Origin of the sequence: Streptomyces sp. Isolate_45, assembly GCF_024721315.2 — a bacterium.
Classification (GTDB): Bacteria; Actinomycetota; Actinomycetes; order Streptomycetales; family Streptomycetaceae; genus Streptomyces.
Window position 1 is genome coordinate 1 of sequence record NZ_JANFAK020000004.1, and the last position, 57671, is coordinate 57671.

Here is a 57671-nt window from a genome sequence, read left to right on the forward strand (position 1 = left end):
CCCCCCCCCCCCCCCCCCCCCCCCCCCCCCCCCCCCCCCCCCCCCCCCCCCCCCCCCCCCCCCCCCCCCCCCGGCCGGTGCGCGTCGTCAGTCGATCCGAACGACCTGGAAGGCCTCGGCCATGCGCCCCGCGGGCAGCCCGGCCGAGCGCGCGTGGTCACCGAGCCAGCTCCGCAACAGCCCCGCCAGGTCGTCGAAGTGCGCGGTCTGCGAGGTGTGGATGCGCAGGGCCTCCACCTTGCGGTCGAAGACGGGAGTGACGTCGACGTAGCGGTTCGGCGTGGGACCCGTCATCAGCCACAGTTCCGGGACGATCCACGGTTCCAGCCCTTCCTCCTTGAGGAGGGACGGATGCGCGAACGGGTTCCGCGCCTCGGGGTAGATCGCCCGCAGGGCGGCGTCGCCCACCGCGCGGTGGTCGGGGTGCAGGTCGGCGATCCGCCCCCAGTTGATCTCGGGGCTCGGTATGACGGCGCGCTGCGGGCGGACCTGCCGGATCACCCGGCACAGGTCGCGGCGCAGCTCCAGGTTCGATTCGACGTAGCTGTCGGGATAGCCGAGGAAGCGGACGTCGTCGACGCCGCTGCGCTTGGCCGAGTGGACCTGCTCGGCGCGCCGGAGGTCGCCCATGGCCTGGCGCGGGAGCTGCTCGTCGTATCCGCCGGCGCCACCGTCGGTGACGATGCAGTACGTCACCCGGGTGGTGCCCTGCGCGATCCACCGCATGACCGTCCCGCTGACGCAGAACTCGATGTCGTCCGGGTGCGCGGCCACGACCAGCAGGGATTCCGGTGCGCTCAGGTCTGTGCGATCGGTCGCGAAGTGTTCCATGGGATCAGCGTGTTGGGCGCGGACCTGGGCCGCAAGGCGGGCCCTCTGGCGTACTCGCGACATGACATCTCTACGCCACCGCGCAGCCCGGAGGCCCCACCGGGCCGTCCGGGGGAGGGGTCGTGGCGGCCCGGGCCCTCCTGGCGTTTCCACGCATGGCGTGAACGCGCAAGCGTTAATCAGACCGCTTGGTTCGTTTCTCTGTCACGCTTTGTATGGGCACCCCGCTCTCCCCGGGCCCTCCCGCGGCGTGCGGGGCGGGCCTCCGCCCCTTCCGTTCCGAGCCTCGCTGCGTACTTCGCACCACAGCGTCAAGGAGGTCCCATGAGCACCCCCGTATGGATCACCGCGACCCCACCGGCCACCCACGGCGAACTTCACGTCGGCCATCTCGCAGGACCGTACGTCGCCGCGGATGTGCTGTCCCGGTACCTGCGGGCCGAGGGCGAGCCCGTCCTGTTCACCACCGGTACCGCCGACCACACCAGTTCCGTCCACGTCCGCGCGCTCCGCGCCGGCCGCAAGCCGGAGGAGGTCGCCGAGGGTTACCGCGAGGCGATCACGGCCGACTGGCTGCGCTCGGGCGTCGAGTTCGACCACATCGTGCGCCCCCGCCAGGACAAGGGCTACGGGCGCTGGTTGGCGAACCTGTTCCGGCGGCTCCACGCGGAGGGCGTCATCGCCGCCCGCACCCGCCTGACACCGTACTGCGAACCCTGCGGGCGCTGGCTCCACGGAGCGCACGTCACCGGCTCCTGCCCGCACTGCTCCGCCCCCAGCGACGGCGGCATGTGCCACGAGTGCGCCCGCCCCAACGACGGCGGCGACCTGCTGGATCCGCAGTGCGTCCAGTGCGGGTCCCCGGCCACGCCCCGGCGCTGCCGCCGCCTCTACATCCCCCTGGAACCGCACCGCGAGGCCCTCGCCGCCTACTGGGCCGCCACCGGCCTCCCACCGCGCCTGGCCGCCCTGTGCGAGTCCCTTGCCGAGGACGGCCTGCCCGACGTCGCAGTGTCCCACCCCGCCGGGTGGGGGCTGCCCGTACCGGTCGAGGGTTTCCCCGAGCACCGTATCGACGGCTGCTTCGAGGCAGCCGCGATGCACCTCTTCGGGCACGGCGACCGGCCGCTGCCCGAACGGGCCATTCACTTCTGCGGCTTCGGCCACGCCTTTTGTCACGCGGTCCTGCTGCCCGTCCTCCTGTTCGCCCAAGGGGTCGAGCTGCCGCAGCGGTTCTGCGTCAACGAGGCGTACGTCATCGACGACCAGGCACTGTCCTGGGGGGCCGGGGAGAAGGCCTGGGCGCTGGACCTGATCACCGAGTACGGTTCGGACACCCTGCGCCGGCACGTCCTCCAGGCGCGCCCCGTGGCCGCCCGCACCGCGTTCCACACCGACCGGCTGGCAGCCGCCCGCCGCGAACTGGACGAGAGCTGGAACAACTGGCTGTCGCGCCTGTTCGCCGCGGTGAGGGAGGAGTGCGCCGGCCTGGTTCCGCCCGCGCTGCCCGGCGGCGCCGGCTGGGACGTACTGGAACGGCGGCTGCTGCGCGGGGTGGAGGACCTGCGCGAGGCCTACTCACCCGAGGCGTTCGACCCCCGCAGGGCGATGGCCCTGCTCGACGAGATGGTCCGGTCGGCCTCCGACTTCGGCCACGTCAACGCGCACGAGGCCCACCGACCCACCGCGGGACGCCGACACCTGCCCGTCCTCGCGGCCCAACTGGCCGTGGCCCGCGCACTCGGCGCCTGGGCACGGCCGGTCATGCCCGAGGGCGCGGACCGACTGGCCGCCGCGCTCGGGGTCGAACCGGGCGGTCCGGTCTCCGCCGCCGTGCTCGCCCCGCCCGCACCGGGCACCAGGCTGGCACCGCCCTCGGGACCGGTGTTCGGCTTCTGACCGGGCCGCGGACCCCCACCCCGCGAACGGCAACATGGTACGACGACACCATCCCCCTCTTCGCCGCGTGAACCCGCGCCGGTCACACGGCGGTACGGGGCACACGAGGCCCCTGCCCGTAGGAGCTCCACGTGTCCCTGCGCGTCGCCATGCTCAGCGTCCACACCTCGCCGCTGCACCAGCCCGGCACCGGGGACGCGGGCGGCATGAACGTCTACATGGTCCAGCTCTCCCGCGCACTCGCCGAACTGGGCGTCGAAGTCGACCTGTTCACCCGCTGTCGGGGTGAGGCCAGGCCGCGGTGGGCCGACCTCGGCCCCGGCATACGGCTGCGCCACCTGGAGGCCGGTCCGCGCGCCCCCCTGCCCAAGGAGGACATGCCCGCCCTGGTGGTGCCGTTCTCGCTGGCGCTGCTCAAGGAGGAACGGCGCTACGACCTGGTCCACTCCCACTACTGGCTGTCCGGGCAGGCCGGCCGCATCGCGGCCGTCGGCTGGCGCGTGCCGCTGGTGCACACCGCCCACACCCTGGCCCGCGTGAAGAACGCCGCGCTCGCGGACGGCGACACCCCGGAGCCGCCCTCGCGGATCCGCGGCGAACACCAGGTGGTCGGCTCCGCCGACCGGCTGATCGCCAACAGCGGTGACGAGGCGAGGGCGTTGCGGGAACTGTACGGAGCGGACGCCGGCCGGACGGAGATCGTCCGGCCAGGCGTCGACCTGCGTACGTTCGTTCCCGGCCGCGGACGGGCCGCGGCGCGGGCCGCACTCGGGCTTCCGGTCGACGCGTTCGTACCCCTCTACGCCGGCCGCATCCAGCCCCTCAAAGGACCGGACGTGATGGTGCGGGCCGTCGCCGAACTGCTGAGGGAGGCTCCGGAACTGCGTCGGCGGACCATCGTCCCCGTCGTCGGCGGGAACTCGGGGGCCGGTCCGCGCGGCGACGCCTGGGAACTGGCAAGGGAGTTGGGGGTGTCGGACGTACTGCGCCACTTCCCGCCCGTGCCGCCGGCCGAGCTGGCCCGGTGGTACCGGGCGGCGGACGTCCTCATGGTCCCCTCGCGCAGCGAGTCCTTCGGACTGGTGGCCCTGGAGGCGCAGGCGTGCGGGACCCCCGTACTGGCCTCGGCCGTCGGTGGACTGCCGACCGCCGTGCGGGACGGCCTGACGGGCATGCTCGTCCACGGCAACGACCCGGTGGAGTACGCCCGGTGGTTGCGCTGGTTCGCGGAACACCCGCAGGCGGGCGCCGTCATGGGCAGAGCGGCGGTCGGACACGCCCGATCCATGAGTTGGCAGACCGCGGCCGCCCGGACCCTGGACGTCTACCGGGACGTACTGTGCGCGGAACGGTCGGGACCCGGAATGAATGAGGCAGGAGCGACGGCACGCTCCTGCCTCGCCGACGCCTCTCTCCTGGAGGGTCGAGAAGGTCGGAATTCCACCCTAGCAGCTCTTTTGAGCTGACCAAAGGTGCGCAACTGTAACGTCTCCGTAAACCCCTTGCGAAGTGCGCAGAATTGGCGCGGAGACGTCACTGACGCATGCCCTTGCGGGATTCTCCTGCAAGGACTCCAGTTCCACCTCAGGTGCGCTAAAGAAACCTGGTCCGACCGGGCCCGGCATACGACAATGGAGATGTCTTCGAAGGAATTCCGGCGGCACGGATCCGCGAGGACGGAATCGACCTTTCACATTCCTGGAGGAATCATGTCGGCAGCGCACACCACCGCACTCCGCGCGAACGCCCGCCACGCCGCCCCCGCCCATCGGGCCTGTACCGCCGCCGCCCGGCCGGCGGCCCGGTCGAACGGCAACGGCTGGGACTGAACCGCCCGGACGGGTCCCGCGACGAGCCCCGCAATCGCCCCCGGGCGGCCGCGGGGCTTTTCCTTCGGGCCGCCCGGAGTGTTGCGGCCGTATTTCGGGCGGGGCTCCCGGAAGGGGTGTCCGGGGTCGATGGGGGGTGAATCAATCAAGCCATCCGAGCCGCTGTGCCCGTACCCCGGCCTCGAAACGGCTCGACGCCCCCATTTCCTGCATCAACTCGGACAGCATGCGGCTCACCGTCCGCAGGGAAACCCCCAGGTTCCGGGCGACCTTCTCGTCCTTCATTCCCGAGGCGAGCATCTTGAGCGCGGCCCGCTGCTGCTCGGACAGCCCGTCGCCGCCGAGTTCCGGTGCGACGTCGTCCCCGTACGGTGTCGCCGCGTGCCAACAGTGCTCGTACAGCGCCAGGTAGGAGCGGACCAGGGCGGGGCCGCGGGCGAGGATCGCGCCGGCCGACCGGTCGTCGGGGTGTACGGGCAGTACGGCGAACTGCTGGTCCGCGATGATCATGTTCATCGGGGCGGCGGGGGACAGTCGGATCTCGACCCCGGCCTCGACCCGGCGGCGCAGCATCTCCACCGCCTCCGGCGAGGTGGTGATCCGCTGGTGGTAGATGGCGCGGATGCGCACCCCGTTGTCGATCTGCCTGCGGTCCCGGCTGAGCACCCGGTCGGCGACCTCCCGCACCAGGGCCGTCACGTGCATGGAGGTCAGGTCGTGGCGGATGACGTCCGTGATGTCCTCCAGCACCTGCTGGATCCGTCCGTAGTCGTCGATGATCTCGACCTCGACCTCGGAACCGCTCAGCGAACCGGGGCGCAGGAACTTCCCGACCAACGTCTCCAGGGCGCTGTACGTCCGGTCGGACTCGTCCAGGTGCTCGCGCAGCCGCTCGCGTTCGCGTTGCAGCATCCGCAACAGGGCGATCTCCGGGTCGACCACGGCCACCGCGTCCGGCCCGGGTTGCCAGGCCCCCGACTGGAGGTCGGCGCGGGTGGCGTGGGTGATGCCCGTCGGCACGATGAGGCCGAGGGTGATCAGCTCCGCGCGCCACCGTTCCCGCTCCTCGGGGGCCAGTCCGAGCTCCGCGAAGACGTCGTTGAGGTTGGACACCCCGCGCAGGCGCAGCTGCTGATAGAGGGCCAGCACCCTGTCGGCCGACTGGACGCCGTCCCTGCCATCGCCCGTTGCCATTGCGAAGCGACCCCCTCATCTTACGAATCGACAGTCACACTTTGGCACATGCCCGCGAGGGAGTCCCCGCCCCCGGGAAAAGGATGTGACCGGCGTCACACGTCCTGCCCGGGGTGCGCGGCCGCGCCGCGGACCTGCCGGGACGGGGTGGTGCCGGGGTGCCCGCCGGGACGATCGCGGGCCCAACTCCCCTGCTTACGGGGCGGGTCGGTTCGTCCTCGGCGTCGGTCGGTGTCAGTCCCGTGACGCGCTCAGGCAGTCGGGGCACAGCCCCTTGAAGATGACCTCCGCGTCGTCCATCCGCCACGACCGGAGTTCCCCGCCCGCCGGCTTCGGGACCTCCACCCGCACGTTCTCCACGCGACCGCACCGCAGGCAGAGCGCGTGCTGGTGGGGTGGGCCCGAGACCTCGAAGACGGCCGGCAGCCCCGGGCGGTCGAACTTCGTCGCCAGGCCGGTCTCCAGGAAGTGCCGCAGCATTTCGTAGACGGCCTGGCTGGTCAGGGTGCCCAGCCGCTCGCGGGCGGTGGCCGTGATGGACTCGACGTCCATGTGGCCGCCCGCCGCCAGCACCTGGAGCACTTCGAGGCGCGGGCCGGTGACGCGCAGACCCACGTCGCGAAGGCGCTGGATCACCGCCTCGCGGCCGGTCGACTCCTCCACGACAGCCATCGCTGCGCCCCATCCGTCATCTGGTCCGCTCAAACCTTTGGGGGCATCGTACCTCTTGCCCGGCCTTGTGGAGGGGGTGCGTGGCGGCCGTCAGGCGCGGGCCCGGCAGACGAGCAGGACGCTTTCGGTCCGCTCGTCGACGCGGTGGTGCCCGCGGTGGTCCACCCGGAGCCCCGCCGCGCGCAGCTCCGCTTCGAGACGCTCGGCGTCCACGATCCACTTCCGTGTCGTCCGGACCACGCGCTCGGTGCTCAGCTTGCCGGTGCGCACGCAGTGGTAGGAGACCCGTTCGCTCATGTCGTCCAGGTCGAAGACCTGGCGGGCCACGGCCCACTCCTCGATGCCGTCGAAGCGGGGGACCGGGAAGGCCCAGGTGCGCACCGGCTCCTCGGACAGCCCCTGCCGCCGGTGTGCCGTGAAGTCGAGGGCGAGCGCCCCGCCGGGTTCCAGGTGGGCGGCGATCTCCCGCAGCAGCCCGGGCCGGGCGGGCGGCGGTACCGCCGCGATCATCGTGCCGGCCAGCAGCGCCAGCCGGTACGTGCGCCGCAGCCGCAGCTCCGCCAGATCGGCCCGGGTCGTGACCAGGCGGCGCGCCACCTGGGGCCCGATCCGCCGGCCCCAGGCCCGCAACCGCTCCAGGCAGTCGGCGTCCCGGTCCACGGCCTCGACGGAGAAGCCCTGGCGGGCGAACGGGACCGCCAGCCGGCCGGAGCCGCAGCCCAGGTCCAGGACCGGGCCGCCGCAGCGCCGGGCGAGGCTCAGGTAGCGGACGATGTCCGCGCTGTGCGGGCCCAGCAGCGCGTCGTGCAACCAGACCGCGTCCTCGTCGGCGGGGGCGGTCGATTCCAGGCCGGGCAGGAAGTCCGCGGGCGCCGGCACGGCGCCTCCGGTCGGGTACGCGGCCGGCGGCGCCGCCAGGGGCGCCGCGTGTGTGGTGGGCGCGGTGGGCACGACCGGCATGACGGGCAGGAAGGTGCCGCTCGGTGTGTGCATCGCTCCTCCAGGGGCTCGCTCGGTCCTACCGTCCGGGCGGGGCTCCCGTGCCGTCGGGAACCTGTCGCCGCTGGTGAAATCCTGTCCTGCGGCGCGGGGGTTGGGCCAGAGCGGCGGGCTGCGTGAACACGCGATGGCGTGGATCTGCCACGCCCGCCGGGCCGCGGGGCGGGCGGTGCGTCGGGAGCGCGGAAGTCGACCGACCGGGCGCGCGGCAGCCTTCGGGTCGGGCCGGCCGGGCACGTCGCGGGAGCCCCGACCACACGCGGGAGCCCCGACCGCGTGGGAGCCGCAGGATCAGGCCAATCGTCAGAGCGTGCGGCCGAGCCGGAGCGGGGTCAGCGCGGTGAAGCCGTGGTGGGTGAAGAACGGCAGGGCCGGGGCCCGTTCGACGGGGAGGCCGATGCGCTGGGCCGTGGCCCCGTGTGCCCGCATCCGGTCGGTGGCGGCCGCCAGCAGGGCCGTGCCGACGCCCTCCCGGCGGCGGGCCGGAGTCGTGCACAGGGCGTAGACCTCGCCCTCCGAGGCGACGGGCACACCGCCCGAGACCGCTCCCACGACGGCGCCGTCCGGACCGGCCGCGACCAGCCAACCGAGCCAGCCGGGCGCCCCGCCCGGAATTCCAATTTCCGCTCTTATGCGGGGCAGCGAGCAATGGTCCGACACCAGGCGGCCGACACGGATTTCACCGAGGGCGCTGCCGTAGTCCTCGCGAATCGCGTCGGCGAGGAGCCGGGATATCGCCGTCGCGTCGCCGGGCGCTGCCGTCCGCACGTCAGCCAGCAGCATTTGTTCCGCCCCTCTCGCCGCACCGGTCCTGAGCCCGCACGCGCCCAGAATAGCGGGCAATTCGAGTGGTCGGGGGCAAGGTGAAATCTACGAATTGGCTTAGTAAATAGCCGGGTTGGGGGGAACGTAGGTGGAAGGGCCGGGCGCAGCCGCTATCAAGAGGTCCAACAACAGGCGACGACCGTGGGCACGATGACCGACATCGCGGCCGTCACCGCGAGCAGTCCGCGCAGGACCGCGTGACCCACCCGGTGCGGCGTCAGGATGCGGCGCATCCGCACCGCCGCCGACGGGCCGCCCGCCGCGAACGCCCGACGCGGCGCGTGCCCGGCCGCCAACGCGTACAGCGCCGTGGCCAGGGCGTCACGCGAACAGCCCCGCAACGCACGGTCGTCGGCGGCCATCTCCAGCAGCAGCGGTACCGCCTGGCCGCCGATCCGGGCGAGGGGGAGCCGGCGGAAGACGGTCGAATACGCCCCCGCGGCGGCGAGCAGCAGGTGGTGCCGGCCGGCGATGTGGGCCCGCTCGTGGGCGAGCGCGGCGGCCAGCTCCTGTTCCGTCAGGACGTCCGCCGCCCCCGAGGAGATCACGACCCGCCGCGAGCGCCCCGGCAGGCAGTACACCGCCGGGCGCGCGTCGTCCAGTACGGTCACCCCCAGCTCGGCGTCGTACCGGCCGACCAGCCGCAGCAGTTCGGCGTGCCGGCCGCGGGCCCGCCGGGCCCGCACGAGCTCCCGTACGAAGCCGGTGCCGGGCAGCGCCAGGACCGCGAGGGCCGTGGAGGCGGCGAGGAACTCGCGCGCCGTCCCGTCCGCCAGCCGCCGCGGGGAGGGCGGGCTCAGGGTCAGGACGGCGTCGATGAGCCGGTGACTGGTCTCCGCGGGCAGCAGGAGCTGGGCGGGCAGGATCGCGGTGGCGAGCGCGAAGACGGAACCGCACATGATCCACACGGCCAGTCCCAGCCGGGGCACCTGCTGGGCCCAGTGGGCCCGCAGCAGCATCCAGGGGATCACCAGGCCCGTGATCAGGGCGAGTCCGAGGGGCGGTAGGACGTGGTGGTTCACCGGGTGCCTCCGGTCGGGCCGGCGGGGCGGTCGGGATGGGCGGCGCGCAGGGCCTCGTCCAGGGCCGCCACGTCCTCGTGGGACATGCGTTCCACGAACCGGAGCAGGGCGGCCCTGCGGTCCTGGCTGTCGCCGAGGGCGTCCTGCATGAGGGCCGCCGTGTACTCCTCCCGGCTGCGGACGGCCTCGTACATCCAGGCCCGGCCGGACTTCTCGCGGCTCAACCAACCCTTGCGGTAAAGGATGTCGGCCACGGTCATGACCGTGGTGTAGGCGACCTTGCGGCCACGGTTTATGTCGTCGACGATCTCGCGGACGGAGGCGGGGCGTTCCCACTGCCACACCCGGTCCATGATCTCGGCCTCCAGCTCTCCCAGCCGGCGTACGCGCATCCCTCTCGGCCCTCCCGCTCGCGAGCGGCTCATGCTACGGCCCGCCCCGGCGACGGGTCCGTACCCGGCCGGGCGCACCGCCGGCACCGGGTCCCTCCGGGGCGGGGGAGGGGACCGGCGATCCACCACTCGTATCCCCGGCGCGCCCTGGAGAACGGCCACGGCCCGGGTGCTGCGCGCCAAGTGCCGAACAGCCCCCGATCCGGCCGCGATCGCGCCGGGCGACGGGTGACGCGACCCTGCTCCACGACGACGCGGACCCGGGTTTCCGACCGACCCGGGGAGCGGGCCGGGGCCGGGGCCGTCCGCGCGCACAGCGGAGCAGCCCGGTCGGCGGATGTCGCCGACCGGGCTGCTCGGTCGCGGGGGTGGAACGGGGGCGTCGGCCGTGGGCCGGACCTACGCGCGGACGAGACGGGCGACGGCCTCCGTGGCCTCGGCCACCTTGACCCGGGCGTCGTCCCCGCCCCGGGCGGCGGCCTCGACGACGCAGGTGCCGAGGTGATCGTCGAGGAGCGTCACGGCGCAGGCCCGGAGCGCCGCGTTGACCGCGGACACCTGGGTCAGCACGTCGACGCAGTAGGCGTCCTCGGTGACCATGCGCTGCACGCCGCGGATCTGTCCCTCGATCCGCCGCAGACGTCTGATGACGTCCTCCTTCTGTTCTCCGTAACCGGCCACGGGGGCTCCTCAGTTGGCGGCGGCCCGGAAGCCGCGCAGACGCAGGCTGTTGCCGACGACGAAGACCGAGGAGAAGGCCATGGCCGCTCCGGCGATCATCGGGTTGAGCAGTCCCGCCGCGGCGAGCGGCAGGGCGCCCACGTTGTAGGCGAACGCCCAGAACAGGTTCGAGCGGATGGTCCCGAGGGTCTTGCGGGCGAGCCGGATGGCGTCGGCCGCCGCCCGCAGGTCGCCCCGTACCAGGGTCAGGTCACCGGCCTCGATCGCGGCGTCGGTACCCGTGCCCATGGCCAGCCCCAGGTCGGCCTGGGCGAGCGCGGCCGCGTCGTTGACGCCGTCGCCCACCATGGCGACGCTGCGCCCCTCGGCCTGCAGCCGCTTGACGACGTCGACCTTGTCCTGCGGCATGACCTCGGCGATGACCTCGTCGATGCCGACCTCGGCCGCGACGGACTCCGCGACGGCCTTGTTGTCGCCGGTCAGCAGGATCGGGGTGAGCCCGAGGGCCCGCAGCCGGCGGATCGCCTCGGCACTGGTGTCCTTGACGGCGTCGGCGACCTCCAGCACGGCCCGCGCCTCGCCGTCCCAGGCCACGGCGATGGCGGTGCGCCCGGCGGCCTCCGCCTCGGCCTTGGCTCGCTCCAGGTGCGCGGGCAGCGCCATCGCCCACTCGGCGAGGAGCTTCTCGCGGCCCACGAGCACCGCGTGCCCGTCGACGACGCCCTGCACACCGAGTCCGGGGACGTTGGCGAAGTCCTCGGGGGTGGGCAGCGCACCGACCCGGGCGCTCGCCCCGGCCGCGACGGCCTGGGCGATCGGGTGCTCGGAGGCGTGCTCCAGCGCACCCGCCAGACGCAGTACGTCGTTCTCGGCGACGCCCTCGGCGGTGTGCACCTTGAGCAGGGTCATCCGTCCGGTGGTGACGGTGCCGGTCTTGTCCAGGACGATGGTGTCGACCTTGCGGGTGGTCTCCAGGACCTCGGGGCCCTTGATCAGGATGCCGAGCTGCGCACCGCGGCCGGTACCGACCATGAGGGCGGTCGGGGTGGCCAGGCCCAGGGCGCACGGGCAGGCGATGATCAGTACGGCGACGGCGGCGGTGAAGGCGGCCGCGAGGCCGGAGCCGGTGCCGAGCCAGAAGCCGAGGGTGGCGAGCGCGAGGCCGATGACGATCGGCACGAACACCGCGGAGATCTTGTCGGCGAGGCGCTGCGCGGCGGCCTTGCCGTTCTGCGCGTCCTCCACCAGCCGTGCCATCCGTGCCAGTTGGGTGTCGGCGCCGATCCGGGTGGCCTCGACGACCAGCCGGCCGCCGGCGTTGAGGGTGGCTCCGGTGACGGAGTCCCCCACGGACACCTCGACCGGCACGGACTCGCCGGTGAGCATGGAGGCGTCCACGGCGGAGGAACCCTCGACGACGGTGCCGTCGGTGGCGATCTTCTCGCCGGGCCGGACCAGGAAGCGGTCACCGACCTGCAGGTCGGAGGTGGGCACGGTGACCTCGCGGCCGCCGCGCAGCACGGTGACCTCCTTGGCGCCCAGTTCCAGCAGCGCCTTCAGGGCGGCGCCGGCCTTGCGCTTGGAGCGGGCCTCGAAGTAGCGGCCGGCCAGGATGAAGGCGGTGACCCCGGCCGCCGCCTCCAGGTAGATGTTCCCCGCGCCGTCGGTGCGGGCGATGGTGAACTCGAAGGCGTGGGTCATGCCGGGGGTGCCGGCCGTGCCGAAGAACAGGGCCCACAGCGACCAGAGGAACGCTGCCGTCGTACCCACGGAGATCAGCGTGTCCATGGTGGCCGCGCCGTGCTTGGCGTTGGTCCACGCGGCCCGGTGGAAGGGCCAGGCGGCGTACGTGACGACGGGCGCGGCCAGCGTCAGGGACAACCACTGCCAGTAGTCGATCTGGAGCGCCGGGACCATGGCCATGGCGATGACGGGCACGGAGAGGACGACGGAGGTGATCAGCCGCTGCCGCAGCGGGCGCAGCTCCTCGGCCCCGTCGTCCTCCTCGCCGCCTGAGCCGGAGCCGGTGCCGACGTCCGTGCGGGGAGGGGTCGGCTCCTGCGCGGTGTAGCCGGTGGCCTCGACGGTGGCGATCAGGTCCGCGACGGAGATGTCGGCGTCGAAGGTGACCTTGGCCTTCTCGGTGGAGTAGTTGACGGTCGCCTCGACGCCGTCCATGCGGTTGAGCTTCTTCTCGATGCGGGCCGCGCACGAGGCGCAGGTCATGCCGCCGATGGCGAGCTCGACCTGGGCGGCGCCGGAGGTGATGGTGGTCATGAGGGCTGCTCCTCGTTCGAGCGCGGGGTGGGGGCCGGGGCCCGGTGGACGGACCGGATCCCGGCGGCCGAGTGGTTCGGGGTGGGGCGGAGCCTCAGACGCGGCCGGTCAGCTCGTAGCCGGCGTCGTCGATCGCGGCGGCGACGGCGGTGTCGTCCGGGTCGCCCGCCGTCGTGACCGTGACCAGGCCTCCGTCGACGTCCACGTCCACGGAGAGGACCCCGTCGAGCGCGCCGACCGACTTCGTGATGGCGGTCCTGCAGTGTCCGCAGGTCATGCCGGACACGCGGTAGGCGGTGGTGGTGCGGTCGGCGAGGGCCGTGGCGGTGCTGGTCGCTCCGGCGTTCGTGCCGCAGCTGCCGTCGGTGGAGCAGCAGGAAGACATGGATTTCTCCTTGGTCGGTTCAGGTAGCGGCCGGATACCCGCTGGGGGTATCCGGACTGATCTCAGGTATACCCCCCGGTGGTATCGGTCCGCAAGGGATTCCATGGCTTGACTTGGTACCCCCCAGGGGTATGGTGAGGCCATGAAACCGCTGGACGCGGCACTACGTCGTACGGGAGAGCAGCCATGAACACCGGAGTGAAGACCGCCGCCTTTGCCGCCGCGCTCGCAGCGGCCTTCGGCGCCGCGTACGGAGTCGGCGCGGGCGTGGGCCCCGTGGGCTCACCCGTGGAGGTGGAGCACGCGAACCACGCGCAGGCCCCCGCGTCGAAGGGCGCGGACGCCGGCCACGGAGGTCACGCGGAGGCCGCGGCGCAGGCCCCGGCGGCGGGCGGCCTCCAGGTGTCGGAGGGCGGCTACGCGCTGAGCCTGGACACCCCGCGGATCGAGGGGGGCCGGGGCGAGCTCCGCTTCTCGGTGAAGGACGCCGAGGGCCGCAAGGTCACCTCGTACAAGACCGAGCACGGCAAGGAACTGCACTTCATCGTCGCCTCGCGCGACCTCACCGTGTACCGCCACCTCCACCCGGTACGGGCGGCTGACGGCACCTGGTCGACGCCGGTCGACCTCCCGGCGGCGGGCGGCTACAAGGCCTTCGCCGACTTCACCCCCGCCGGGGAGGGCGCGAAGGGAGTCACCCTCGGCGCCGACCTGGCGGTGCCCGGCGCGTACGCGCCGAACCCCCTGCCGGCGGAGGCGAGGACCGTCGACGTCGACGGCTACCAGGTCACGCTCGGCGGCACCCTCGACCCCGGCAAGGCGGGCGAGCTCAAGCTGACGGTCGCCAAGGACGGAAAGCCCGTCACGAACCTGGAGCCGTACCTCGGGGCCTACGGCCACCTCGTCGCCCTCCGCGACGGGGACCTCGCCTACCTCCACGTCCACCCCAACGAGGGCGGCCCCGGCCCCGACGTCTCCTTCACGGCGACGGCGCCGAGCGCGGGCGCCTACCGGCTCTTCCTGGACTTCCAGCACGAGGGCCGGGTCCGCACCGCCGCCTTCACGGTGAGCGCGGGCACCCGACCGGCCCCCGGTACGGACGCGAACGCCCCCGTGGCCCCCGCCGCCCCCGCCACCACGCCCGCTCCCGCCGCCGAACCGGGTGACGCGCACACCCACTGACCGGGCCGCCGCGCCCCACCGGAGGGCCGGCGCGGGCAAGGCCCACCGGGGCCGGCCGGGAGGGTCCGGGAGGTCCGGGAGGTCCGGGAGACGTCGACGGAGGGAAGGGATCGCCGTGCACGGTTACACCGCACACAAGGACGACGTCCTCAAGCGGCTGCGCCGCATCGAAGGCCAGGTGCGCGGCCTGCAGCGCATGGTCGAGGAGGACGCGTACTGCATCGACGTGCTCACCCAGGTCGGCGCCGCCACCAAGGCCCTCCAGGCCTTCGGCCTGACCATGCTGGAGGACCACCTCCACTCCTGCGTCGCCGCGGCCGTCGCGGAGGGCGGCGAAGAGGCGCGCGTCAAGGTGGAGGAAGCCTCCCGCGCCATCGCCCGCCTGGTCCGCTCCTGACCCCTCAACCCCGAGGTGCGCCGCCGCGGACCGCGGTGACCAGCCACGCGCTGCTGCGCAACCACACGGAGCCGCCGGCCTCGTGCCGGCGCAAGCGGTCCGTGAGCACCCCGCGGGCCTGCTCCCGCGCCTGCGGTCCGACCTGCCCGAGCATGTGACGGCCCGGCCCGGAGTCGAGCAGGAAGGCGGCGGCGTCCGCGGCGTCCCGCCCCCAGTTCCCCGCAACGTCCAGGCGTTCCGCGCGGACGTCCTCCCCGCCGGCCTCCGACAACAGGGCGCCCGCCAGGCCGGGTTCGGAGAGCGAGAACATGCCCTCGGAGCCGGGGGTGCCGAAGTCGCCGAGGGGGAGGACGCCGTCGAGCGAGGCCATCGCCTCGAACCACTCGTTGTCCCCGGGCCGGGCCGCGCACACGAACGCCAGCCTGCCGCCGGGGCGCAGCGCCCGGAGGACGTTCGCGAACGCGGCCACCGGGTCGCCGAAGAAGGTCATCCCGTACCGGCTGACGGCCGCGTCGAAGACCCCGTCCCCGAACGTGTGGACCTGGGCGTCGGCGACGACGAACGACGCGTTGCGAACCCCCTCGCGCTCCGCGTTCGCCCGGGCCCGGTCCACGGCGGGGGCCGACAGGTCGACCCCGACCGCCCGCCCTTCCGCGGCCCGACCGGCGGCCAGCAGGGTGGTGCGTCCGGGACCGCAGCCGACGTCCAGGACGTGGTCCGACCCGCTCACGGCGGCCGCGTCGAGCAGGGGCCCGTTGAAGCCGTCGTTTACGGCGTCCCAGCGCGCGTGGCTCCGCGCCCAGTGGGAGCCCTCGTACCCGTTCCAGGCCTCGGCCTGATCGGCGTTGCCGGTCCGAGTCATGCTGCACCTCCGTACCGGCCGGGCGGCGCGAGGCGCCCGACCCTTAGTATGGGCAAGTGCCCAAACAGTATGGGCATGTGCCCATACTCGCAACGGGCTTGGCCGAAAGGGGTGTTATGTCACCGCGTGGAGTGGCGATTCCGGACCTCAGGGAGCGACTGTTCGCAGCCGCCGAGCGGGTGGTCGCACGCGACGGGGCCGCCGGCCTGACCAGCCGCGCCGTCACCGCGGAGGCCGAATGCGGGAAGGGGGTCCTGCACGCCCACTTCGCCGGCCTGGACGAGTTCGTCGCCGAACTGGTCCTGGACCGCTTCGCCCGCGCCGCCCGCCACGCGGCCCTGCTGCCCTCGCGAGTGGGGCGGGGCGCCGTCGCGGACAACCTCCAGGACATCACCGTCGCCATGCTGGACTCCCTGCCCCCGGCGGTCGTCGGCATCGCCATGACCCGCCCCGCGGCATCGCTGCACACCCGTGAGGGCCTGGAGTCCGGAGCGCCGGCCTTCGGGGCGATCCAGGACTCGGTCACCGCCTACCTGGAGGCGGAGCGACACCTCGCCCGCGTCCCGCCCCACGCCGACCCGGCCACGATCGCCCTCGCCCTGGTCGGCACCGTCCACCACCTCCTGATGACCCGCACCCCCGACACCACCCCGACCCCTCCCGCCACCACGTCCCGGCTGATCAGCACCCTCCTGGGCTCCGGACCCGCCCCCACGGCCCCCGAGTCCCACTGACCGGCGCCGGACGGCCGGGTACGTCGTCGCGCGAACCGCGCCCGCCGCACGCAACGGGTACCCGGGCGCCCCGCGCCCCGGGGGGACCGCGGCGGGCCGGGGCACGGCCGTCGGCCAGGGCGTCCCATCGCCCCGCCCGGTCCCACGCGGCGGCGGTTCGGCCGTGGCCGCGTCGGACGGGGCCGATCGGTCGGCCGACGGCAGCAACTCCCGGGCGAAGGGCTGGTCGTGGGCCAAGTCACCGAGTCGGCGCCGGTCCGCCTCCGGTAGCCCGACCCGGTCACCGATGCCCGTCACCGACAGCTGCTCGCAGACGGGTTCGGGGAAGACCGCCTCGCCGGCGCGCGTTCGCCGGAGGGGGGCAGGCCCCGGCGCGTCCCCGGCCCTTGGCGCTCCCGCCACCGCCTGTCGGGCTCCAGCCGTACGGGAAGGGGTCGGCCTGCCCTCCGGCCGTCCGTGGACGGGGGGAGAGGGAGGCGGACGCCCTGCGGTCGTACGACGTGGTCGTGGCAACACCCGCGATGGCGGCCCCTTTCCGAGAGCCGGCCGCCATGCGTGCCCACATGATCGTTAAGACGCCCTCCACCGCTGAGCGCTCAGAGGGTTGCTTGACTCACGCCGGAACCACTCGATCGAATTGACTCACTCACCCCTGGTCCAGGCCAGGAAGCGGCTGAACAGGCCACCCTTGGGCTGCGGCGCGGCGCCGGCGTTCGTGCGCGACGGACCGGCGTTGGACGGCGCCGGGGCTGCCGTCTGCTGCTGGGGCAGCCGGCCCGCTTTCGATCCGGCCGTCTCGGTGGGTTGCGGAACACCCCTCGGCGTGAAGCGGATCGGGAGGGTGACCAGCGAGCGGCTCCACGGACTCGGTGCCCAGGTGAGCGACTTGAACGGAACGCGCAACTCGACGTCGTGCAGCTGGTTCAGCAGCGTCTCGACGGCGGTCACGGTCATCATGAAGGCCGGGTCCTTGGCGGGGCAGGCGTGCGGGCCCGCTCCGAACGCCAAGTGCGCCTTCGCGCTGAGCTGTTCCCGGTGCTGGGTCAGCTTCGGATCGGTGTTGGCCGCGGCGAACGAGATCAGGATGGGGTCGTTCGCCCGGACCAACCTGTCGCCGAGTTCGACGTCGTGAGTCGGGTAGTGCGCCGCGTAGTTGGAGATCGGCGCGTAGTTCCAGAGGGTCTGCGAGACCGCGTCCTCGACCGGGAGGCCCATCTGCCAGTCCTCCCCGAGGTACAGGGCGCTGCTGGTGCCGATGGCCGCGGCCAGCGGTGCGGTGCCACCCGAGAGCAGGGTGACCAGCTGGTGCAGCACCTCCTCGTCGCTGAGTTGGGCCGAGTGCTCCATCAGGCGCGTCGTCAGGTCCGCGGTCGGGCGCCGCCGCTTGAGGGCGATCAGCTCGGTGAGCGCCCCGCCGAGCACCTCGTCGGACCCGGGCGTCCCCTCGAAGAGGCCGCTGATGCCGGCGATCACGCGGTCGCCGATGTCGGGCGGGCAACCGAACAGCTCGCTGAAGACCAGCAGCGGCAGCGGCTGCGCGTACTCGGCCATCAACTCCGCCTGGCCGCGAATGTCCGTACTGAACTGACTGATCAGGTAGTTGGCGGACTGCTGCGTCTGCCGGATGAGCTGGTGCTCGTTGATCGTGGCGAGACTGTCGGTGACGGCCCGCCGCAGCCGCGCGTGTGACGCACCGTCACTCATGAGCGCGTTCGGACGGTACGCCATCATGGGGAGCGCCGGGCTGTCGGCCGGGACGCGCCCTTCGTTGAGGGCGTTCCAGCGGCGGGAGTCGCGCACGAAGGAAGCCGGGTTCTGCAGGACGTACAGAGCGGCGTCGTAGCTGGTGACGAGCTCGGCCTGGACGCCGGGGGCGATGTCCACCGGCGCGCTGGGACCGAAGTGTCGCAGCTGCGCGTAATGGCTGTCCGGGTCGGCTCCGAACGAGGGGCCGTAGATCTGGACGTTCCCGTGCGCGGGGCAGCCGGGGGGTATCTCCTGGGGCTCAATTGGCTGTTGCATTCCTGCGCTCCTAGCCGAGTTGGGACATGAGGTGGGTCACGAGGGTGATGAGGGCCTGCGCCGAGGAGTTCTCGTCCCGCACGTCGCACTCCACGACAGGGGTCTCGGCGGTGAGGTTCAGGGCTTCGCGCACCTCGTCGAGCGGGTAGTGGGTGGTGCCCTCGAAGTGGTTCACGGCGATGGCGTACGTCAGGCCGAAGCGCTCGACGAGGTCCAGGACGGGGAACGACTCGTGCAGCCGCTCCGGGTCGACCAGGACCAGCGCTCCCAGGGCGCCCCGGGAGAGCTCCTCCCACATCTCCTTGAAGCGCTCCTGGCCGGGCGTTCCGAAGAGGTAGAGCACCAGGGTGTCGCTGAGGGTCAGCCGGCCGAAGTCCATGGCGACGGTGGTGGTCGTCTTGTCCGGTGTGCCCGACAGGTCATCGAGGCCCACGCTGGCCTCGGTGATCTCCTCCTCGGTCCGCAGGGGTTCGATCTCGGAGAGACTGCCGATGCAGGTGGTCTTGCCGACCCCGAAGTGCCCCACTATGAGGATCTTCACCGCGTGGGAGACATCTGGATCCAGGTACACGGATTACGCTCCGAATCGATTCTTCAGGCCCTCTAGCACGGCGCTGACCAGTTCTCTGTCGACACGTTCGGCGCGCGGTATCGGTGTCCTCGCGAGGATGAGATCGTCCTCCTCCAACTGCGCCAGCAGGATCCGGACGACGCCCAGGGGCAGGTGGGTGTGGCCCGCCACCTCCGCCACGGACAGGAAGCCGTTCGCGACCAGGTCCATGACCTGCCCCGCTTCGGGCGACAGCGTGCGAGCCGTGGCCTGTCCGTTCTCGGCCGCCGACGCCGTCACGAGCGTCGTGTGCTCGTACTCGTGGTCCGGGGGGAGCGCCCGTCCGTTCGTGATCACGAAGAGGGGGACTAACGGAGACGTCAGTTCCAGCTCTTCGTCCTGCTCGGGCCCGTCAGACATGACCTGTCCCCTTCCCCGATGTCGCCGCCGCGGTCAGTCGGGGAACCACCTCGTGCAGGCGCGTGGTGAACTTCTCTATGTCGCAGTCGTGTTCGGCGGCAGCGGCCAGGAAGGCATCGGGCCCGGCAGCCATGAGGAAGATCCAGCCGTGCTGGAACTCGATGACCGTCTGACGCCATTCCGCGTCCTCGACGGCCCCCGTGAACTGGGAGGTCACCCGGCTGTAGGCGTGGATGCCCGTCATGGCCGCCGAGATGGTGTCCGCGAGGTCACGGCTCATGCCGTTGGTGGCCCCGCGGGGAAGCCCGTCCGATCCCAGCAGCACCGCGTGGCGGGCGCCCTCGACCTCGGACACCACCCGGTCGAGCTCGCCGAGGACGAATCCCGCGTCACCGGATCCCCGATGCCGGGAGGAGTCCCCTCGCGCACCACCGGCGTCCTCGACGCTCACCCTCGGCGGCGAGGTGAGGTTGTTTCCCAGTCGCGCCACGAGACGGTGCATGCGGAAGGAGATCTGCTGCATGTCCACATCGGGGGCGGCCGCGGCGGCGAGGTACGAGCCCTGCCCGGCCCCGATCAGGAAGCTCCAGCCGTGCGAGAACTCGATGATCGTCTGGTTCCACTGCCGGTCCACCTCCGGACCCGCGAAGTGGGCCGTCGCCCGGCTGAGCGACTGCATCCCGGCCATGGCGGCGGAGATGGTGCGCACGTCCTTCTCGGCCAGGCCCTCCGTCGCACCACGAGGGAGGCCGTCCGCGGACAGCAGGACGGCGTGCCGTGCATGGGGCACGTTGTGCACGATGTCCTCAAGCATCCACGACAGGTCTGCGGTCATGCGTCTTCGGGCCCTTCGAACGAGGTGGCGTCAAGGTTGCGGCCGGAGAGCGTGCCGCGCTGGAAGGCCCCCAGGCCGCGGCCGGAAGCGCGACCCGTCTCCTGCGGGGTCCGAGGCGCCGCGGGGGCGGTGTCGGGATCCGGGACACTCGCGATGGGCGCCTGACGTGAGCCGCGCTTGGGCAGACCGTGCATCGTGCGCGACGGCGCGCTCTGGGACCGGCTCTCGGTCCGGCTCTCGGGCGTGCGCCGGATGTTGCTGACCGGAGCCTCCTGGACGGGCGGTATCTCCTCCATGGTCCACAGCTCCTCGGGCAAGAGGACGACGGCCCTGACGCCGCCGTACCGGGAGACTCCGGTGACGTCCACCCTGAAACCGTGCTGACGCGCGATCAGGCCGATGACCGGGAAGCCGAACTTCGGCTGGGTCCCGAGTTGCGACAGGCGGGGGGCGACTTCCCCGGAGAGCAGCGCGGTCGCCCGCTGACGGTCTTCGTCGTTCATGCTGACACCGGCGTCGTCGATGACGATGCACAGGTTGTTCTGCACGCGCTGGAACGTGACCTCGATCGGCGCGTCGTGCTGCGAGAAGCTGGCCGCGTTGTCGAGCAGCTCCGCCACGGCGAGGGCGACGGGCGCGACCGCGGACGCCTTCAGGGCGAGACCGGTCTGCTGCATGATGGCGACCCGATTGAAGTTGCGGATCTGGCCCTGGGCGCTGCGCACCACGTCGTAGACGCTGGCGGGCCGGTTGCGACGGCCGAGCGGCGCACCGCACATGACGGCGATGCCCTGAGCCTTGCGCGCCATCTGGGCGTTGGCGTGGTTGACGTCCAACAGGTCGCTGAGGACGGCGTGTCCACCGTACTTGCGCTGGATGCCGTCCAGGAGCGTCGTCTGCTCGGCCGCGAGGCTCTGCAGGAGGCTGGCGGCACCCTTGAGGACGGCCTTGGTGTTCTCCTCCGCCGCCTCCTTGGCTTCGCGGAGCGTGGCGTCCTGCTCGTTCCGGAACCTCTGCAGCTCGCCGTACGACGCGTGCAGGTGGCTTTCCGCCGCCTGTAGTTGGTGTCTCAGTTCGGCCTCGTTCTGCTCCTTCTTCGCCCCCAGCGCTCTGTTGCGGGCGACGAGTGCCGCGACCGCGATGACGGCTATCGCCGCCACCGCAACCAAGCACCACACAAGTGCGTCTCGATTCATGGAAACCTTTCCCGGCGCATGGCATGCGGACGGCTGCAGATACACCTCGCGAGGCCCCGCAACACAGCTGATCGGCGCGGCTCACCCGCCGTGACGCGGAGAGCCTGCCGCCGATCGGAAATCAGCATCTGCGTTCAAAATGGATCAAGATCACAGATGCCGGGATGCTATCACCCGGGTCTTCGCCCCCTCGACGTCGGGCGGAGCGCCGCAGCCGCCTCAACCCGGGTGCCACAAAGGCCCGTTGACGTCGCGCTTCGACGCCACGCCCACCGTCGCCCACCTCTCCCGCCACCGATCCGTCAAACGCTTCTTCACGCGCTGGTCGACAATCCCTCACATCGATCCGAGGGACCGTCAGCCGCTCCGGACCGATTGTCGGTGGCCGCCGTGGCTCGTCCGCGGGGGGACGAATGCGGGATCGGGGCGAGACCGCCACCACGTCCGGAAACCCGCTACAACGGCGGCCACCTGGGCGGGGCGGCGTTCCGGCCCCGCAATCACTCCCGCCCCGTCCGAGGCGCTCCCGACCACGAGAAGTCTCCCGGCCGTACGCGCGGCCGGCCGGAATTCGCCGGGTGAGCCGTGCGCGCCCCGGAACCGGTCCTTCACAACCAAGCGGAAGATCGTCACGAGTTCCCGCATCCGGAACCACGGGGGAATGGCGCCCACATGGCGCCGGCGGCTCAGCGGCAGAGACCCACGATGATCTCGTCGAAGTCGGGGAACTCCCGGGTGGCACGCTCGATCACGACGGCGGCCGACGTACGCCGGTCCGACGCGAACCGTTCGGCGACGGCCGCCAGCGCCTGATGGGGGCGCGAGGCCCGCTCGGGCCCGTACGAGGTGGCGGCCTCCAAGGGGCCGAAGCCGTCGGCCAGCAGCCACAGGAAATCCCCCAGGTCGCGGGCTACGACACCCGCCTCCCCCTCGGACCCGAGGAAGACGACGGGCTGCTCACCCGCCGGCCGGTCCCGGCGGACCATCCAGAACGCCGCGTACCCGCCCGTACCGTCCTGCCCGAACACGCGGAAGTCCCCGCCGTCCACTTCGGTGTTGCCGGTCCACGCCTGGAACCAGTCGGTGGTGTCCGCGGCGGACAGGAAGGCGGGGAAGGGCTCGAAGTCGACCCCGTCACCGCCGTCGTAGTCGAACGGGCCGGCCATCGCGGCGGCGAGGGCGGCGGGGAACTGTCGATCATCGTTCATCGTCACGTGCACAGGCTAGGCACCGGCTCGGACACCGGCGACAGCCGGCCACCACCACGGGCCGCGCGCAGCCAACCTGAGGCCACACCCATGCCGGCTACAGCCAGTCGCGCTTCTTGAAGATGACGTACAGGCTGACGCAGACGACCGCCATCAGCAGGATCGCGAAGGGGTAGCCGCCCGCCCACTTCAACTCCGGCATGGTCTCGAAGTTCATGCCGTAGATGGTTCCCACCAACGTGGGTGCAAACAGGATGGCGGCCCAGGAGGAGATCTTATTGAAGTCCTCGCCCTCAGGCCAATGACCTGCAGAAATCGACTAGGGAGGTGTGCGGACCTGCGGCGATCCGTCTTTCCGGCCCTTTCGCGATACTGCCCGTTGATGCGGCCGATCCTCCCCGTCCGCTCCCCAACGGGTCTGCGTTCTCCCCAGATTCTCCCCAGCGGAGGCTTTGACGAGGAAGGATCGTCGCTGGCTGGCAACGTGATCCGGGTGTCATGGCAGGATCCTGCGCGATGCCGTGAATGGTCCAGGTCTGCTCTGTGAGGGCCACTTCTGTCTCCGCGGGGACATGGAACACGGGCCGAGTACGGCGTGCCGAGTCGATCTGCCGCGTGAGCACCGAGCACGACGGGGCATCACACCTTCGCCTGCCACGTCCACCATCACCGCCAAGGCCTCCGCCTGCCCGTCAGGTGATACGCCGAACTCAGGGCCGCAGAAGGCCCTCGAGGCCGACTACCGCGTCTGCGGAGAGGCCTCTCGTAGGAGCTGAACCGGGAAGGTGCTGGTGGGTTGTTCATCCGACCAAACGAGCTATCCACAGGGTGTGGCAGCGGTCGATGCGTGCTTAGGGCTATGAGACTCGTTGCCAGGGCAGTCGGGTCAAGGGGCCGTCGGTTGAATGCATCAGGTTGGTGAAGTGATCGACGAGATTGGCGACGGCGCGTGGGTCGCGGATGACAGCACCTACCTCCAAGTTGTCGCTGTATGCGTTGTCAGTGAGGTTGGCGCTGCCGAGTAGGGCGATGCTCCGGTCGGCGGCGATAATCTTGGCGTGCATGCTGCCGTATCGGCCGCCAGGCCCGTGCCGCTCGTCGTTCGCCCACTGCCACAGGCGTACGTCTGGGAGGAAGCGCAGTTCGTAGAATGCGGTACGCCCGTCGCAGTCTCCGTGCAGTCGGCCGCCGGAAGCGCGGGCGGTCTCCAGGACCAGATCCACCCTTACGCCTCGGTCTGCGGCTGCCCTGATCTCGCTGACGATCTGCTGGATGCCGAACGCGGCGTAGCTGGTGACCAGGAGCGTGGCGTTGGCGGCCCGGATTACCTGGATTGCGACGGATGCGGTGAGCCTGACCGACACTGCGTCGCTCACTGGTCCCGAGACGGCGATCTCGACGTGATGGGTAGCGAGATCCTGCTCGTATCGGTTGCGGGCGGCTTCGAGGGCCAGGGCCAGGGCACATCCCGGCAGTTGTGGATCGGTGGACCGCCATGCGGACAGCAGCAGGCCGGCGCGTGGCCCGAGACCTACGCCCGGGTGTGCTGCGACGAGGCGGGATTCCGTGCGCCCGTCAGGGCCGTGCACCGTTCGCAGGACGTTGATCCAGGCGGCGAGGTGCGTTGAGGGGAGAGTGGCGACGAGGCCGGAGAGTACTTCGGGCAGGCTGGGCGCAGCTTCGGAGGCGCTGTGGCCGTTCATGCCGTGAAGAACCCGCCCGGTCGGCCGCTGAACGTTTCTACGAGCAGTTCGCGATCGAGGAAGTGGTTGCCCCGTTCACAGGACGTTTCCGCCGCGAACAGACAGGCGTGACAGGCAGCACCGTGCAGGCGACCGTGGGCGACCGGGTCATGGTCGGCGCACAGTGGATCCGAGCCGCACAGCCGCGCAGCCTCGAGCGCTTGGTCGATCAAGGCACCAAGTCTGAGCTGTCCGCCGAGGTTGACCAGCCCGCCGAGGGTGCCCTCGCTGTCGGGGGCTGCGGTGTACAGCAAGATCCCGGCCATTGAATCTGAACCTGAGCGCGCGTAGATCCGCTCGCCGATTCCGGAGGCGCCGTACCCGCACTCAAGGGCGAACTCTCGAATCAGGACGTGGGAGAAGGTGTGCAGCAACACATAGCGGATGCCTGGCCACTCCGCGGCGGTGCGGCGCTGGGTGCACCACTTCTCGTGTGCCTTCCTCAGCGTTCTGGTTCGGCGGATGACGTTCGGGTCCTGTTCCCAGGCGCTGATCCGCTTCTCGTCGAAGCGGAGGAATATCCCCTCGCCGCGGGTTTCCGCGCAGGGCAGCCAAATCGGCGCCGAGCTGGAGAGGGGCGCACGGTTCTCCTCCAGGGCCTCGCCTCCGCTGGTTGCGGAGCCCCATTCCGGCGCATCGATCCGACTGAATCCGTATAGCGCGGACACTTCGCGCAAGCGCTTGACCAGACGCACCTGGCCGAGCCAGTCACGGTGTGCGGCTGGGACGGGCTCGTTGCTGACGCTGAAGTCAGGGTGGTTCTGCGGGCTGCCGATGAAGGCAAGCCACTCCGGTCCGGCGATGTCCAGTGCGTCGGTGTCTTCGGCGGCGCCGGCTTGGTTCTCTCCCTGGTGTCGCGAGATCGCGTCCAATACCTCGTCCGGGCCGAAGCGTTCGAGCTGTGGCCACATCACCTGGGTGGGCAGGACCAGGCGCGCGGTCTCGCGGGGGAGCTGTGCCACCACCCGGAGCCCGGCCCAGTGTTCGGCCACGGCGCTGTCCACCGGATCGTCGGCGTGCGGGATGGAGAACACCCGCAGCTGCATGGCGAACCAGCCGTTCGTCGCACCCAGTGCCATGGTCCGGGTCTGTTCGGTGCAGGTTTCGAAGGTTCCCAAGTGCGGGTGCCGGCCCCGACAGGCCGGGAGTACCTGCTCACTGCGGGTGCCGATCGCCTCGGCCATGGACCGGGCGTTCACCTCGCAGGAGCATTCGACGAAGATGTTCGCCGCCTCGCCGGTGGTACCGCGCTCGACGAGCTTCAGTGTGTGATCCGTGCCGTACGGTGCGCCCCGGTGGACGAAGTACATCCACGGGAAGTCGTCCACGTGTCCGGCTGGGCAGGCAGAGACGAACCTGGCCGGCACAGCGGTCGGCCGTTTGCGGCCGGTCTCGCGGCAGGAGTGGACGAAGCGGGTCTGGTCGGGTGCCACGCTGTTGGGCAGCAGGTGGAAGAGCCCGGAATCGGCCGGGGCGAGCCGGTTGCACCGGGTGTCGGTGCAGCGCAGCCAGCCAGGGAACACCGCGACCGGCACACCGATCCGGGACCAGGCGCCGGTGAAGTCGTTCGGGTCCTCCGGCGTGTACGGCGGCATCCGCAGATGCTGCACCTGGGCGCCGAGCTTGCTGCGCACCGCCGCAAGGAGCCGCTCCTCCGGCACGATCGCGGCCTTCTCCAGCTCCCACTCATCGAGTCCGAGGATCATCACCGAGAGGTTCGGGAGGTCCGCGACCGCGCCAACACCGTAGGTGTGCAGGAGTTGGCTGGGCCTCAGCTCTCCGACCCGCAGGTTGCTCGCTGAGCGTGCACCGTCTGCAGTGATGGTCATGAGTGGTCCCCTTCGTTTCCGGCGCCGTTGGCGTCCGGGTTCGGGCGCGGGAGGAACGGGTGCTGCTCGTGGTCGTCGGCGTTACCCGGAGCGGTCCGCAGCACCAGTCGGATACCCGGCTCGACTTCGCGCAGGGAGGTCGGACAGGTTGTGCGCTTCCAGGGGCCGGAATCCGGACTGTGGAGCAGGCCGACGATGTCGTCGGCCTTGCCCTTCGCGTCGAAGGCGAGTCGGGCAGCGGGGCGGCGCTGTTCGCGCGCCCACAGGTCCAGAATGCTGTCCAGCTCCTCGCGTACCCGCGTTGCGACGGCCCGGTCCGTGGCAACTTCGCCGGCGCGGCGTTCCAGGTACCGGACGATGTGGTCGGCCTTGCTGCTGTGCGTATCGAAGGTCTGCGCGCCGAGGTTGCCGTTGTCGCCGGCCTCCAGGTTGCGGGCCAGCGCCACGAGCACCCCGGTCAGGCCCCGGTCTATGGCGCGTTCCGCGAACGGGGTGACCGAGAGCGCTTCGACGTGCCGGTACACGGTGGCGTGGAAGTACTCGAAGGTCTCGTAGTGGGACAGGTCGCGTGGGCGGGCCCAGTTGAACACGGTGAAGACGAGGCCGGGTGCGGCGCGGCCGACGCGGCTGGTCGCCTGGATGTACTCGGCGGTGGATTTGGGCTGGTTGGCGACGACCATGACGCCGAGCCGGGAGACGTCGACTCCGACGGCGATCATGTTGGTGGCCAGGAGCACGTCGATCGGTGTCAGCTTGTTCGCCCGGGGGAAGGTGTACTCCAGCTGCTGGAGGATGTCGGGGATCTTCTCCGAGGTCAGGCGCGAGGTGAGCTCCTCAAGCCGCAGGTCGTAGCGCCTCGACAGGCCGCGTTCGTTGATCCGCTCCAGTCGGGTGGAGACATCGTCCTCGACCGACAGACGCATGCCGCCTAGATCGCGCAGGCTGTTGAAGTAGCCGACGAGGGTCATGTAGGGATCCGTCACCGGATTGTGCCCGTACTTCTTGTGCACGGTCTGCGCGGCGGCGAGCACCGCGACGTACACCCGGATCATCGTGGACTTCGTGCGCACGCCCTGCGCGCAGATCCCGATGTAGCGGCGACCGGGATGTGAGTCCGTGGGCCGCTGTCTGGCGAAAAAGCTGTCCCCGATTTCCAGTCCCTGTGGCGGGAAGACCTCGGTGCGCCGGTCGAAGAGGGCATGAATCTGCCGCTCGGCGCGCCGCACGGTGGCCGTCGAGGCGATCACCTTCGGCCGCGCCGTCCTGCCCGGTGCGTATTCCCACGTGGCAAGGCGGTCCACTGCGGCCTCGTACAAGCCGGTCAGCGAGCCGAGTGGACCGGAGATCAGGTGGAGTTCGTCCTGCACGATCAGGTCCGGGGGACGCACCGGCTTGGCCGCGGTGAGCGTCGCAGCAGGATGGCGTCCTTCCGCGAGGTGGCTGCTGGCTTCCCAGTCCTCCTCGGCGATCTGGGCGGTGACGTAGCCGTGTCGGGAGCAGTACCGGGAGGCACGTCCGAACAGGGCTTGGGTGCGCCCGTTCCAGGTGAGCTGTGCGAACTTGTCGACGGTCGCGATCACCAGGCTCGGCAGCAGTCGGTAGATCTCCTCGTCGACGACGACCACCGGCAGGCCCTCACGGTTCGGGTCGCCGCCGCCGAAGGGGCAGCCGAACAGCTCGGGACAGCGCAGGAAGGTCCGGCGAAGAGTCTTGTCGACCTCGATGTCCCGGCCCTTCTCGATCTTCGTTCCGCACCACGGGCAACTGGTGAGCTGGTAGGGGGTGCCGGAGTTCTGATGGGGCTTCCCGCTCGCCCGGCGGACGTCCTTGACCCAGTCGACGGCCTTGTCGGTCGTGTTCGGGGACACCTTCCCCCCGACCCACAGGCCGATCCGGAACGGTTCTGCACCCCACCGCGCCTCGTCGGCACGGCGCAGGACCTCGCACGCGCAGATCAGTGCGGTGGCACGTTGGAACTGTTGGATCGTCAGCAGCCTCAGGGTGTAGCGCATCAGTACGGCGACCCCATGGCCTGCGTCGAGGCCGCCGAGGTCCGGTCGCAGCCGGCGGATGGCGAGGGTGTAGGAGGTCAGGCCGAGGTACGCCTCGGTCTTGCCGCCACCGGTGGGGAACCAGAGCAGGTCCGCCACCGCATCGGCTCCCGTGGCACGCTCCGGATGCGCGGGATCGGTCAGTGCGGGAAGGTTCAGCAACAGGAACGCGAGCTGGAAGGGGCGCCAGGAGCGGTTGGCCGGTTTGTCCTCGTCGCGGAACACTGCGTTGAGGTCACGGGATCCGTCGCGGCGTCGGGCGGCGGCGACCCGTGTGTGGACACGCTGCAGGTGCATCGCGCTGTTCGCAAAGCGGAAGGCGGCCAGGGCGTCCGGGTCACCGAGCACCAGCTCGATGCCCGCTTCGATCCGGTCGGCCGCCCGCTTGGCTTCGTTCAGTGCCTCCTCGGCCTGGTCTGCGTACTCGTCGAGATACTGACCGTCCTGCCCGATCCGTGCCTCGGCCCGCTCGATCCACGCCCGGTATCCGGCCACGAGCGGAATCAGCCCCGCCCGCAGTCGTTGCGGCTCGCACGCGCCGAGTTCCTTCATGTCGACCAACAGGTCCACCAGCTCCGGGAGGTCCGGATCGCTGTCGAACGACGGCGCGTCGGTCTGCGCGATGTCGTACTCCGGCGCCGCCTTCGTACATACCGAGACCGCTCTCATCGGGTCGGCGTCACTGGCCGTAGCGCTCACCCCGGTCGCGTGCCCCACCGCGAACTCAGGGCTGAACCGGTACGCCATCGCCAACCGTCGCTGCTCGCCCTGGTCAACGGCATCGCCACCGGATCCTGGCTCGTGCCGGGGCAGGAACACCGCCGCGCCGTCCGCGCCGTCCGCCGACAGCTCGGCCTGGAAAACCCAGTGCAGGGCGGAGTTGGAGTCGGTCTCGGTGGTGTTGACCAGGAACAGGGTGACCAGCCAGTCGTTGTGGAAGCGCCGCACGCGGCCGCGCAGCACCACCTTCTCGTCCTCGGAGTCGAGCACCAGAGCCTCGACCTGGCCCTCGACCAGCTTGACCGGAACGCAGCCGGTGTGGGGCGTGCGCCGCCAGATCAGCTTCTCGATGCTCGGATCCGTCGAGTGCGAGCGGACGTAACGCGCCCACCGCCCGGTCACCTCCAGCCGGTCGGCATCACCGCGCACCCGCGCGGTGAACCCGACCGACGACGGGGCCAGACTCGGCACGTTCGGCGCGTCCGCGTCCGGCGAGCCCTCATCGGCGCCGGGCAGCTCGCTGTCGCCGAGCGAGGCGTCTATCTCCTCGGGCACGATCGTCGTGCCGTTCGGGGCGAGGCGGCCGAGCACGTACCAGTCGGTCGGGGAGTCAGCGACCTCCTCCTGGTCGCCGCCCACCGGTCCGAGCAGGTCCAGCACCACGAGCTCGGCCAGCTCGTCACGTATCGAGCCTGGGGACGGAACAGCCAGCACCGGGCTGTTCGATGTCGCGGGCGGCAACTTATCGCTCATGGTCACAACGATAGGACGAGTCACTGACAGCGCGGCGCAACGCAGCCGCGAGCTTGTGCCACACGTGGGCTCCGGCGCTGGAAGGCCCCCCTACCAGAGCCCATCGCCGGGATCCGGGGTCGCTGCGGGGGCAACGGTCTTCCTGGCCTTGGCGGAGCCCTTCTTGCTGTGGAGGCCGCGGCGGACCTCGTCTTCGTACAGGGCATGGTTGAGTTCGAGGAGACGGTCGTTCATCTCGATCTGGACATCCGGGTCGACGGTCCAGCGCAGGCCATGGACCGGCTCGTGGAATCCATGGTTCAGCACGAGCGGCGTCCAGCCGAAGTGCGCCGCGAGGGGGTGGGCGAGGTAGGACTCAGTGACGGCCTCGTCGATCTCGACATGGATCTCGCGCAGGCGCTGGATATCGGCGTCGAGGTTCGCCGGGTTGTGGACCTCGTTATAGAGGTCGGTCATGCCGAGCTGCGGGGTCCGCGATAGCTGGACATGGCGACGGTAGGTGTCCAGCTCCTCGCCGGCGGCACGGATGCGCCGCGTGAGTTCCGGCTGTGGGAACGTGTCGAAGCCATCGGAGGGAGTGTAGCGAAGCCTCGTCTCCAGGGTCGACTCGCCCTTGACGGTCCACCAGTTGAAATGCCATGCGCTCGTCAGAAGGGCGAGCATTGCCGTCACGTCGGGTTTGTAGAAGACGCACAAGGCATGCGAGAAGACTTGATTGTTGGGCACGATGACCGGCAGTCCATATTTGCTGTGCAGGCCAATCACGAGAATGCGGTCATGGTCGGCGATTGCCTTACGGAGCTCGGGGCGTGGTCGATGAAATCTCCACCATGCTGGCCTATCAGGGCGGCCGAATTCTTCGATTCTTGCGATCAGGTCGGGAAAGTGTTGTGCGCTTTCAAGGTCCATCATCCCGAAATCAATCACCCATCGGATGGCCGAGGAGTCTGCCCGATTGTTGATCTCGTCAGCGTTGAGGAGCGGAAAGATTCTATCTTTATTCCGCTCGTTCAATGAGAGCAGAGACTGCATGCTGCTTGCGTTGAGGATGAATCCTTCCCCTGTCACCTGACAGCCAACCGAGGCTTGGCCAACGCATGCAGCCAGCTTCTTTGGGCCCCCAGTTGTTCGCGATGATGCGGTCAAGCTTGACGAAATGTCATGGGTGGTTTTTCCCTCGAGGATGGGCTTTTCGGCGGATCCAAGAATTCCAACCCATACCAATGACACGTACACGCCGGCTTCCCCCGGCCATGCCATGGACTTGACAGCGCGACCGATTTTCCAATCCTCGGTGAGGATTCGGTCTAGGCCCACTTCGCGGGAGTCGGTTTGCGCAATGGTATTTGTTGCGATGATGCCAGTTCTCCCATTGATGGCAAGTTTCAGATTGCGCAATAGGAAGTATGTGCAGAGGTCTGCCCGACCGCCAGACCCGTGGCCCTGGGCAATTACCTGGCTGATGTAGTTCAAGCTGTCTTTGCCAATGCGTGCGCTGGTCTGAACGCCGCCCGAGAACGGAGGGTTCCCCACCACGGCATCGAAGCGATGGTCGCCACGAGCAAGGTCAGCGACAATCTCGGGGAACTCAAGCGGCCAGTGCAGTGGACGCAGCGGGGCCGTGCGCGGTCCGCCGCTGGGGCCCAGGAGCCAGCCGTCGACGATATTGCGGGCTTCGGCCGCCGCGGCTTTGTCTCCCTGCAGTGCCTGTTCGACGAGGTCGGCGATGGACGTGAGGCGGTTGTCGTAGGCGTCATCGGACTTGGTCGTCGCGGTGGACAGTCTCGCCGCGACCACGGCGTCCGCTGCGAGGCGGAGCTGTTCGGTCAGCGCTTCGGCCTCGACCAGCTTCGCGGCCTTCGCCCGAGCGTCTCGTATGTCCGTGACCTCGTGTTGCTCGATGTCGCGGCGCAGCTCCGCGGCTCGGGCCAACAGCGGGCCAGTGATCTTGTCGATTTCGCCGCTGAGACGGGCGTTGAGACGATGACCTTTACTCGGGGTGAGGTGGAAGGCTTCGATCTGGTCCGCCGTCAAGCAGCCGATGAGGGAGTCGCCGCAGCGCAGGGCGTGGTCGACGAAGTTGAACGGACGGCCCTTCGCCAGGGTGACCAACCACAGCGAGAGCTTGGCGAGCTCCACCGCCATCTCGTCGATGTCGACGCCATAGAGGCAACGGTCGGCGACCATGCGACGTGCTTCGAGGAGCTGCGCATCTCGGTCTTCGCGATGCTCGCCGAGACGCGCAGCGACCGTGTCCGGCAGCCCATCGCGGTCCCACGCCTCCACGACCCGCTCCGACAAGTACCGGCACGCCGAGACCAGGAACGCGCCAGAGCCCATCGCGGGGTCCAGGACCTTGAGCGCCAGGAGTTCTGATGCCGGACGCACCTGCCATTCGGGCGGCTGGCTCCCATCGGCGGGTCGCGGAACACCCTCCGGGGAGCCGGGTGAGAAGCAGAGTGGGTCAAGGGTGTGTAGGACGATCTCTTCGGCGAGCACGCGCGGTGTGTAATGCGTGCCGGAGTCGCGCCGGTCGCCGACCTGGGTGACGATGACCGTCCCGGCAGGGTGGACAACCGGCTCGTTGCGCAGGTCGGAGCGCAGCAGGCCGTAGAACGGCCGCACTCGGTCGGCGAGCTCGGGATCGTTATCGCAGGCTGCGTCGAGGGTACCGATCTGTGAGCCGGTCGGCTCGGTCGCGATTGCGGCGGTGAACTGCTTCGCCGTCAGGCCGGCGAGCTTGACGGTCTTGGCTTGGAGGTGACCCGCCGCGCTCCACTCTTCGAGGTCAGCCAGTTTGACGTCGGCACCAGACTTGCCCTTGAGCCCGAGGCGTGGCTCGTCGAGCCGAATGGCGGAGTGTTCGAGCAAACCCTCGTAGACATGGCCGATCTGCTCGACGTCGAGGCCCTTGTAGGACAGGCGTTCCGTCGAAGTGACCTTGCCTGCCGGCGTGGTGCGCTTGAGTTTGACCAGTGCGTCGAGCATGGCGAAGACGACACGGTCGGTGACCTTCAGGCGTTCTAGCCAGGCAAACCGCTTCGGGTCGAACAGGGACCCGCCGTATGCGGGGATCCACATGTCCGGGTGCCGGGCCCCGCCGTGGATGGCTCGGAAGGTGGCGAGCAGCGTGGGCCAGGCAGCCTTCCAGCGGTCGGCGATGTCGGCGTCGTCCTGATCGAGGCGGTCGTAGAGCTTCGTGACCGAGTACGAGTCTGCGTACAGCTCGTCGTCGGCCGGCAGCAGGCCCTGTTCCTCCGCGTAGAGGAGGAACACGATCCGCATCATGACGGTCAGCGCAGCGCGGTAGACGGTCCGCGGCGCGACGCCTTCCAGCACGACGCCGTCGGCCTCACGGTCGAGGCGGGAGAGCTCCGCGACAAGGAGTTCGACGGCCGCGCGGACCTGCTTGCCGAGGGTCTTGGTGACAGCGGTCGTGTCGTCGGCCGTGCGGGTGAAAAGTGCGGCGAGGGAGTCGGTGTCCTTGCTCTCGCTGTCCTTGGGCGCGATCGCGGCGCAGCGGACACCGAGCAGGGAGGTGAAGGCGCGCAGCAGCAGCGGTTCCTCGAACCAGGCGTCGGCATCGAAGACAGCCACCGAGGTCGGTGCTTGGGGCCGGGCGTGGACAAGGACCCACAGGGTGCCGTTGGTGAGCAGTGCGAGTGGGACGGCACGGCGTCGGCACAGCTCGGCGGCCTGCTCGGCCGCCGACGGCAAGCCCTTCATGGCGCGGGTGAGGGGTTCGCCCCAGGGGCGTCGGTAGATGAGTGCGCGTTCGGCCACGCCGGGCAGGCCGCTGGTCGGGTCAGGAGGGCCCATGAGCAGTGCATCGGGGGCTGTGCCGGGGAGGTCGGTCAGTTCTCGGGGCAGCATCGAGCCTTGGCGCAGTGCCTGGCCCTGGTAGCCGAGCAGTTCTTCCAGGACCAGGTGCTGCCAGGCGCTGCACAGCGTCGCCGGTTCGGCCTGCAGTTCGGCCCATGCCTGCCGGAGGCGGCCGCGCAGTGGAGTGTCAACAACGTCAAGGCCCTGCGGGAATGCGTCGGCGAGGATCTTCGCGGTGAGGAACGGTCCGTCCGGACGCAGCAGGTTGAGCCACTCGGCGTGCTGCTCGATCGGGGTCTGCTGCTCGGCTTTCGGGGAACGGGTGCGCGTTGGCATCAGTGGCCTTCCTGGTGGGAAGGAGCGGCTACGGTCAGGGAGGCGGGGACGAGGAAGGTGACCGCCACGGGGAATCGGCGGGCGACTGGGTCCGCGTACCGGTGGCGCAGGGCTGCGGCCTCGGACACGAGCTGTTCAGGGACGGCGGCGAGGCGTGCCTCCAGTTCCGTGCGGTCCTTCTTGAGCTGGTCGCGTTCCGGGTCGGGGGCCAGCAGCGAGTCCTGGCGCCAGAGCGGGTTGGAGTTCAGGGAGTCCCGGATGTTGCGCTCCAACTCGGTCAGTACCGACTGCATTGCTTTGACGTCTTCCTCGCAGCGCTTGTCCAGGACCTTGCGCTGTTTGCGCGCGATCTTGTTGGACTCGGTCTGCAGTGCCTTGCCGAGAGGGGGCTCCAGTACACCCCACAGCGCGGTGAGCCGGTCGAGGAATTCGGGCGGCGGCGCGTCCTGCGACGCGGCAGCGAGCCAGTGTTCCAGGGTTTCCGGGTTCTTCTCCACCACCAGCTTGCCGTGTTCGATGGATCCACCGGCCAGGGCGATCTGCTCATGCAGACGCACTCCACGGTTCCCAGTGAGCACGACGCGGCCGTGTGCGATCACTGCAGGGTTGCGCAACAGGTCGCCAGGGACGATCCGGGCGGTGACACGGGTCAGATGCGCGCCGTGCTCGTCCTCGGACCACAGTTCAGCGCGCAGCAGACGCAGACACAGATCGACCAGGCGGTGGTTCAAGTGCAGCAGCACGACGTCAGTACGTCCAGCGTAGTCCTGGTCGAAGGTGACGGGGCGTTCCTTGCCACTGACCGGGTGCCGCAAGCCGTCGTTGCGTGCCTGTGCCCAACCTTCCTTCAGTTCCGGGAGCCTGAAGCATCGTGCCTTGACTCCCTTGGGCGACGGAGTCTCGATCAGATCCTTCTTGTGGGCCAGACGGAGTGCGGTCCGCACGACCCGCTCGATCGTCTCCGGGTTCAGATTCAGCTCGGTGCGGGTCCGCGTGAGCTGTTCCTGGGCCTGCTGGAGGTCGTGCGCCAGATTCCGTTCGATTTTCAGTACGGCCTTGCCGGCCAGGCGCTGGATCTCCCTGTCGGTGGTCTGCCAGCTGGAGCGCTTGCCGAGCATCTTTTGCTCGACCTGGCTGGCGATCACTTCTCCGGCACTACCGAGGTCGGTGCGGATCTGCTCGACCTTGCGGACCGCGACGCCGAGGAACGCCATCGCGTCCTCCAAGGTGCCCTCGGTGAATCCGGTGTCCTCTTCGCGCTTCCGGTCCCAGCCCTGAGGCACGAAATGGACGATCTCGACCTTCGCCGCGGTCTGTCCGTGCCGGTCCACTCGGCCGTTGCGCTGCTCCAGGCGGTTGGGGTTCCACGGGATTTCCCAGTGCAAGACCCGGTGGCAGTGGTTCTGCAGGTTGATGCCCTCGCTCGCGGAGTCGGTGGCGAGCAGGATCCGCACCGGGTCGACGTCGGGGTCGTCCTGGAAGACGTTCTTGACGCGCTCGCGTTCATCGCGGTCCTGGCCGCCGTAGAGCTGGGCGATCGCCTCGTTCGGCACACCGGCGCTGATGAGTCGTTCGTGCAGCCAGCGCTGGGTATCGCGGTATTCGGTGAACACGATGACCCGATCGCCGTCCCAGCTGCCGCTCATCCCATCGGTTCCGTTTCGCTGCACGATGGCGCGCAGCCAGCCGAGGAAGGCGGTGAACTTGCCGTCGGACTTCTCCGAGTTGCGGTCCCCCCAGTCGCGCAGATCCTCCAGCAGCTTCTGCTCGGCCGGGGTAAGCGGCGGGGCGAACCGACGAACTGTGGCAAGGGCTTCCTGGGCTGTCTCCGCGAAGGCGGCATCGTCCTCAGCCGACTCGTCCAGCTGCCCGATCATCTTTGCGAGGACCTTCTCCGCCACCGTATACGCGCCGCGGTCGTACTCCCGCTCGGCTTCGTTGCGACTTCCCCGGGCGAGCATCGTCTTCAGATGGGTGTCCACCGTATTGGCAAAGGCCTTCGGGCTGGACAGGAAGCGGCGTTTGAGCAGCGTGACGACGAAGTCCGCAGCCCGACTTGGCGCAGTGCCCTGCAAGGTCAGCTGGCCGGAGATCGTCTCGCGGCGGGACTGCGCGTACAAGTCGAGTTTTGCGTAGGCGTCGCGTGTCGGGGCATCGTAGACGACTTCAAGGGGATGGTCGAGGTCACGTTCCGGGAAGCGCGGGCTACCGTCCCAGTTCGGCGGCAGATCCCGCTTCAGTCGCCGCACCATCACCTGTGCTTTGGCCTCTTCCGAGGGCTCCAGGGTGCGGGCGAAGCGGTGGCCGTCCAACAGAGCCAACAGGGCGGTGAACGATTCCAAGTAGCCGTTGTGCGGCGTCGCCGACAGGAACAGCCGGTGCTCGCTGTGCGGGGCCAAGGTTTTGATCGCGTCGGTGCGCTGCGAGTCGACCGCGTATTTCCCGGACCCCGAAGGCGCGCACGTGTGCACCTCATCGACTACGAGGAGGTCAAAGGCGCGCGGATACTGCGGCGCCGGCGGCAGGATCGAGCGCAGCAGCGCCATGGGCCGCTCCCGCTTGAGCCAGTCGATCGAGACGATCAATCGCGGGTAGTGCGTCCACGGATTCGCGTACAGCCCGCGAGACCGGCGGAGCTCCTTCAGGAGCTCCGCATCCACGATCTTGAACCCCAGGCCGAACTTGTCGCGCATTTCATCGCGCCACTGCAGAGTGAGCGAAGCCGGGCACACGATCAGCATGGTCCGGGCCCGGTGCCGCAGCATCAGTTCCTGCATCACCAGACCCGCCTCGATGGTCTTACCGAGACCAACGTCATCCGCGATCAGCAGGTTCGTACGCGGCATCTGCAGCGCCCGCACCACAGGGTCGAGCTGGTAGTCCTCCGGCTTCACGCCGGAGCGGAACGGCGCCTGCAGCAACGTCTTGTCCGCCGTTGCCACCGAGCCCCAGCGCACAGCGTCAAGGAAGGCATCCAACTTCGCCGGGTCATCGAACCCGCTCACCGGAGACGGCAAGGCGTGTTGCTCACGGGCGGTAGCACCAGGCTCCAGCTCCCACAGGACGCGCAACTCCTCGTCACCGGAGTCGCCATCCACCGAAACCAGGGAAACCAGGTGCTGGGCCTCGGCAAACAGTGGACTGCCCGGCTCCTCGACCGTGATCGAGGAGCGCTCCACGGCAGTGGCTACCCAATTCCGATTACGTACCGTAACCAGTTGGCCGACGGTTGGCACCGCTTCGTCCGCCTCGTCGACCTCTTCGATACCCACCCGTGTCAACTCCCGCTCCCGGATCGCCTGTCGTTCCGTGCATCGTGGCGCGAGCCCGAGTCTTGCCCGAGTTCTATGTCACCAGTTGCATCCCAGCCCGGCAGACGCCGCTGGTAGGACGCAGAGAGAGCCTACTGGCCCCCGTGGACCTCGAGTGGCTGTACGGCGATTCGATGGGCGGCATCGATGAGAGCGGGGTCGGCTCCACCCTGGGGGTGGCGCCCATGCCGTTCGGTGCTTGGTTCACCCCGTTCAAGGAGGGCAGGTACGTGCACCCGCCAGCGGCAGACGAGCCGAGCGCCTCAGCGGGAGTTCCGCCGTTCTGACCGGGGTGACGCCGCCGACCGTGGGGGTGCTGTTCCGGCCTGGAGCCAAGGGGCGAGGTTGTGGGCGTCCAGCCTCAGGGCGAGGGGATGGCCTCGGGTGGCAAGGGCTGCTATCACGCGTCGAACAGCACCGTCCACGCTTTCGTGCTCCCAGATGCGGAGGGGCAGCCAGCCCAGGAGCGCGAGGTGCGCGTCGGTCTCCTCGTCCCGGCGAACGTTGGTGTCGAACTTCATGCGCCACCACTCGGAGTTGTGCTTCGGAGCGTGCTGATGTGTCGGGCAGGCGTGCCAGAAGCAGCCTTGGACGAACACCGCCGTCCGCCAGCGTGTGAAGGTGACGTCAGCGCGCCGACGCGGCATTCCTGGGATCGGCAGGTCCACGCGGTAACGGAAGCCCAACGCGTGAAGGGCGCGGCGCAGCGCCAGCTCCGGCGCAGTGTCCCGGTTGCGTTGGGCGGTCATCACCTTCCGGACGTTGGCGTCCCGCGGCGCTGGCACGCCACTACGACTGCCTTTTGTTTCCACCTCCGGACAACTGCTCAGCGTTCATTCGGTAACCCCGCAGGGTCGCGCTCTCGTGTCTGCTTGGGGTGGCGGCCGCCGCACCGCTGCCGTGGAGTGTCAATTCGAGCCAACACGGCTGAATTTGGTCAAACGGTGGCCCGCTCACCCATGGTTCGACACTATGCGCTGGGAGTGATCGACCCGATACCCACGGAAGCGGAGGGGAACACGGTGATCGAAGTGCTGCCGGTGACCGGAGAGCAGTCGGAGATGTTCGGTGCGGCCATCGCCCTAGGCAACCGCTACACGAAGCGGCTCGGTCTGCTCACGCCACCCGCGTACCGGAAGTACGCCGACGACGGTGGCTTGCTCGTTGCGTTGGACCACGGTGAGCTGGTCGGATACGCGCTCTTCGGACTGCCCAAGCGTAGCCAGCACGTTCGCCTCGTGCACCTGTGCGTGGCGGAGGAGCACCGGGGCAAGGGGATCGCGAGGCTCCTGATCGCAGAACTGCGGCGCAGTCAAAGTCACAGGCTCGGGATCAGGGCCAGGTGCCGCCGTGACTACGGGCTCAGCGCCACCTGGAGCGGCCTGGGCTTCGTGCCGAAGGGTGAGGGCCTCGGGCGGGGTAGTGACAAGGAGACCCTCGACACCTGGTGGCTCGACCACGGTCACGACGACCTGTTCACGGAAGCGCAGAGCGACGCCCTGCTGGTCGTGACGGTCGACCACACGGTCTTCTCCGGGCTTCACGGCACGGGTGCCGAGAGTGCGGTCGAGGAAGCGAGGGCCCTTGAGGCCGGGTGGCTCGCAGACCTGGTCGAGCTCGCCTATACGCCGCAGCTCCTCCTGCACGTTCAAGCGGTGGAGGACCGGGAGGAGCGGAACCACCAACGTGCCGGCCTGTCCAGGCTCCGCTCCCTGGCGCCCGACACCGCCGCGGTGGTCAGCCGCCAGCAGGAGTTGACCGCAGCGGTGGGCAAGGAGATGCCCGGCGTTGTGATCGATGTCGGCCTGAGTGCGCGGCTGCGCTACTTGGCCGAGACGTCTTGTGCTGGCCTGCAGGTACTGGTGACCCGTGATTCCGACCTGGCGGCGCTGGCAGACATCGCCTGGGAGGTGGCGCGCGTCAGGGTGGTCTCTCCCGAGGCCGTGACGCTCCATGTGGACGAACTCCGCCAAGCCCAGATGTATCGCCCTGCCGATCTCATGGGAACGGCCTTCTCCGCCGCCGAGGTCGAGCCCGGAAGTGAAGAGGGGCTCGTCGCCTTCTTCGACGAGGCCGGTGGTGACGGTGGAGTCGGTTTGTCGGAGCGTCTGACCAGCCTTGCCCGTGACGGTGTCTTGTGGCGCAGGGAACTCATCCGGGACGGCGATGGGCGCCCTGTCGCGCTGTACGCCTGGGCGCTGGACGGCCGCACGCTGAACGTTCCTCTCCTGCGGACCGCATCGCACGCTCTGGAAGAGACGCTCGCCCGCCAGTTGCTCTTCATGCTGAAGAGGCTCGGGCGGGACCGGGGCGCCCAGGCCGTGCGCATCATCGACCCCGGCCCCTCAAGGGCGGCTGTGGTCGCAGCAGGCCCCGACGGCTTCGTCGAGGACGAGAAGGGCTTCACCGCGCTCCTGGTAGACGTGTGCGGGCCGACGGAGGCGGTCTCCGGGGCCGCCGGGCAGATCGCGGGGCGGACCGGCGCTGTGACGCCGGTCCTGGACGCCCGTGCGCCAGCGGAGATCGCGAGCATCGCCGAGAGGGTGTGGTGGCCGGCGAAGCTGGTCGATTCTGCCCTGCCGACCTTCATCGCACCCGTCAAGCCGCGCTGGTCCACGGAGCTCTTCGACGTTCCGGCAATGCTCGTACCGCGCGATGACGTACTCGGAATCAGTCGCGAGCACGTGTACTACCGGTCGGCCGGCCGTCGGGGCGAGAGCGTCCCCGCTCGGATCCTTTGGTACGTCAGTGAGGGGTCCGCAGGGCAGCAGGGCAAGATGGTGATCGGCTGCTCGCGCCTCGACGAGGTGGTCATCGGCGACCCTGACGCCCTCTTCTCACGATTCGAACACCTGGGCGTATATGGTCGTGCCGAAGTGCGTGCGGCAGCCGATGCTACGGGCCGGGTCATGGCGCTGAGGTTCTCGGACACGGAGCTGTTTCCCGTACAGGTGACGCATTCGCGATTGACCGCGCTGGCGAACGGGCTGGGGCTACGGTTGTCGCTGATGTCGCTGTCGAAGATCGACAACGCGCTGTTCCAGGCCGTGTACGAAGAGGGGCACCGAAAGACGTGAGCGATCCGGAGCGCGCGATGCTGTTGTCCGTCCACCCGAGGTTCGCGACGGCGATCCTGGCCGGCACCAAGACGGTGGAGGTACGCCGCCAACGCGTCGCCGCTACTCCTGGGACACCCGTACTCCTCTACGCGACCGCGCCGACGATGGCCATCGTCGGCATGGCGAGGATCGCCTCGGTGCAGGTGGCCAGCCCTCGTGAGGTGTGGACCGCCAGTCGCACGAGCACTGGCATCAGCCGTCGGGAGTACGACGACTACATGAGCGGCGCGACCCGGGCCAGCGGCCTCTCCTTGGAGGAGCCGGTCGCCTTCGAGGAGCCGGTTCCTCTGGCGGCTCTCAGGGCCTCCGGCTCGTTCCATCCACCGCAGAGCTACCGGTATTTGACTGGCGAGGATCTGCGGAAACTGGCTGCGGCGACCCCTCTCAAGAGCGAAGCCCTACAAGGGGCCCTCAGTGAGTTGACGCCTGCGTAGGCTCCTGTACGCGCAGTGGGGACGTCACGCTGGTAGTGATCGGCCACCTGGTGCCGTAGCAGGACTTCCGGGTGGCCTCCGAGCCGCCGTCTCCCCGATGGCTGACTGCCGCGTCGGTCACCCAGGATGAGAGCGCCGGTGGGATACGGCAGCGGGCCCGTGGCAGTTCGCGTTCCAATGGCTCTACAGGTAAGACGCTTGGAGCGTGCGGGCCTTGTGCCCGGACTGCCCGATAGGCCGTCTCGGACACGGCCGAAGAGAGGTCCTCCGCCAAGCCGATCAAAGCCTCCGCGTGGACGGGGTTGCCGTCAGGCCTGGAGCCTCGGAACAACCACCGTGAATGCGGCGAGACGGAAAGCGTTGCGGATTTCCGTCAAGGGCTCCCGATCGCGGTTGAAGCGGATTTTGTTCGTGAGGAGGACGGCCCACCGGTCTTGGGCCGGGCTGATCCACATGCCCGTGCCGGTGAAGCCGTAGTGGACCCAGACGTCCGCGGCGGGGTCGGTGCCGGGGGCGGGGTGCCAGAAGAGCCCACGGGCGGGGGTGAGGGCACCGGTCTGGAGGTGGAGGGAGTCCTTGACCCAGGTCGGGCCGAACGCGGCCCGGGTGGGGGCGAGCATGTGGCGGAGGAAGATTGCGAGGTCGTCGAGGACGGAGAAGGTGCCGGCGATGCCGCAGACGCCGCCAAGGAGGCGGGCGGAGAAGTCGTGGGCGGTGCCCTTGAGGTGGGTGCCGGTGGTGTCGTCGTACTCGGTGGGGGCGCAGCAGGTCGTTTCGGTGGTGGGGAGGGGGCCGAAGTGGGTGCGCGTCATTCCCAGGGGGTGCCAGACGCGGTCGATGGCTAGCTGGTCCAGGGGCTGGCCCGAGAGGTGTTCGGCGAGGTAGCCGAGGATCAGGGCGGCCCGGTCGGTGTACTCGACGGCCTCGCCCGGTGGGCGGTGGAGGGCTTCGTGGAGGACGCCGTCGCGGATGTCCTGGGGGTCGGTGCCGTAGAGGTTCTTCAGGTTGGCGCGCAGGGGCAGGCCCGCAGTGTGGGTCAGGAGGTGGTGGGCCGTGGCCCGGGTCAGGGGGTGGCCGGCTACCTCGTCCCAGAAGGTGCCCAGCGGGGCGTGGAGGTCGAGCTTGCCCTCTTCGACGAGCGTGCCGATCGTGGACCAGACGGCGAGGATCTTGGTGAGGCTGGCCACGTCGAAGACGGTGTCCAGCCGCATGGGCTCGTCGGGCCGGTCGGGGTCGAGGAGGCCGACGGCTCCGCTCGCGCGGACGCCGTCGGCGTCCCCGACCGCCCACACCGCGCCGGGGTAGACCTCCTCGCGCATGCCGGTCTGGAGGAGGTCTTCGATACGGGCGGTGGAGGGCGTGGTCATGGTCTCCCGATCGTCGTACGGCCGCGGGTGGTCCGCTGGCCAGCCTAGTGACGTGTTCGGGGTCGGCCCGACTGCGCCACGGGTGGTGTCAGGTGAGCCGTCGGCCCAGGTCGGTGATGGCCGAGGCGGTGGCGCTGAGGGGGAAACGGGCGGCGTTGGTGCGGCCGGCTGCGCGGAGCAGTTCGAGCAGGCCCGGTGTGGTGCGGAGGCGGTTGAGGTCGTGGGCCGCGGTGGCCGGGGTGGCGAAGTCGGTGGCCATGCCGGTGCCGGCGAGGGCCTCGGTGAGGCCGGGGACCGGTTGGTAGAGGACGGGGAGGCCGCAGGCCTGGGCTTCGAGGGCGACGAGGCCCATGGCCTCCAGGGTGGTGGAGGGCACGGCCAGGACGTCGTGGTCGGCGAAGACCTTCCACAGCTGCTGCCGGCGGAACCAGCCGAGGTAGCGGACGTGGACGCCGTGCTGGCGGATGACCGGTACGAGGTCCTGGAACTGGGACCGGGGTGCGGCGACGCTCAGTTCGATGGAAGGTGTGGCCGCGACGGCTTGGAGGAGGGGCTCGAGGCCCTTCTCGGAGCTCACGCGGCCTGCGAAGAGGACGCGCAGGTGGCTGGTGCGGCGTCGTGCGGGTCGGGGCGGGGGAGCGCTCAGGAGCTGGTCGGGGACGCCCCACGGGATCTTCTCGATCTTGCGCCTGTCGGCCTTGGGGGCGAGCTTGAGCAGGCGGTCGGTCATCGCGTGGGTGGGGACGACGATCGCGTCGGCCGCGTTCGCGGCCTCGCGCAGGACGCGGAGCTGGGTGCTGTGGTTCTCGGCGTACAGGAGGTCGGTGCCGTGGACGAACGCGATGCGGGGGTGGCGGGGGAAGGCGCGCAGGAGGGCCGGGGTGGCGCCGAAGGCCAGGTGGTGGAGGTGCAGCACGCTGATCTGTTGCGGGTCGACGGCGGCCGTGAGGGCGTGACGGAGGCCGGTGACGTACCGGTTGAAGCGGTCGCCGCCGATGGACTTCCCGGTGGCGTGGAGGAGGTCGAGGCCGGCGGGCGTCCGGGGGCGGGGGCCGTCGGGGGCGAGCATGAAGGCGCGGGCGGGGACGGCGGGCCGCTCGCCGGTGTAGAGGTCGAGGAAGAGCTCGACGCTCCCGCCGGGGCTCGGGTACGGCAGGTCGAGGGCGGTGGCGACGAGGCGGTTCACCGGAGTCCTCCGGGGTTCTCCTCGTAGAGGCGGGAGGTTTCGATGCCGTCGCTGGTGCGGTATTTGAGACCGTGCTGCTGGTAGCTGGCCGGCGTGCCGTGGGTGCGGAGGAAGACGAGCTTCCCGAAGGTCATGCCGGGTCGGACGCGCACGGGGCGGGTGGCCCTGATCTCCAGGGTCCAGCGGATGGCGTGGCCCTGGTGGCCGAGGGGCGCGGAGACGTGGACCCAGATGCCGAGGCAGCCGGTGGTCCGGTCGCCGTTGAGGAGCTGGGCGTAGGTCTCGGATCCGGTCCGCTCCAGGGTGTGGCCGAGGTAGAGGTTGCCGGGTTCGAGGACGTAGCCGTCGTCGGGGAGGGCGAGTTCGCGGAAGGCGGTGGGGGCGGCGGCGTCCAAGTCGCCCTGGCAGACGCGGAGGATGCTGCCGAGGCGCCAGTCGTAGGCGTTGGGGGAGAGGCGGTCGGGTTCGTACGGGTCGATCGTGATGTGGCCCGCGTCGCGGGCGGCGGCGATGGCTGGTCCCGTCAGGATCACGGCGTCACCGCCGAGGGCGCGAGGTCGCGCCAGTAGGCGGAGGGCTGCGGCCCGGCGGACGCCTGGTACTTGCCGGAGTACAGGTCGATGGCGCCCTCCGAGACGAAGAACATGATCTGCCCGATCTTCATCCCGGCGTAGACGCGGACGGGGCGGGTCGGGGTGAGCATCAGAGTCCACTGACCATGGAAGCCGATGTCGCCGATGGGCGCGGTGATCTCGACGAAGAGTCCGAGCCGGCCGACGGAGGAGCGGCCGAAGAGCAGCGGGACGAAGCGGTCCGAGCCCACTTCCTCCATGGTGTGTCCGAGGTACAGCTCGCCCGGCTGCAGGGTGTGGCCGTCGTCGCCAACCTGGACGCGGTGGGTGGGGTTGGGGCGGTGGGAGTCGAGGACGTCGTCCGTGTAGGTCAGCAGGGTGGGCCCGAGGCGGACGTTGTAGCTGTTCGGGTTGACCTGGGAGGAGGAGAAGGGGTCGATGCGCAGCCGCCCGTCGCGCGAGGCGGAGATGATCTCCGGACCGGTCAGGATCACTGGTCGTCTCCGTTCGTGAGGGTGCTCCGGATCGCCGAGCCCAGGCTCAGGCCGGTGGGACGGGCCCGGCCGCCCAGGCAGCTGTCGGCCAGGTAGTCGGTGGTCAGCACGCTCGTCAGCCCGGCCGGAAGCAGGTCGGGAGAAGTGACAAGGGGTCCGACCCGCTCGGTGAGGTGGGCGAGGAAGGCTTCGGTGTCGTGACGGTGGGCCGGTGCGATCCGGGCCTCGACCAGGGAGTTCGCGAACGGCTCGATGGTCAGCAGATCGCCGGTGGTCAGGATTTCGCCCAGGATCGTGGTGCGGAGGGCGGTCTCGTTCAGGACGACGGCGTCCCTGCCCAGGCCGCTCCGGAGCCGGTCGGCCAGGTCTTGGACCATGGCCCGGCGATCGAGCTGTTCGTTCCGGTACGGTTCCGCGATCCGGCCCAACGGCTCGGCCAGCTGTGCGTCGAACGCCGCGATCCGGTCCCGTAGGGAGGCCAGCTCGGGCGGCAGGACGGACGGGGTGGCGTCCGCGGTGTCGGAGAAGAGGGCGGTCCGGCCAGCCCAGCGGTCGGGCGTGTACGTGGCGACGGCGTAGCCGACGCCGAGCTCGCGGCCCTTCAGGACGAGGGTGCTGCCGATGCGTGCTGGGCCCGTGTGATCGCTGTGGCAGTGGCCCGCGAAGATCACGTCCAGGAAGGGGCAGGCATCGGCGAGCCCGAGGTCCTCCTCGAAGCCGGAGTGGCTGAGGAGCACCCAGGAGTCGACCTCGTGGTGGTGCGCCAGCATCAGCTCGCGCAGGGCCTTCACAGGCTCGACGGCCCGTTGCCCCGGCCGTTGGGCGACCGGGATCGAGTCGAACGCCTGGAGCCCGATCACCCCGGTGAAGGCCGTGGATCGGCCCGCGACCTCCACGATGCGCAGGCGCGGGAAGAGCGGGGTGCCGGTCGAATCGTCGACTGCGTTCGCGCAGACGGTCCGCTGGTGGAGGGCGGGCTCGAAGTAGTGCGCCCAGCCGTGGTTTCCGGGGGCGATGACGTCGTACAGGCCGAGCAGGACGTCCCGTTCGAGAGTGCCCTTGCCGAGCCGGTAGTAGCCGGTGCCCTCGAAGAAGTCGCCGCAGTCCACGAGCAGGCTGTCCGACCGTGCCTCGTGGAGGTGGCCGAGGAAGGAGGCGCCGGCGCCCAGGGCTGAGTGCACGTCCGTGGTAGCAAGGATCTGCCGGATCGAACGGCCTGCGGTCACGGGGCGACCTCGCAGATGTCGGCGCCGAGCTGGAGCAGCTTGCCGGGCAGGTCGGCGTGGCCCCGGCGCAGCTGTGAGACTCCGCCGAGGGTGGTGATTCCGCGGGCGGTCAGGGCGGCCACCATGAGGGCGGAGCCGGTGCGGATGTCCGTCGCTTCGACACCGGCTCCGGTGAGGCGCTGCGGACCGGTCAGGCGGCACTCGGTGGGCGAGATCTCCTCGATGTCGGCCCCGAGCCTCGCCAGCTGTGGCAGCAGGTTGCCGTGACGGCCGGGGTTGATCGAGTCGGCGAACAGATGGGTTCCGGGTCGGCCGAGGGCCAGGGCCAACAGCGGCGGCTCGAAGTCTGCGTCCAGGCCCCCGGGAGAAAGGGAGGCGATGGCCCGCAGCGGCCGGCCCGTCGGGCCGGCGTTGCTGCTGCCGTCGACGAGGAGCGCCTCGCCCCGCACCGATGTGGGGATGCCCAGCCGCTGGAGCGCCGCCCGGAACGGCACGAGGTCCCGGCCGTGGACGCCGTCGATCCGTGCCTTGCCGCCGGTGGTGGCGACGGCACAGGCGAGGGTTCCCGCCTCGACCTTGTCGCCCGGCACGCGCCAGGCCGGAATCTCGTCGGCGAGTGTGGGTGCCGGATCGAGGGCGAGGAGCCTGTCGCTCACCTTGGTCTGCCAACCCGCCGAGCGGAGGGCATCGAGCACGGTCAGGACTTCCGGCGAGAGGTTAGGGCGCCCCAGGCGCAACGCTCGGTCGGCGACGACCGCCCGCAGCACTGCGGCGATCGTCGCGCCGCGCGACCGAAAGGGCAGCGCGTGCGAGACCGTGCCGCCGCTGCCCTGTCCGCTGGCCTCGACGGAGTACCCGGCGTCCTGGATGGTGACGTGGTCGCCGAAGGCCTCGTACACCTTGAAGTGCAGCTCCATCCCGCGCTGACCGATCCGGCAGCCGCCTGGCCACGGCAGCCGGGCAGTGCCCCGTAACGCGAGGAGGGCGGGCACCAGGTAGTACGAGGCCCGAATGGCCGAGGCGCGGGTCAGGTCGGGAACGGCGGGCGCGTGTTCGGGCGCCATGACCAGCAGGATGTCAGGCCGTCCGACCGCTCGGGCCACGTGCCAGCCGGTTCCCTGGAGGAGGGCAACCATCGCCTGGACATCGGCGCTGGCCGGAACGTTCTCCAGCTGGACGTTCCGACGTACGGCCGCCGCGGTCGCCAGCATGGGAAGGGCGGCGTTCTTGGAGCCGTCGACGGTGACGGAGCCGGCGAGTGGGCTGCCGGGGCGTACGGCGATCACTTCGGCGTTCGAGGCCGAAGCTCGGGTGAGTGCCACGATCAACTCCTTCGGTCGAGAGGTTGGGGGAAGACGGAGGTTGTGGGGCGGGCGGCGAGGTCGAACTCGGCCCAGCAGGACTTGCCCGAGCCGTCTTGTTCGACGCCGTGCTCGTCGGCGAGAGCAGCAACGATCAACAGACCTCGCCCGTGCTCGGCGTCCGGGTGGCCGGCGAGTTTCCGGGGGACGGCCGCACTCTGGTCGCGGACCTCGAAACGCAGCCGGTCACCCCATAGGCGAGCGGTGATCGATGCGGTCCCCGCACCTCCGTGCAGGACGGCGTTGGCCAGGAGCTCACCCGCCACGGTCTCCGCTCCGTGCAGTACGCCGGTGACCGCGCCTCGGCGCCAGCCACTGACCTCGTCCATCACGGTGCGTCGGGCGCGGGCGGCCCCTTCCGGCGTACCCGTCACCGGCAGGGTGACCTCGTGCACTTCCATGGGCGGCCTCCTCGAGGGGTGCGGTTCCACCAGGCAACCGGTCCGGGGGCGCTGCCCGCGACGCCGTGGGCAGGGCGTGCATCGTCCATGCAGGTTCTGCATGGCGGGCAATTTCCCTACCGATAGGCTCGGTTGAGCAGGCAGGATCGGTCTCGGCAGAAGGGGCCGTGGCGCAGATGGCCGACACACAGGGCGAGGCACACCGCATCAGTGCGCTGATCCGCCGGGCAAGGGTCTTACAGAGCCGCTCACAAGCGGAGGTGGCCGCCGAACTGGGTTACCACCAGTCGAAGATCAGCCGCCTGGAGGGCGGCCGCGGAACCGACGACATCCGGGTCCTCCGCGAGGTTGCCAGGGTGCTTCGGATCCCGCCGGCTCGACTCGGGCTCGCTGACGCCGGCCCGGAAGCAGAGCCCCACGATCCGGAGACAGACGACATGCGCCGCCGTACCTTCCTCGCCGCGGGCGTCACCGCGCTGGCGGCCCCCATGCCCGCCGCGCACCCGACGCTGGTCCAGGCCCTCCTGCCCGGCGTGCTCGCAGCCTCGACGACGGAGCCGGCCTCCACGGATCGGCTCCGCCTACGAGCCACCTCCATCCGCAGGCTGCTGACCACGTGCGACTACGCGGAACTGGAGCGTACGCTTCCCGGCCTGATCACGGATCTGCGCCATGCACTCGGCAGCTCGTCGCGGCCTGAGGAGGTGTCCCGCTTCCTTGCCACGGCCTACCAGACCTCGGCCAGCCTCTTCCTCAAGCAGGGTGACGCCGGAACGGCCTGGCTGGCCGTGGGCCGGGCCATGGCGGAGGCCGAACGCTTCGGCGACCCCCTCGTCCTCGCCGCCAGCGTCCGGCTCCACGCGCACGTCCTCGTCCGTGAGAAGCACCCCGGACAAGCCGTCACGCTGATCCGGCACACCGCTTCGCAGCTCACCGGCTCGTACGACCGTCGCTCCTCGCACCACCTCGCCGTCCTGGGGCTGCTCCTGCTGCGCGGAGCCACGGCCGCGAGCCGCGCGGACGACCGTGCCGCCACCGGGGAGTTCCTCGCCGAAGCGGAGGAGGTGGCCCGGTACGTCGCCCTCGACCGGCCCGGACGCCTGGGCCAACTTCAGCCCGACGAACGTCACCCTGCACCGGATCAGTGCGGCGGTCTCCTTCGGCGACGCGGGCATCGCCCTCGACGCGGCTCGCCCGCTCATGCACCGTCACATCCCGGTCCCCGAGCGCCGTGCCGCACTCTGGATCGAGGCCGCCCGCGCCTACGCCCAGCAGGGTCGCCTGGCAGACGGCTACCAAGCCCTGCGGATCGCCGAGACCTGCGCCGCCCAGGACGTACGCCGTCCCGCCGTCCGCGAGCTGGTCGCCGACATGGCCGCGCGGGACCGTCGACGTACGCTGCCGGAGCTCCACCACTTCAGCCGCCGACTGGGAGTACCCGCGTGACCGAGCCGCAGCCCAAACCCTTCCTGTACGTCGTCGTCTGCGCCGCCGGGATCGCCGGCGACGTCGGCAGACTCATCACCGCAGCGCAGGAACGGGGCTGGGACGTCGGGGTCATCGCCACGCCACAAGGTCTTGAGTTCCTCGATACCCGGGCGATCGAGGAGCAGACCGAGTACCCGGTCAGGTCCGCCTGGCGCTCGCCCGGCGAGGCGCGGACCTACCCGCGGGCCGATGCCATCGCGGTCGCGCCGGCCACGTTCAACACGGTCAACAAGTGGGCCGCCGGCTTCGCCGACAACCTCGCGCTCGGCATCCTCTGCGAAGCACCCGGCATGGGCATTCCCACGGTCCTGCTGCCCTACGTGAACACCGCGCTCGCCGCCCACCGGGCCTACCGACGCAGCATCGACGAGCTCCGGGAGATGGGCGTACTGATCGGCAGCTACGAGCCCCACCGTCCGAAGTCCGGCGGCGGGGCCGACCGCTTCCCGTGGGAGGAGGCGGTCGCTCTGCTCGCGCCGCTCCTCCGGACCGGGGCCGAGCAGCAGTGAACGTGCCGGTATCGCCCCTCGGGGCAGCCTGCCCACCCGATCTGGAGGAGCAACATGGAGCAGGAGAACGCTGAAGGTCGACCGGCCATCGCAGCGGCCGTCGTGGTGCACGAAGGCCGCGTGCTCATGGTGCGTCGGCGGGTCAGCGAGGGGCGGCTCTGCTGGCAGTTTCCCGCCGGTGAGGTCGAGCCGGGCGAAGCCCCGGAGGGGGCCGCCGTACGCGAGACCTTGGAGGAGACCGGCCTCGCCGTGAGGGCGCTGAAGCCGCTGGGGGAACGAGTCCACCCTGACACCGGCCGCTTGATGTCGTACACCGCCTGCGAGGTGGCCGGCGGCCACGCGCACGTCGCGGACACCGACGAGCTGGCCGAACTCGCATGGGTGGCCCACGCCGACATCTCCGAGTACGTCCCGTACGGCCTGTTCGAGCCGGTGCAAGAACACCTCGACGTCGTCCTGGAGCGTTGACGCGGACCGACCGCGCGCATGGGGACAACACGCGGGGACGGTGGATCTCGGGGACCTCGGTGGGGCAGGTACTAGCCGTCTTCGAGGAGCTGGTCGGTGGCGTCCTGGACGCGCGCGGAGGCCTGGCGGACCGAGTCGAGCACGGCGTCGAGTTGGATGTCGGTCGGTCGGCCGCCGGAGTTGACGGCGCGGGTCAGCTGGTTCAGGTTGTTGCCGATCTGGCCGAGGTGCCTGCGGGCAGTGAACAGCTCGATGACGGCTTCGCGACGCCCGGCGATGGCCGCAGCGCTGGTTTGAGGGTCGTGGGCCGCGTTGAGGGCGGCTTTGGCGAAGAAGCCGGCGACGGTCACGCCGACAGCTTTGGCGGCGGTCGCGACGAGCGCGTACTCGTCGTCGTTCATACGGACGCTGCACACTTTGGAGCGCTGGCTGAGTTTGTGGGTACGGCGTCGTGTACGGGGCTCTGGAGGGGGAGCGGAAGTGTACGTGGGTTCGAACGAAGGCTGTTGCTCTTCCCCCGACTGTGGCCGCCCGGCGGTCGGAGCCTCCTCGTCAGGCGTCCCCCGGCGCCGGACGGGGCTCCGTTCCCCTGGGGCGGAGAGCCCTTTGGACACTCCGCCGATGGTGGAGTGTCCAAAGGGATAACTTGCTCCGTCTCGGGCTTGGGTAGGAGCCGCCTGTCGGTGGGCGTGGGCATTTGTGGCAGTGGGGTCGTCGTGCAAGAGCGTGCGTCCTGTTGGTCGGGCTGGAACGGCTTCGGTGCTGCGGGGATGGGGCGTACGGACGCCACCTCACTCCGCGATGGATGCGCGGGGGCCTACGCGGCGTTCACTTGGCCGCTGTCGAGTTCGGCCTGGATCTGTCGGGTGATCTTGTTCCGGCGGTCCCTGCCGATAGGCAGGCCGCGTGCACGGACAGCCGTTTCGATGTGGCGGCTTGACGCGCGTCCATCGCGTCCGAGCGGGGCGGTGAGGGCGATGGCGAAGAGTTCGTCGTCGGTGGCGGCAGGCTTGCGACCGGTGCGCTTCTTCGGCGGGACGTGGGCTTCCGCCACTTGGTCGGTCTCTTCCGCCACATCGACTGATGCGCCCTGTACGGCGCCCGCCGGAGTGGGGCGGTCATCCTCGCGGTCCTCGGGCCGTTCCGGGTCCGGGAGCTGCGGTGTAGCGGAGTGGGCGCGGGGACGGTCCAGGTCCGCGGGATGTGTTGAGGGTTCCCCTGTAGGACGGCGACTGTGGCGGGACTCCTCGGCAGCGACGTGGCGGTGGATCTGCCGCATGAGGACGCCGAAGGCGAAGAGCGCGGCTGCTGGAGGGACAGCGGCGACGACGTAGTCGAGCGCCGGGGCCGGGACGCCGTCGGACCTGCTGACGCCGGCGACGTTCAGGGCGATCGAGCCCAGCGATCCAGCAGTGGTGAGGGCGATCGCCCACCCGTCGGTTTCCCGGCGGAGGCTGGCGCGGAGCATGAGCACTTCGCCGGCGACGATGAAGGCATCGAGCGTGGCGGGCCATGCCCACTGGCGGGTGGGGGAAGTCCCGAGGCCGTGCCGCCCCGCGACTTCGGCGAGGTGGGCGTAGGAGAGCCAGAATCCTGCGGCGGTGAGAGCGACGATGACGCAGCCTGCGACGGCGAGGGCGTACCGCTCGGCCGTCTGCGTGCGGTGGCAGGTGATGGTCAAGCGGGTGGTGCTCCAAAGGGTGGGCGCGTTCAAGTGGCGGGGGGAGTGCGGCGGCGGTCAGGCCCGACGAGGATGACCCGGTGGGTCATCTCGGAGAGGCGGGAGGCGACGCGGTCGCCGAGGGCGGTGCGGAGATCGTCGATGGGGAGGTTGGTCGTGAGAAGGGTGGGGCGCAGGTACTCGTACCGGTGGTTGATCAGCCGGTAGGTCAGCTCCTCCGTCCACTCGCTGCCCTTGGCGGCGCCGAGGTCGTCCAGGACCAGCAGCGGGCAGCGGGCCAGGGTGTGCAGTTCACGCTCGGCGTCGAGTCCTGGTCGCGGCCTCAGGCGGGCGTACAGGTCGGCGGCGGTGACGGCTTCCCAGCGCAGGCGGACGCCGGCCGCGAGCAGGCTGCGGACGGCCCCGTAGGCCTGGTGGGTCTTGCCGGTGCCGGTGGGGCCGACGATCAGCAGCGACGGGCCCTCCGCGATGCCTCGTGTGCCGGACGGGCCGGGGCGCCCGGCACGCGCGACCTCGTCCACCCAGTTGGCGACCTGGGGGTGATCGGCGAGGGACTGCCGGTAGCGCGGGGGGATGCGGGCGTCGGCCAGTTCCAGGGAGGTGACCGGTTGGGGTGCGGGCTCCGGTTCCTTCGAGTCCATGACGGACGGGTCCATGCCCCGGCGGAGCAGGATCCCCGCCATGGCCCGGACGACGTGGTCGGCGGGCTGCGGGAGGGCGGTGGTGATCAGAGGGCACCCCTGTAGGCGGCGGCGACGTCGGTGGGGTTGGTCCAGGGGCGGTGGGCGGCAGCGGGCGTGGGGGCACCCGCGTTCATGACCTCGTGTACGAGGCTGGGCAGGGTCTTCGGGTGGAGGCCCTTGGCGCGGTGGCGGTCGAGACCGGCTCGTACGTGGGCGGGGGCGATGCCCTCGTCGAGGAGCTTCTTGGCCTCCTGCCCGAGTTGACCGAGCACGCTGGCGGGAGGGCGGTGCTCGCAGGCCGCGGCGTACTCGGCGATGAGGTCCTTCGCCGAGACGGTCTGGGGCGCGGGGGCGCTCGCGCCCCCCAACGGGGTAGTTCCTAGATCCCTGTTCCTAGGTCCTAGATCCGGATGCTGAGGGCTCACGTAAGGCTCAGTGAGCCCTCCCCCAACCGGCTGTGAGGGCTCACTGAACTGCCCTTGACCTGCGGACTCCCTACTCATGGCGGGCTCATTGCCTGCTGCCTGACCCGTACTGGAGAACTCCGTGACGGCTCCGTGCACCGGCAGTGAGGGCTCACGCGGGACGCCAAGGTCGTGGTGCGGGCAGGACGGGATCCTGCTGATGCTGGGGCGGTTGATCTTCTGGTGGAGGGCGAAGGCGACGACGTGCAGGTACTGCCTTCCGTCCTCGCCCTCGTAGCGGCAGATCAGACCGGCAGCGTCGAGCTGCGTCAGATCGTCCTCGACCTCCACCGGTCCGTGTTCGCGGCGCAGCGACCACAGCTGTCCGGCGATGACGGCGGCCTGGTCGCGGATGCGGCCCTTGTCGTCGGCTTGGGTGAGCAGGCCGAAGAAGGTCCGCTCGGCGCTCAGGGACACGGCCGCCAGGGACTCGGAGGCGAAAGCCTCCGGCTTGATGGTCCGGATACGGGCGATAGAGATCGACCGCCTTTCGAAATGGGGGTGGGGAAACCGCCGGGGCCGGGGTGTGTGGACAACACAGCCACACCCCGGGTCCAGAAGTCCAGACCTGGCTCAAGCGGCCGTGAAAGGTTTTCGGTCGCACGACCGTAAACCCGAAACCCCGGTCGGTGAAATCGCCTGCGATATTCGGTGTCGGTCTGGGATCGCTCACAGCAGACGGGGAATGCCTTCCGTAGCCTCCGGTGGGCAAGCTACAACACACCAATGCCGCCACGCCCTCTTGAAATCGGACCCGCCGGACGCGCCGCCGCCCACGCCATCGAACGCACCCGCGTGGCCTGTGGCTACTCCCAGCGCCAGCTCGCCGCCCGGGTCACCGCACTCGGTCGCCCCATGACCTTCACCGCGCTCTCCCGCATCGAACGTACGGTCCGACGCTGCGACATCGACGACCTCGTCGCCATCGCAGCAGCCCTCGGATCCTCGCCGAACGCACTTCTCGCTGCTCCGTCGAGCCGCCCCGAGTCGCTGAGGGTGGGCGGAATATAGCCGACGATCCCCGGTTTCCGAAACCGGGGATTCTCCGCACCGTTGGTGGTACCTGGAGGCCGCTGCGTCTGTGCGTGGCCAGTGGTCTATTTCCCCGTCCCCTGCGTAAGGAACTTCGCTTGTCCGTCGTCGATCCGATTCCCTCTGCCGGTGCCCCCGAATTTCGTCACCGTTCCACCGTTGGCCGTGCGTTTCTCGGGGTCCATGACACGGCCGCATATCTCGGTATTTCACCCAAGACGCTTTACGTCTGGCGTCACCGGCGGCAGGGTCCGCCCAGTTTCCGGATGGGTGCCCGCGGGCGGGTGACGTACAGGGTCGATGCGCTCGACACCTGGATACGTGAGCAGGAACAGGCTGACTCCCGCTCCAACCCCGACCTCAACCCCGTGAGCGCCGCACCGAAGCGGCGCCCTGCCTGCCCGGCAACCATCTGACGCTTCCGGCCGACCGTCCCGAACCCCTATCTGCAAGGAAGCACTTGGCCGGCTACATCGAAGACCGCTGGATCAACAAGAAGAAGGACCCCGTCACCGGCAAGCGCGAGCGCACCGCCCGGTACGGCAAGGGCAGCCGGTACCGGGTCGCGGGCATCCCGGGTGTCCGGGGCATGTCGTTCGACACCCTGGAGGACGCCAAGGCGTGGCTCCGCCGGGCCGGCACCGACAGCGAGCGGGGCGAGTTCGTCGACCCGCGTGACGGCTCCATCACCATCGCCGACTACGTCACGCGCCACTGGCAGGCGGGCGTGCGGGGAGCGCCGGGCACGGTCAAGCGGGTCGACGAGCGCGTGCGCCTCCACGTACTCCCGCACATCGGTGACGTCGCCCTGCGGGACGTCTCAGCGTCCGTCCTGCGCGGCTACATCGCCACGCTCGAAGGCGAGTGCGCACCGCGCTACGCCCGGCAGATCCTGACCACTCTCTCGAACGTCTTCGAGACGGCGATCGACGACAAGCGCCTGGTCCGCAACCCGATGCGAGCCAAGTCGGTGCGCTGGCCCAAGGCCCCGGAGGACCAACGGGAGGCTTGGCCGCTGGAGACCGCGCAGCGGGTGCGGGACGTCATCAACCAGCGGTACCGGATCGCCGTCGTCGTCGCCCTCGGGTGCGGGCTGCGCCAGGGGGAGGTCTTCGGGCTGTCGCCGGCGGATATCGACTTCGAGCGCGGCCTCATCCGCGTGCGCCGACAGGTCCAGCTCCTGTACGGCCGCCTGTACTTCACTCTTCCCAAGGGCGGGAAGACCCGGGTCGTCGACATGCCGCCTTCGGTGGCCGCCGAGCTGCGCGCACACTTCCTGCAACACACGGCCGTCGAGGTCGAGCTGCCCTGGGGCGGCCCCGAAGCCGATCGGGAGAAGCGCTCCTTCCCGTTGGCCATGACCACGACCTACGGCAACGCGATCCGCGCCAACATCTTCAACGACGAGGTGTGGAAACCCGCCCTCGCGAAGGCTGGCGTGATCCCCGTGCGAGAGAAGGGCCAGCGCTGGAAGGCCTCTCGCAAGGACGGCTTCCACGTACTCCGGCACACCTACGCCTCCGTGATCCTCGAAGCGGGTGAATCCGTCGTCACCCTCGCCCGATGGCTCGGCCACTCCAGCCCGACCATCACCCTCGACCACTACGCCCATTTCATGCCCGAGGCCGGCGGCAAGGGCCGCGCGGCAGTCGATGCGCTGCTCGGAGTGGCCCCTCAGTACGTCCCAGACGACCTTGCCCTTGCCTGAGAACGGGCGGTGCAGCACCATGCTGTGCCACCCGTTCTCTTTGGTGGGTCACGCTCTACATCTCATGCCGCTCGACGCCAGGGCAGGCGGGAACGCCGCGCGGGCAGGCCGAGCAGTTCGTGCAGGGCCTTGCCCTTGTGGGCCCAGTGGTCCAGTCGGTCGCGGTCGACCCAGTGGACTCCGTGCCGGTCGCCCCAGGCCATGGCGTCGCGCGTGAAGGAGCCGTTGGTGACGACGACGGCGTGGTCCGCCTTGTGCGCGGGCCCTGCGGTGCCGTTCACCTCGTACATCACCGACGAGCCGACCTTGCCGCCGACGCGGGTGTGCTTCGCCTGCACCACGAGTCGTCCGAGGGGTACCAGGACGCCGATCACGTCCGCGGCCTGGTCCCCGCCGCGGCCCACCTTCGTGGCCGCCCAGCCGTCGCGGACGAGGAGGTCGCGCAGCGCGTACTCGAACTGCTGGTCGTCCATTGCGTCCAACTCGGACAAGGTGATGCGCAGGCGAGCCAGCCTCTCGCTGTCCGCGCGGTTCCGGTGGGAGCGCCATACCCGGACGCAGGCCAAGCCGGTGGCGAGGGCCAGACCGATCAGGATCAGCAGCGGCCAGCTCTCGGCGGCCTTCGCAAGGAGGCGCGATGCGGCCTGTGCCAGGGCGACCGCGAGAGCGAGGGCAACGGCTGCCGCACCCAGGACGTCTGCGGTACTGCGCGGTCGCCACCGGATGCTTCGCCGCCGCCGGGCCGTCACTGCCCGCCCGCTGGCGCGGAGACGGCGGGCTTCGGCGCGGGCTGCTGCTCGGCGGAGCTGTCGCCGAATCCGAAGACCTGCCCCCAGAGCCACACCACCGCACACAGGCCGGCGATTGCCCAGATGCTCAGGCCTTTGGCCTTCCTGGGACCTGGCTTGCGACGGATGTAGCTGCGCACGCTCACGTATCCGTCCGGAACCTTCGGCATGCTGATTCCCTCCCCATCGGTCTGCGCTGTGCGGACCTCCAGATCGGTTGTAGCGGTGGCCACTGACAGAACTTGATGCACCGTCATGATCGTGTGAGCGGCAAGGGCGCGAGTCGGCCATATCTTCGAGAGTGCCTGGTCGACTGCACGGTCCGCTGGCCTGCGTCGAGGCTTCCTTGCCGTGTGTTGCGCTGCGAAGATGCGGGACCTGCCGATTGGCCTGTTCCTGTGGAGCGCGGTCAGTGGCGACTGCGCCGGGCGCCGCCCCTCGACGAGGGACGCCCCCGACGCTTAGTCGCCAGCAGAACCACGATTCGCGCACGTAATTGGATGGCAACATGCAGCCTCACGCCATGAACTTCGACTGCATTGGCGAACCGCAGCGATCGCGCCGCACAGGTTGTGATTTCCAGCCAACTAATCTGAAACAGTGTGGGGTTACTGACGGATGCCCTGTCATAGAGTTCCTGTGTGGGGGAAGGTCGGACCCCTCACGGGACTTGAGGCTGTTCGCGACCGACTCGGGTGATCCACGTCCGCGTCAAGGGGTGGGGGGAACATGGCGGGCGCTGATCCGGAGCCGCATCGTCAGACCTACGAGCAGCACAACCACGGCGATGGTGCCTTCGTTGGTCGTGACAACCACGGTGAAATCCGTATCGAGGCCGTCGATGCCAAGACCAAAGCGCTGCTCAGGAAGATTTCCAAGGATTCGCCCGCCTTAGCTAGGCTTCTCGAAGAGGCCATGGATGACGGGGTGATCTCTTCCGATGCAGCAGGATTGCTCGCGCTGGCGGCTCGCGGCATCAACGAAGATGTCGCCACGATGCTTACGCACGCAAGCCGCAGCATTAACGAGGACGTTGCTGGGACGCTGATGCATGCAAGCTTCAGCATCAACGAAGACGTGGCAGGACAGGTATCCCACGCTGCTGACACCTTCGACAAGGCGACCCAACGGCTTGACCTCACCGAGTTCAACAGGATTGTCGGCCGCATCGAGGGGGTCGTTAGCTCGGGGAACGCTACGGTAGACCTTGAAAGCTTGGTCGCACGTCTTGAGGGGGGCCTGAGCTCTCTGGACCGGCGGGTTAGGGACATGGAGAGGTTGCAGAACGGGGACAAGCCTCTCGGCCGGATCGAGGCGATTGCGAACGCACTCAATGGTGCGGCTGGGCGGATCGAGGCCACAGTGACTCCGCCACCCCCAGAGATCCTTCCAGACCACAAGGCGCGAGCCGTTGCATTCCTTTGGGGGCTCGGAATTGGCGCATTGTTCATCCTCTACCTAGTCAACCGATGAACTGCTGCGGTCGCTGCGTGAACCTGAGCACGTCATGACTCTCAAGGCCGCAGTGGGCAGTGCTTTGTGAGGGCTCGCAATACCGCAGCCAGCCGGCCCCGACGGATATGAGTCGGTCAGGGAGCGGTCGCCCTAGCGGAATATGGACGCGCGGAGCGGTCCTTTCGGTGCGTCCATCAGCCCTTCCGGGTCGCGGCGCTCGCCCGTGAGGCGTTCGCGGCCGCGTTGTCGCGTGCGATGT

The 57671-nt window shown here is 69.9% G+C and carries 52 protein-coding genes and 1 pseudogene (1 of these 53 running past the window's edge); 15 read left to right on the forward strand and 38 right to left on the reverse strand.

The window, feature by feature from the left end; genetic code table 11:
- Positions 1–87 precede the first annotated feature (87 nt).
- Positions 88–831, reverse strand: coding sequence for a PIG-L deacetylase family protein (locus NOD94_RS02330; protein WP_281203992.1), 744 nt, complete (start codon positions 829–831; stop codon positions 88–90).
- A gap of 324 nt (positions 832–1155) precedes the next feature.
- Between NOD94_RS02330 and NOD94_RS02335 the strand changes: the two genes are divergently transcribed.
- Together NOD94_RS02335 and mshA are read left to right on the forward strand one after the other, a co-directional pair.
- The gene (locus NOD94_RS02335; protein WP_281203993.1) at positions 1156–2730 is read left to right on the forward strand and encodes a class I tRNA ligase family protein; all 1575 of its coding nucleotides are present in this window, start codon (positions 1156–1158) and stop codon (positions 2728–2730) included.
- A 149-nt stretch (positions 2731–2879) separates the two neighbouring features.
- The gene (gene mshA / locus NOD94_RS02340) at positions 2880–4196 is read left to right on the forward strand and encodes a D-inositol-3-phosphate glycosyltransferase (protein ID WP_281204097.1); all 1317 of its coding nucleotides are present in this window, start codon (positions 2880–2882) and stop codon (positions 4194–4196) included.
- 504 nt (positions 4197–4700) lie between these two features.
- On the opposite strand, the gene NOD94_RS02345 is transcribed toward mshA, so the two are convergent.
- The 9 genes from NOD94_RS02345 to NOD94_RS02385 form a co-directional block, all read right to left on the reverse strand.
- The gene (locus NOD94_RS02345) at positions 4701–5753 is read right to left on the reverse strand and encodes a helix-turn-helix transcriptional regulator (RefSeq protein ID WP_281203994.1); all 1053 of its coding nucleotides are present in this window, start codon (positions 5751–5753) and stop codon (positions 4701–4703) included.
- Between the two features lie 234 nt (positions 5754–5987).
- Positions 5988–6425, reverse strand: a complete 438-nt coding sequence (locus NOD94_RS02350; RefSeq protein ID WP_281203995.1) for a transcriptional repressor — start codon at positions 6423–6425, stop codon at positions 5988–5990.
- A gap of 90 nt (positions 6426–6515) precedes the next feature.
- A complete protein-coding gene (locus tag NOD94_RS02355) occupies positions 6516–7418 on the reverse strand; it encodes a class I SAM-dependent methyltransferase (protein WP_281203996.1) in 903 nt (300 codons plus the stop codon).
- 309 nt (positions 7419–7727) lie between these two features.
- Positions 7728–8207 carry a GNAT family N-acetyltransferase gene (locus tag NOD94_RS02360; protein ID WP_281203997.1) on the reverse strand — a complete coding sequence of 160 codons (480 nt, stop codon included), beginning with the start codon at positions 8205–8207 and terminating at the stop codon, positions 7728–7730.
- A gap of 155 nt (positions 8208–8362) precedes the next feature.
- Positions 8363–9271: a M56 family metallopeptidase gene (locus NOD94_RS02365; RefSeq protein ID WP_281203998.1), complete on the reverse strand. Its 909-nt coding sequence runs from the start codon at positions 9269–9271 to the stop codon at positions 8363–8365.
- Positions 9268–9663, reverse strand: coding sequence for a BlaI/MecI/CopY family transcriptional regulator (locus tag NOD94_RS02370; RefSeq protein WP_281203999.1), 396 nt, complete (start codon positions 9661–9663; stop codon positions 9268–9270). The genes NOD94_RS02365 and NOD94_RS02370 overlap by 4 nt, the downstream gene beginning before the upstream one ends.
- A 399-nt stretch (positions 9664–10062) precedes the next feature.
- On the reverse strand, positions 10063–10344 hold the full coding sequence (locus NOD94_RS02375; protein ID WP_281204000.1) for a metal-sensitive transcriptional regulator: 282 nt from the start codon (positions 10342–10344) through the stop codon (positions 10063–10065).
- Between the two features lie 9 nt (positions 10345–10353).
- Positions 10354–12621, reverse strand: coding sequence for a heavy metal translocating P-type ATPase (locus tag NOD94_RS02380; protein ID WP_281204001.1), 2268 nt, complete (start codon positions 12619–12621; stop codon positions 10354–10356).
- A gap of 94 nt (positions 12622–12715) precedes the next feature.
- Positions 12716–13006: a heavy-metal-associated domain-containing protein gene (locus tag NOD94_RS02385; RefSeq protein WP_281204002.1), complete on the reverse strand. Its 291-nt coding sequence runs from the start codon at positions 13004–13006 to the stop codon at positions 12716–12718.
- A gap of 186 nt (positions 13007–13192) precedes the next feature.
- On the opposite strand from NOD94_RS02385, the gene NOD94_RS02390 reads away from it, so the two are divergent.
- The gene (locus tag NOD94_RS02390; RefSeq protein WP_281204003.1) at positions 13193–14188 is read left to right on the forward strand and encodes a hypothetical protein; all 996 of its coding nucleotides are present in this window, start codon (positions 13193–13195) and stop codon (positions 14186–14188) included.
- Positions 14189–14297: 109 nt separating this feature from the next.
- The gene (locus NOD94_RS02395; protein WP_281204098.1) at positions 14298–14585 is read left to right on the forward strand and encodes a metal-sensitive transcriptional regulator; all 288 of its coding nucleotides are present in this window, start codon (positions 14298–14300) and stop codon (positions 14583–14585) included.
- A gap of 4 nt (positions 14586–14589) precedes the next feature.
- Here NOD94_RS02395 and NOD94_RS02400 read toward each other — a convergent pair whose 3' ends face one another.
- Positions 14590–15447 (reverse strand): class I SAM-dependent methyltransferase, encoded by an 858-nt coding sequence (locus NOD94_RS02400; RefSeq protein ID WP_281204004.1) that lies wholly within the window; start codon positions 15445–15447, stop codon positions 14590–14592.
- 116 nt (positions 15448–15563) lie between these two features.
- On the opposite strand from NOD94_RS02400, the gene NOD94_RS02405 reads away from it, so the two are divergent.
- Positions 15564–16181: a TetR/AcrR family transcriptional regulator gene (locus tag NOD94_RS02405; protein ID WP_281204005.1), complete on the forward strand. Its 618-nt coding sequence runs from the start codon at positions 15564–15566 to the stop codon at positions 16179–16181.
- A 642-nt stretch (positions 16182–16823) separates the two neighbouring features.
- On the opposite strand, the gene NOD94_RS02410 is transcribed toward NOD94_RS02405, so the two are convergent.
- The 12 genes from NOD94_RS02410 to drmD all read right to left on the reverse strand — a co-directional run bounded on the left by NOD94_RS02410 (position 16824) and on the right by drmD (position 36937).
- Positions 16824–18203, reverse strand: a complete 1380-nt coding sequence (locus NOD94_RS02410; protein WP_281204006.1) for a cytochrome P450 — start codon at positions 18201–18203, stop codon at positions 16824–16826.
- 10 nt (positions 18204–18213) lie between these two features.
- Entirely contained in the window at positions 18214–18774 is a 561-nt protein-coding gene (locus NOD94_RS02415; RefSeq protein WP_281204007.1) for an ATP/GTP-binding protein, read from the reverse strand.
- 3 nt (positions 18775–18777) lie between these two features.
- Positions 18778–19173 carry a DUF742 domain-containing protein gene (locus tag NOD94_RS02420; RefSeq protein WP_281204008.1) on the reverse strand — a complete coding sequence of 132 codons (396 nt, stop codon included), beginning with the start codon at positions 19171–19173 and terminating at the stop codon, positions 18778–18780.
- Positions 19166–20008, reverse strand: a complete 843-nt coding sequence (locus NOD94_RS02425) for a roadblock/LC7 domain-containing protein (protein WP_281204009.1) — start codon at positions 20006–20008, stop codon at positions 19166–19168. The genes NOD94_RS02420 and NOD94_RS02425 overlap by 8 nt, the downstream gene beginning before the upstream one ends.
- Positions 20005–21204 carry an ATP-binding protein gene (locus tag NOD94_RS02430; protein WP_281204010.1) on the reverse strand — a complete coding sequence of 400 codons (1200 nt, stop codon included), beginning with the start codon at positions 21202–21204 and terminating at the stop codon, positions 20005–20007. The genes NOD94_RS02425 and NOD94_RS02430 overlap by 4 nt, the downstream gene beginning before the upstream one ends.
- A gap of 686 nt (positions 21205–21890) precedes the next feature.
- Entirely contained in the window at positions 21891–22418 is a 528-nt protein-coding gene (locus NOD94_RS02435; protein WP_281204011.1) for an SMI1/KNR4 family protein, read from the reverse strand.
- Positions 22419–22509: 91 nt separating this feature from the next.
- Complete coding sequence (locus NOD94_RS02440; RefSeq protein WP_348652303.1) at positions 22510–22728, reverse strand: CorA family divalent cation transporter; 219 nt, start codon at positions 22726–22728, stop codon at positions 22510–22512.
- A gap of 541 nt (positions 22729–23269) precedes the next feature.
- Positions 23270–24115: a DISARM system phospholipase D-like protein DrmC gene (gene drmC, locus NOD94_RS02445; protein ID WP_281204012.1), complete on the reverse strand. Its 846-nt coding sequence runs from the start codon at positions 24113–24115 to the stop codon at positions 23270–23272.
- Positions 24112–25983 (reverse strand): DUF1998 domain-containing protein, encoded by a 1872-nt coding sequence (locus tag NOD94_RS02450; protein WP_281204013.1) that lies wholly within the window; start codon positions 25981–25983, stop codon positions 24112–24114. The genes drmC and NOD94_RS02450 overlap by 4 nt, the downstream gene beginning before the upstream one ends.
- Entirely contained in the window at positions 25980–29507 is a 3528-nt protein-coding gene (gene drmA / locus NOD94_RS02455; RefSeq protein ID WP_281204014.1) for a DISARM system helicase DrmA, read from the reverse strand. The genes NOD94_RS02450 and drmA overlap by 4 nt, the downstream gene beginning before the upstream one ends.
- 90 nt (positions 29508–29597) lie before the next feature.
- Entirely contained in the window at positions 29598–33665 is a 4068-nt protein-coding gene (locus NOD94_RS02460; protein ID WP_281204015.1) for a DNA methyltransferase, read from the reverse strand.
- The gene (gene drmD, locus NOD94_RS02465) at positions 33665–36937 is read right to left on the reverse strand and encodes a DISARM system SNF2-like helicase DrmD (RefSeq protein ID WP_281204016.1); all 3273 of its coding nucleotides are present in this window, start codon (positions 36935–36937) and stop codon (positions 33665–33667) included. Before drmD ends, NOD94_RS02460 begins: the two co-directional genes overlap by 1 nt.
- Positions 36938–37080: 143 nt before the next feature.
- Between drmD and NOD94_RS02470 the strand changes: the two genes are divergently transcribed.
- The gene (locus NOD94_RS02470) at positions 37081–37263 is read left to right on the forward strand and encodes a hypothetical protein (RefSeq protein ID WP_281204106.1); all 183 of its coding nucleotides are present in this window, start codon (positions 37081–37083) and stop codon (positions 37261–37263) included.
- On the opposite strand, the gene NOD94_RS02475 is transcribed toward NOD94_RS02470, so the two are convergent.
- The gene (locus tag NOD94_RS02475; RefSeq protein WP_348652302.1) at positions 37240–37788 is read right to left on the reverse strand and encodes a very short patch repair endonuclease; all 549 of its coding nucleotides are present in this window, start codon (positions 37786–37788) and stop codon (positions 37240–37242) included. The two genes, NOD94_RS02470 and NOD94_RS02475, sit on opposite strands and share 24 nt — an antisense overlap.
- A gap of 210 nt (positions 37789–37998) precedes the next feature.
- Here NOD94_RS02475 and NOD94_RS02480 point away from each other — a divergent pair, with 210 nt between their 5' ends.
- Positions 37999–40053 (forward strand): GNAT family N-acetyltransferase, encoded by a 2055-nt coding sequence (locus NOD94_RS02480; protein ID WP_281204018.1) that lies wholly within the window; start codon positions 37999–38001, stop codon positions 40051–40053.
- Positions 40050–40529, forward strand: coding sequence for an ASCH domain-containing protein (locus NOD94_RS02485; protein ID WP_281204019.1), 480 nt, complete (start codon positions 40050–40052; stop codon positions 40527–40529). Before NOD94_RS02480 ends, NOD94_RS02485 begins: the two co-directional genes overlap by 4 nt.
- A 308-nt stretch (positions 40530–40837) precedes the next feature.
- Here NOD94_RS02485 and NOD94_RS02490 read toward each other — a convergent pair whose 3' ends face one another.
- The 7 genes from NOD94_RS02490 to NOD94_RS02520 all read right to left on the reverse strand — a co-directional run bounded on the left by NOD94_RS02490 (position 40838) and on the right by NOD94_RS02520 (position 47136).
- Positions 40838–41896, reverse strand: a complete 1059-nt coding sequence (locus NOD94_RS02490) for a serine hydrolase domain-containing protein (RefSeq protein ID WP_281204020.1) — start codon at positions 41894–41896, stop codon at positions 40838–40840.
- An 88-nt stretch (positions 41897–41984) separates the two neighbouring features.
- On the reverse strand, positions 41985–43082 hold the full coding sequence (locus NOD94_RS02495; protein ID WP_281204021.1) for a glycosyltransferase family 4 protein: 1098 nt from the start codon (positions 43080–43082) through the stop codon (positions 41985–41987).
- Entirely contained in the window at positions 43079–43615 is a 537-nt protein-coding gene (locus NOD94_RS02500) for a deoxycytidine triphosphate deaminase (protein WP_281204022.1), read from the reverse strand. Before NOD94_RS02500 ends, NOD94_RS02495 begins: the two co-directional genes overlap by 4 nt.
- Positions 43612–44148 (reverse strand): dCTP deaminase, encoded by a 537-nt coding sequence (gene dcd / locus NOD94_RS02505; protein WP_030822272.1) that lies wholly within the window; start codon positions 44146–44148, stop codon positions 43612–43614. The genes NOD94_RS02500 and dcd overlap by 4 nt, the downstream gene beginning before the upstream one ends.
- A complete protein-coding gene (locus tag NOD94_RS02510) occupies positions 44145–45374 on the reverse strand; it encodes a metallophosphoesterase (protein ID WP_281204023.1) in 1230 nt (409 codons plus the stop codon). Before NOD94_RS02510 ends, dcd begins: the two co-directional genes overlap by 4 nt.
- Entirely contained in the window at positions 45371–46660 is a 1290-nt protein-coding gene (locus tag NOD94_RS02515; protein WP_281204100.1) for a UDP-N-acetylglucosamine 1-carboxyvinyltransferase, read from the reverse strand. The genes NOD94_RS02510 and NOD94_RS02515 overlap by 4 nt, the downstream gene beginning before the upstream one ends.
- A gap of 38 nt (positions 46661–46698) precedes the next feature.
- Positions 46699–47136: an ATP-binding protein gene (locus NOD94_RS02520; protein ID WP_281204024.1), complete on the reverse strand. Its 438-nt coding sequence runs from the start codon at positions 47134–47136 to the stop codon at positions 46699–46701.
- 176 nt (positions 47137–47312) lie between these two features.
- On the opposite strand from NOD94_RS02520, the pseudogene NOD94_RS02525 reads away from it, so the two are divergent.
- The 3 genes and pseudogenes from NOD94_RS02525 (at position 47313) to NOD94_RS02535 (ending at position 49601) form a co-directional block, all read left to right on the forward strand.
- A pseudogene (locus NOD94_RS02525) lies at positions 47313–48582 on the forward strand (helix-turn-helix transcriptional regulator).
- Positions 48579–49133 (forward strand): flavoprotein, encoded by a 555-nt coding sequence (locus tag NOD94_RS02530; RefSeq protein ID WP_281204025.1) that lies wholly within the window; start codon positions 48579–48581, stop codon positions 49131–49133. The pseudogene NOD94_RS02525 and the gene NOD94_RS02530 overlap by 4 nt, the downstream one beginning before the upstream one ends.
- Positions 49134–49187: 54 nt before the next feature.
- Complete coding sequence (locus NOD94_RS02535; protein ID WP_281204026.1) at positions 49188–49601, forward strand: NUDIX hydrolase; 414 nt, start codon at positions 49188–49190, stop codon at positions 49599–49601.
- A 71-nt stretch (positions 49602–49672) separates the two neighbouring features.
- Here NOD94_RS02535 and mobC read toward each other — a convergent pair whose 3' ends face one another.
- From mobC to NOD94_RS02555, 4 genes are all read right to left on the reverse strand, one after another.
- The gene (gene mobC / locus NOD94_RS02540) at positions 49673–50002 is read right to left on the reverse strand and encodes a plasmid mobilization relaxosome protein MobC (RefSeq protein ID WP_281204027.1); all 330 of its coding nucleotides are present in this window, start codon (positions 50000–50002) and stop codon (positions 49673–49675) included.
- 416 nt (positions 50003–50418) lie between these two features.
- Positions 50419–51282: a DUF2637 domain-containing protein gene (locus tag NOD94_RS02545; RefSeq protein ID WP_281204028.1), complete on the reverse strand. Its 864-nt coding sequence runs from the start codon at positions 51280–51282 to the stop codon at positions 50419–50421.
- A gap of 29 nt (positions 51283–51311) precedes the next feature.
- Positions 51312–51965, reverse strand: coding sequence for an ATP-binding protein (locus tag NOD94_RS02550; protein ID WP_281204029.1), 654 nt, complete (start codon positions 51963–51965; stop codon positions 51312–51314).
- Between the two features lie 44 nt (positions 51966–52009).
- Positions 52010–52903 (reverse strand): hypothetical protein, encoded by an 894-nt coding sequence (locus tag NOD94_RS02555; protein WP_281204101.1) that lies wholly within the window; start codon positions 52901–52903, stop codon positions 52010–52012.
- Positions 52904–53155: 252 nt separating this feature from the next.
- On the opposite strand from NOD94_RS02555, the gene NOD94_RS02560 reads away from it, so the two are divergent.
- From NOD94_RS02560 to NOD94_RS02570, 3 genes are all read left to right on the forward strand, one after another.
- Positions 53156–53440: a helix-turn-helix transcriptional regulator gene (locus NOD94_RS02560; protein WP_281204030.1), complete on the forward strand. Its 285-nt coding sequence runs from the start codon at positions 53156–53158 to the stop codon at positions 53438–53440.
- Between the two features lie 119 nt (positions 53441–53559).
- Positions 53560–53877: a helix-turn-helix domain-containing protein gene (locus NOD94_RS02565; RefSeq protein ID WP_281204031.1), complete on the forward strand. Its 318-nt coding sequence runs from the start codon at positions 53560–53562 to the stop codon at positions 53875–53877.
- Positions 53878–53921: 44 nt separating this feature from the next.
- Positions 53922–55169 (forward strand): site-specific integrase, encoded by a 1248-nt coding sequence (locus NOD94_RS02570; RefSeq protein WP_281204032.1) that lies wholly within the window; start codon positions 53922–53924, stop codon positions 55167–55169.
- 62 nt (positions 55170–55231) lie between these two features.
- On the opposite strand, the gene NOD94_RS02575 is transcribed toward NOD94_RS02570, so the two are convergent.
- Both NOD94_RS02575 and NOD94_RS02580 read right to left on the reverse strand, forming a co-directional pair.
- A complete protein-coding gene (locus NOD94_RS02575; protein ID WP_281204033.1) occupies positions 55232–55918 on the reverse strand; it encodes a restriction endonuclease in 687 nt (228 codons plus the stop codon).
- Positions 55915–56208: a hypothetical protein gene (locus NOD94_RS02580; protein ID WP_281204034.1), complete on the reverse strand. Its 294-nt coding sequence runs from the start codon at positions 56206–56208 to the stop codon at positions 55915–55917. Before NOD94_RS02580 ends, NOD94_RS02575 begins: the two co-directional genes overlap by 4 nt.
- Positions 56209–56686: 478 nt before the next feature.
- Here NOD94_RS02580 and NOD94_RS02585 point away from each other — a divergent pair, with 478 nt between their 5' ends.
- Positions 56687–57430, forward strand: coding sequence for a hypothetical protein (locus NOD94_RS02585; RefSeq protein WP_281204035.1), 744 nt, complete (start codon positions 56687–56689; stop codon positions 57428–57430).
- Positions 57431–57606: 176 nt separating this feature from the next.
- On the opposite strand, the gene NOD94_RS02590 is transcribed toward NOD94_RS02585, so the two are convergent.
- Positions 57607–57671, reverse strand: partial view of a hypothetical protein gene (locus tag NOD94_RS02590; protein ID WP_281204036.1) — the end only. 562 nt of this gene lie beyond the right edge of the window; 65 of the gene's 627 nt are visible here — the last part of the coding sequence; its start codon lies off the right edge, out of view — the gene reads right to left on this strand; the stop codon is at positions 57607–57609.

Bases quoted from the DNA above. Each gene is read 5' to 3' on its own strand.
- drmC (WP_281204012.1), bottom strand. From the start codon at position 24,115: ATGAACGGCCACAGCGCCTCCGAAGCTGCGCCCAGCCTGCCCGAAGTA.
- NOD94_RS02345 (WP_281203994.1), bottom strand. From the start codon at position 5,753: ATGGCAACGGGCGATGGCAGGGACGGCGTCCAGTCGGCCGACAGGGTG.
- NOD94_RS02410 (WP_281204006.1), bottom strand. From the start codon at position 18,203: ATGCAACAGCCAATTGAGCCCCAGGAGATACCCCCCGGCTGCCCCGCG.
- NOD94_RS02430 (WP_281204010.1), bottom strand. From the start codon at position 21,204: ATGAATCGAGACGCACTTGTGTGGTGCTTGGTTGCGGTGGCGGCGATA.
- NOD94_RS02330 (WP_281203992.1), bottom strand. From the start codon at position 831: ATGGAACACTTCGCGACCGATCGCACAGACCTGAGCGCACCGGAATCC.
- NOD94_RS02355 (WP_281203996.1), bottom strand. From the start codon at position 7,418: ATGCACACACCGAGCGGCACCTTCCTGCCCGTCATGCCGGTCGTGCCC.
- NOD94_RS02520 (WP_281204024.1), bottom strand. From the start codon at position 47,136: ATGGAAGTGCACGAGGTCACCCTGCCGGTGACGGGTACGCCGGAAGGG.
- NOD94_RS02535 (WP_281204026.1), top strand. From the start codon at position 49,188: ATGGAGCAGGAGAACGCTGAAGGTCGACCGGCCATCGCAGCGGCCGTC.
- NOD94_RS02350 (WP_281203995.1), bottom strand. From the start codon at position 6,425: ATGGCTGTCGTGGAGGAGTCGACCGGCCGCGAGGCGGTGATCCAGCGC.
- NOD94_RS02450 (WP_281204013.1), bottom strand. From the start codon at position 25,983: ATGACCATCACTGCAGACGGTGCACGCTCAGCGAGCAACCTGCGGGTC.
- NOD94_RS02335 (WP_281203993.1), top strand. From the start codon at position 1,156: ATGAGCACCCCCGTATGGATCACCGCGACCCCACCGGCCACCCACGGC.
- NOD94_RS02420 (WP_281204008.1), bottom strand. From the start codon at position 19,173: ATGTCTGACGGGCCCGAGCAGGACGAAGAGCTGGAACTGACGTCTCCG.
- mshA (WP_281204097.1), top strand. From the start codon at position 2,880: ATGCTCAGCGTCCACACCTCGCCGCTGCACCAGCCCGGCACCGGGGAC.
- NOD94_RS02370 (WP_281203999.1), bottom strand. From the start codon at position 9,663: ATGCGCGTACGCCGGCTGGGAGAGCTGGAGGCCGAGATCATGGACCGG.
- NOD94_RS02385 (WP_281204002.1), bottom strand. From the start codon at position 13,006: ATGTCTTCCTGCTGCTCCACCGACGGCAGCTGCGGCACGAACGCCGGA.
- NOD94_RS02550 (WP_281204029.1), bottom strand. From the start codon at position 51,965: ATGGCGGGGATCCTGCTCCGCCGGGGCATGGACCCGTCCGTCATGGAC.
- NOD94_RS02460 (WP_281204015.1), bottom strand. From the start codon at position 33,665: ATGCCAACGCGCACCCGTTCCCCGAAAGCCGAGCAGCAGACCCCGATC.
- NOD94_RS02380 (WP_281204001.1), bottom strand. From the start codon at position 12,621: ATGACCACCATCACCTCCGGCGCCGCCCAGGTCGAGCTCGCCATCGGC.
- NOD94_RS02585 (WP_281204035.1), top strand. From the start codon at position 56,687: ATGGCGGGCGCTGATCCGGAGCCGCATCGTCAGACCTACGAGCAGCAC.
- NOD94_RS02360 (WP_281203997.1), bottom strand. From the start codon at position 8,207: ATGCTGCTGGCTGACGTGCGGACGGCAGCGCCCGGCGACGCGACGGCG.
- NOD94_RS02390 (WP_281204003.1), top strand. From the start codon at position 13,193: ATGAACACCGGAGTGAAGACCGCCGCCTTTGCCGCCGCGCTCGCAGCG.
- NOD94_RS02405 (WP_281204005.1), top strand. From the start codon at position 15,564: ATGTCACCGCGTGGAGTGGCGATTCCGGACCTCAGGGAGCGACTGTTC.
- NOD94_RS02400 (WP_281204004.1), bottom strand. From the start codon at position 15,447: ATGACTCGGACCGGCAACGCCGATCAGGCCGAGGCCTGGAACGGGTAC.
- drmA (WP_281204014.1), bottom strand. From the start codon at position 29,507: ATGAGCGATAAGTTGCCGCCCGCGACATCGAACAGCCCGGTGCTGGCT.
- NOD94_RS02490 (WP_281204020.1), bottom strand. From the start codon at position 41,896: ATGACCACGCCCTCCACCGCCCGTATCGAAGACCTCCTCCAGACCGGC.
- NOD94_RS02560 (WP_281204030.1), top strand. From the start codon at position 53,156: ATGCCGCCACGCCCTCTTGAAATCGGACCCGCCGGACGCGCCGCCGCC.
- mobC (WP_281204027.1), bottom strand. From the start codon at position 50,002: ATGAACGACGACGAGTACGCGCTCGTCGCGACCGCCGCCAAAGCTGTC.
- NOD94_RS02425 (WP_281204009.1), bottom strand. From the start codon at position 20,008: ATGACCGCAGACCTGTCGTGGATGCTTGAGGACATCGTGCACAACGTG.